Consider the following 57004-nt stretch of genomic DNA (forward strand, 5'->3'; position numbering starts at 1 on the left):
AGATCGGGGTAGGCGCCGGCCGACGCGGTATCGATGTCGTCGGCCGCGCGGTAGGCGTGCAGGTGGGCGGTGTCGATCCGCATCGCGGCTTCGGCCAGCTGGAGCTGGAAGGCGACGGACTCCGCCTGGGTCGCGTAGTTCGTGTAGGAGATCGCCTTGCGGGCGGCCTTCTCCTTGACGATCTTCAGCGCCTTGCGGCCGAGGCCGAGCTGCGGGCCGGCCAGCACCAGCGTGAGCACCGGGACGAGCGCGGCCCGGAACAGGTCCTCCTCGGGCTCGCCGTTCGCGTACTGCCCGGCGATCGACGGCGGCACGGACATCACCCGGTGCTCGGGCACGAAGACGTCGTCGGCGATCAGGCAGTTGGAGCCCGACGAGCGCATCCCGGCGACGAACCAGGTGTCCTCGAAGCCGAGGTCGGTGCGGGGGACCAGGGCCATGCCCTGGTCGACGACCTCGCCGCGCTCGTCGGTCAGCGGGATGCCGAGGCCGGCCCAGTCGGCGTGCCACGAGCCGGAGTTGTAGTACCAGCGCCCGGTGACCCGCCAGCCACCGTCTGCTTTGGTCGTTTCGGCGGTCGGGGAGAGCACGCCCGACACCTTGGCGTCGGGGTTCGCGCCCCAGACGTCGTCCTGGGCCTGGACGCTGAAGAGCCCGGCGAGCCAGGCGCAGACGTTGCTCAGCGCGACGACCCAGGCGGTGCCGCCGTCGGCTTCGGCGACCGCGGCCGAGACGTCGAGCATCGCGCGGACCGGGAGGCCGTAGCCGCCGTAGCGGCGGGGCTGGGCGATCTTGAACGCGCCGGCCTCGGTCAGCGCGGCGATGCTCTCTTCGACGACCCGCCGGTCGGCTTCGCCCCGGGCGGCGTTCTTCTCCAGCAGCGGCTGGATGTCGGCGATCCGGGCGAGGACCTGGTCGAGGGTGGGCGTGGGCTGTTCGGTCGCGAGGGTCATGACGGCGGTGTCCTTCCAAGCGGGTCAGCGGGCGCAGGCGGCGATCTGGTCGGTGATGAGCGGGCGGGGCCGCTCGGCGTAGCGGGAGTGGGTGCCGAAGGTGCGGTGGGCGTACACCAGCGGCGGCAGCTCGGTCCGGCCGAGTGCGGTGACCAGGCCGAACAGCAGGAGGTGGTCGCCGGCCTCGACGACGCGGTCCAGGTCGCACGCGACCCAGCCGGCGGCGTCGCGGAGCCGGGGCAGGCCGTCGTCGGTGAACCAGGCCGTCTCGCCGCCGAACCGGTCGGCGCCGCGGGTGGCGAACCGGACGGCGAGGTCGTCCTGGCCCTGGCCGAGCAGGTTCACGCCGAACCGGCCCGTGTCGAGGATCTCGGCCAGCAGCGCCGATCGCCGGTCGAAGGCGACGCTCACCAGGGGCGGGTCGAGCGAGAGCGAGGTGAACGAGCTGACGGTCGCGCCGTGCGGGCCGGCGGTGGTGACGATCGTGACCGGGGCGCAGACCGCGGCCATCACCGCACGGAACCGGGTTCCGTCCACGGTGGTCATGACGGGTCCGTGAACCGGTGGCGCATCGAGCCGATGCCCTCGATCGTGGTGACGAGCTCGTCGCCGGCGGCGAGGAACCGCTGCGGGCTGCGGGCCTGGCCGACGCCCGACGGCGTGCCGGTGAAGATCACGTCGCCGGGCCGCAGGGGCAGGATCGCCGAGAGCCGCGCGACCAGCTCGGGCACCGAGAAGATGAGGTCGTTGGTGCGGCCCTTCTGCACGGCTTCGCCGTTGACCTCCGAGCTCAGCGCGAGGTTGTCGCGGTCGGCGAACTCGTCCGGCGTGACCAGCCACGGCCCGGTCGGCCCGAAGCCGGGCGCGGACTTGCCGAGGCTGAACTGCGGGGCCGGACCGGCCAGCTGCACCGTCCGGTCGGAGAGGTCCTGGCCGGCGGTCAGCCCGGCGACGTGCGCCCAGCCGCGTTCGGCGGGCACGTTGCGCGCCTCGCGGCCGATGACGGCAACGAGCTCGACCTCCCAGTCCACAGTGGACCCGGTGAGTGTGATTTCGCCGGTGGGGCCGGTCAGGCAGCTCGGGAACTTCGTGAACACGGCGGGGGAGTCCGGCAGTCCGAGCCCGGACTCGGCAGCGTGTTCGCGGTAGTTCAGCCCGACCCCGAAGACCTGGGCCGGGGTGGGGGAGGGCGCACGCAGGTCACCTTCGTCGAATGCCTCGGCGTCGGCGGTCGGCGCTTCGGCGGCCCAGGCGGTGAACTCGTCCCAGCGGGCGTAGACGGTGTGGGGGTCGGCGGCGAAGCGCTGCCCACTGGCGCGCTCGACGTCGACGGCGCCGGCTTCGGTGAGGAGGACGAGCCGGCCGGCGAGGTTGGCGATCCGCATCGGAGTGCCTTTCGGTTGGGGTCCGAAGTCATACTCTGCCGTTGATATACGACTGTCAAGACAAGAATCGATTCTCTGACGAAGAGTGTGTTATCGTCTCGGCATGGCGAAGAGAGCGGGTGGCGAGAGCCTGGCCGTGTCGGTGTACCACCGGCTGCGATCGGCGATCCTCAACGGAGAACTGGCCCCGGGCGAGCGCGTCAAGCCCGCCGAGCTGAGCGCGGAGTTCGAGGTCAGCCTCAGCGTCGTGCGCGAGGCACTGGGCCTGCTCGCGGCGAAGGACCTCGTGCAGGTCGACCGCAACCGCGGGTTCCGGGTCACGCCGCTGTCGATGCGGGCGCTGACCGACCTGACCGAAGCCCGCGCGATCAACGAGGGCTCGGCCCTGCGGCTTTCGGTGACCCGAGGTGGTGTCACCTGGGAGTCGGAGGTGCTGGCCGCCCACCACCGGCTCGCGGGGCAGCCGATGATCCTGCCCGGATCGCCGGCCCGGCGGAACGAAGAGTGGGCCCGCGCGCACCTGGAGTTCCACCACGCGCTGATCAAGGCGTGCGGCAACGTCGTGCTGCTGGACATCTGCACCCGCCTCTCGGACGCGGCGGAGCTGTACCGCGCCTGGTCGGGCGTGGCCGGCGAGGAGCGCCACCGCGACGTCGCGGGCGAGCACCAGGGCCTGGTGGACGCGGCCCTGGCCCACGACGCCGACCTGGCCGTCGCCCGGTTCGAGGCGCACGTCAACCGCACCAAGGAGATCCTGATGGAGTCCAGCCTCAGCGCCGAGCCCGCGTCGTGACCCCGGCCGAGGTGGTCCCGCGCGAGTACCCCGCCGCCGGTGACCGCTACGACTCGCTCTCCACCTGGCTTCCCGGAAAGGCATCATGACCAAGACCGCCCTGACCGGCGTCCGTGTCTTCGACGGCGCGCGCCTGACCGAGCCCACGACCGTGGTCGTCGACGGCCCGCTGATCGGCGCCGACCCGGCCGGCGCCGAAGACTTCGACGGCGCGGGCGCGACCCTGCTGCCGGGGCTGATCGACGCGCACGTCCACCTGCTGGCACCCGACGACCTGAGCGCGCTCGCCGCCCACGGGGTCACCACCGCGCTCGACATGGCGTGCTGGCCGCGTGAGCGCGTCGACTCCTTCCGCGGGCGCGTGCCCGACATCCGCAGCGCGGGCGTGCCGGCCATCGGGCCCGGCGGCAACCACGCGAAGATGCCCGGGATGCCGGCCGAGGCCATCCTCACCGCGCCCGGCCAGGCCGCCGAGTTCGTCGCCCGCCGCGTGGCCGAAGGGGCCGACTACGTCAAGGTCGTCATCGAAGGCGACCTCCTCGACCAGGCCACGATCGACGCCGTGGTCGCTTCGGCCAGGGAACACGGCAAGCGCACCGTCGCGCACGCGTCGTCAGTCGACGCCTACCGGCGCGCGGTGCGGGCCGGGGCCGACGTGATCACGCACGTCCCGCGCGACGGCGTCCTCGACGCCGAGACGACGTCGCGGATGGTCGAGCAGGGCCAGGTCGCGGTGCCCACGCTGACGATGATGGACGCGCTCACCACCAAGCTCGGCGCGGCCGGGTACGAGTTCAGCCGGGACTCCGTGGCGGCACTGCACGCGGCGGGCGTGCCGATCCTGGCGGGCACCGACGCGTTTTCCGCGCCGATGCTGCCGGTCCCGGTCGTCCAGGGCGTGAGCCTGCATGAAGAACTGGCGCTGCTGCTCGGCGCCGGACTGTCCGAAGTGGACGTCCTGCGGGCGGCGACCGAGCTGCCCGCCCGGCACTTCGGGCTGCCGGACCGCGGCGCCGTCCGCGAAGGGCTGCGCGCGGACCTGGTGCTCGTCGACGGCGACCCGACCCGGGACATCACGGCGACCACGAGGATCCGCCGCGTCTGGGCGGCCGGCGAGGTGGTCGCGTGAGCGGGCTGGTCGACGTCCACGCGCACTTCCTCACCCCGGAGTACGTCGAAGCCGCGATCGCCGCCGGGCACGGCTCGCCGGACGGCATGCCCGGCTGGCCCACGTGGGACGCGTCGGCGCACCTCGAGCTGATGGACCGCTGGGGAGTCGCGGTTTCGCTGCTCTCGATCTCCTCGCCCGGCGTCCACTTCGGAGACGACGCGGCGGCGCGGAAAACTCGCGCGGCACGTCAACGACACCGGCGCCGAAGCCCGCCGGGCGCACCCGGACCGGTTCGGGCACTTCGCGTCCCTGCCGCTGCCCGATGTGGACGGTGCCCTCGCGGAACTGGCGTACGCGGTCGACGAACTGGGCTGCGACGGCGTCACGATCGAGACCAACGCGGGCGGGCGTTACCTCGGCGACCCGGCCTTCGCGCCACTGTGGACGGAGCTGTACCGGCGGCGCACCCCGGTGTTCGTCCACCCGACCTCGCCACCGCACGCGGCGGAGATCGCGCTCGGCCGCCCGCGGCCGATGCTGGAGTTCCTCTTCGACACCGGCCGGGCGGTCAGCGACCTGGCGTTCACCGGGGTCTTCCCGCGGTACCCGGACATCCCGTGGGTGTTCACGCACGGCGGGGGAGTGTTGCCGCTGCTGGCCGAACGGCTCGAGCTGTTCCGCACCGGCTTGGCGGGCGACCCGGGCGGCCCGACGATCCAGGAGCAGCTCGGCACCCTCTGGTTCGACCTGGCGGGAACACCGTTCCCCCACCAGGTCCCGGCGTTCGAGCGCGCGTTCGGCACGGACCGGCTCCTGTACGGCAGCGACTTCTGCTGGACCCCGCCCCGAGCGGTGGACGCCCAGCTGGCGGCCATCGACGCGGCCCCGCAGCCCGAGGGCACGACTTGGCGCGAACTCACGACGCGCAACTGTGCCCGGCTCTTCCCGCGGCTGGACAGCGCTCCGGGTGCCTGACCCCAAGCGCCCCAATGTGGCCTTCGGTGCGTCAGACGCACCGAAGGCCACATTGGGTGCGTCTGACGCAACCAAGGCCACATTGGGGCGCTGGTGACCCGTGGCACTGCCGGCCCGTCAGAGGCTGTGGGCGGCGATGTCGCCCTGGGCGGTCGTGGCGCGGATCGTCAGCTCTGCCGCGCCCGTGTTCTTCAGCGTGTTGCTGATACGCCCGTACGACGTGCCGGCGTCCAGCGAGGCCGAGACACCGGCGGCCGCGCCGACCGTGATGCCGCCCGACTGGGTGCTCAGCACAACGTCCCCGCGGACCGCCTCCGTGATGCGGATGTCGCCGCGGGCGGTGCTGATCTGCGCGGCACCCTCGAGGTGGCCGACCTCGACGTCGCCGTCGGTCGCCGTGAGCTGGACGGTGGCCGCCCGAGCCAGCTTGATCCGGCGGTAGGCGCCGTCGAACGTCACGTCGCCGAGGCGGCCGACGCCGTCGAGCTCGGCGGCCGAGGCCTTGGCTTCGACGCGGGAGCCGGCGGGCAGCCCGACGGTGATCCGCACCGACCCGCCCGGGCCGAAGTACGGGTTCTTGCCCTGCGGCGTGTGGATCCGCAGGACGCCGTCGGCGTAGCTCACGGTGGTCTGCTCGGCGGCCTTGACGTCGCGGTTCTTGGCGGCGTCGGCCGGCCCGACCTCGACGGTGGTGTCGGCGCGGTCCGCGGCGACGAGCTGCACGGACCCGGCCGCGAAGTCGAGGACGGCGGTGATCGGGGCGGGGGTGGCGAAGGTCTGCATCGTGGTCTCCTCGGTGGTGGTTCCGGCTTGCGAGGACTACGTTCGCCGGTCGCCCTGACACCCCGCGGCCACGGCGCTGACACGGCCGCTGACACGCCAGCAGGCCCTGATCACCGCGTATGTTCGGGTCATGACCGCAGCGCCCGTGATCGCCGTGCTCGGCGGTGGGATCGGCGGGCTCGCCACCGCCGCGTTCCTGCGCCGGGCGGGGCTCGGGTGCACCGTGTACGAGCAGGCGCGGGAGCTGAAGGAGATCGGCGCCGGCCTGGTCGTGGCGCCCAACCTGGCCCGCTTGCTCCGCCGGCTCGGCGTGCTCGACACGCTGGCCGCCGACGCCGTGTGCCTCGACGTCGGCTGGGAGTTCCGGCGCTGGGCGGACGGGCGCGTGCTCTCCTCGGAAGACCTCCGCGAGGCGTGCCAGGACCTGTACGGCGAACGGACCTACACCGTCCACCGGGCCGCGCTGCTGGCCGCGCTGGCTTCGGCGGTGCCGCCGGAAACCGTGCGGCTGGGGAAGCGGTGCGTGTCGGTCGAGGTGGGTTCGCGGGTCGGCCTGCGGTTCGCCGACGGCTCCCGGGCGGAGGCCGACGTGGTCGTCGGCGCGGACGGCGTGCATTCGGTCGTGCGGGCGGCCTTCGTCGAGTCCGCCGCGCCCGCGTACTCGGGGCTGTGCGCGTTCCGGGCTCTGGTGCCGGCCGAGCGCGCGCCGGCACTGGCCCGGCGGCGCGCGCAGACGTTGTGGCTCGGGCCGGGCCACCACCTGGTGCACTACCCGGTCGCCGGCGGCAGGCTGGTCAACCTGGTCGCGTTCGCCCCGGCGGGCGGCTACGCGACGGAGTCGTGGACGGCGACGGCGACGGTCGAAGAGTTCCTCGCGGAGTTCGACGGCTGGGACGAGCGGCTGGTGGAGCTGATCCGCGCGGGCGGCACGCCGGGCCGCTGGGCGCTGCTGGACCGGGCGCCGCTGACCCGCTGGAGCCACGGCCCGGTCACCCTGCTCGGCGACGCGGCGCACCCGATGTTCCCGTTCTTCGGCCAAGGCGCCGCGCAGTCTGTCGAGGACGCCGCGGTGCTGGCGACGTGCCTGGCTTCGGCCCCGCCGGAGGAGGCGTTGCGGCGCTACGAGTCGCTGCGCATCCCCCGCACCACGCGGCTGCAGGAGGCGAGCCACGGCCGGGCGCACGTGAACCACCTGCCGGACGGCCCGGAGCAGCGGGCGCGGGACGCGGCGTTCGCGAGCGGGGACCCGCTGCGGGACAACGGCTGGATCTACGCCTACGAGCCAGGGGACGTGCAGGGGAGCGGCTCAGCGGCGTGAAGCCGCGGTTGCCAGTTCCTCCGTGAGCTGCCGGAGCAGCTCCGTGGCCGCGTCCCCGAGTGCTTCGAGGTCGGCCAGGGTCGTCGTGTCCTGCGTCTTCACAGCTGGTCCTCGAAGGCTTCGTGGCGGGCGATGACGGCTTCGGCGAACGCGGCGTGGACGCGGAGGTACTCCTCGAGGCCGACGGCGGTGTCGGCCCACGCGTGCCAGCGCAGGTGTGCCTCGGCGACGTCGATCTTCGCGGCGGCGGCCACGGTCGCCGGGCTGGTGCCGGCGAGGATGGCGTGGTGCATGAGCGACGGCGACGAGCGGCGGGCGAGTTCGGCGAGGGAAGCGAGCCGGGTGAGTTCCCCGAGCGCCTCGGACGCGACCGGCCGGCGGCGGGGCACCGGCACCGGGCGGGCGTTCTCGAGGCCATCGGTCAGAACGCTGGTCATCAAAACGACTCCTGGACGGAAGAAGCTGAGCAACCTCAACGGGCGACGGTTACCCGGGCTGAACCCGGGTAAACGTGGCTGCTCGTGATCTCCGTCTCACCGGATCGTGGTCATCCGGGCCGGACCGCCCCGCGGCACTGCGGGATCCGCTGCGGCCGCACGCTCTCCAGGGTCGGCGTGACCGGGACGATCGTGCCGTCGCGGCGGAACGTCAGCTTGTCGATCGTCGTTTCGCGGTGGGTGCCGTCGCCGCCCGGGATGCCGAAGCGGTGGTAGGCCAGGTACCAGTCGTCGGTGCCCGGGACCCGCAGCATCGAGCTGTGGCCGGTGCCGAGCACGCCCAGGTGCGCGTCCTTGCCCAGGATCAGCCCGCGGTTCGTGAACGGCCCGGTCGGCGAGGCCGCCGTCGCGTAGCCGACGCGGTAGTCCTCGCTGCGCGTGTCGTCGATCGACCAGCTGAGGTAGTACGTCCCGTTCCGCTCCGCCATGAACAGGCCCTCGCGGAAGTCGTCCAGCCCGCTCAGGCGGGTGATCTTCGCCGGGGCGAACGACACCATGTCGTCGTTCAGGGGCACCACGTACGCGTTCCCGTTGCCCCAGTAGAGGTACGGCTGCCCGGTGGGGTCGACGAACACCGCCGGGTCGATCGCCTGGCCGCCGTCCGGGTTCCGCGCGATCAACGGCTTCCCCGAGTCGACGAACGGGCCGGTGGGCGAGTCACTCACCGCCACGCCGATCTTGGCCTCCGCGCAGAAGTAGAAGTAGTACTTCCCACCGCGCTGCGCGATCGTCGGCGCCCAGGCGTTCTTGTCGGCCCAGCTCACGTCCGGCCCCAGGTCGAGGATGACGCCCCGGTCCGTCCAGTGCACCAGGTCCTTGGACGACCACGCGGAGAACTTCGTGCCGCTCCAGCCGTCGAAGCCGTCCGTCGTGGGGTACAGGTAGTACGTGTCGCCGAACGCGACGATGTTCGGGTCGGCGTGGTACCCGGGCAGGGCCGGACTGCGTGTCTCGTGCGCCTCGACCGTCCACACGCGACGCTCACCGCCCGCGCCGGTGACGGTGAACCGCCGCGGCCGGCTGAGGTCCACCGGCCCGCCCGCCGGCGCGATCGTGGCCCCGGGCGCCAGCCCGAACTCCGGCGCCAGCCGGCGCAGGTCGGTCCCGGGCCGGACCGGCAGCACCACGCTCGACGCGCCCGGGTCGATGACGGCCGGCGTCTTCAGCGAAGCCAGCGCCACCGAGCGGATCGTCGTGCTGTTGGCCGGCAGCGTCGCCACCTGGAGCCCGGTGAGGGCCCGGTCGTAGAGGCGCACGTCCTTCAGCTTCCCGCGGAAGTACTTGTCGCTCGCGTACAGCGAGCGGCCGAGGTAGTTCGCCGCCGTGACACCGCCACCGAGGTCCGACGGCTTGATCGTGGCGTTCGCGTTGCGGCCCACCTCGACGCCGTCGAGGTAGAGCACGGCCACGCCGTCGCCGACGGTCAGCGTCACGTTCTTCCAGACCCCGCGCGGCAGCCCGCCGCTCGACGCCACCTGCTGTTCGGTGGTCCAGTTCCCGGTCGCGATCGCCCCGCGCAGGCCGCCGCTCGCGGTGCCGCCGGTGGCGAACAGGTAGCCGTCGCCGGTCCCGTCCCTCGCGGTGTTGCCCAGTCCCCACAGGAAGTACGGCGTCTGCTGCGCCGGGTCGACGAGGACGTCGGCCGACACGGTGGCCGCGGTGGCGCCGGTCAGCAGGTTGTTCGGCAGCTGGACGTGCCCGTTGACGCCGCCGAAGCTCAGCGAGCCGCCGGCCCACGAGACGTCACCGGCGAGGGCGCCGTCGTAACCGTGGCCGGTCGAGTCGGCCGCGACCCGGCCGGACTTCTCGTCCAGCGGCCAGTGCGCGACCAGGCCGTCCGCGTCGGCCCGGACCGGCGCCGGGGTGCGCTGAGCCGGTCCATCTCCGCCTGCGTCACCGGCAGGACGGTGCCGTGGCGCGGCGACGCGGGCAGGTGCGCGCCCGCCGACATCGTCCACCGGCCCGAGTCGAGATCGGTGGACTCGAACGGGACGTACCCGCGGCCGCCGAACTCGTCGATGAACAGGTACCACTTGTCCTCGGTGTTGGACTTGAACCCGGTGGGTCCTTCGCCGGCTGACAGCCCGGGGCTGGTCGCCGTCGCCTTGCCGACGCAGTCGGCGACGAAGCCGTAGTGCGGGTCGAGCAGGTCGGTGGACTTCTCCTCGGTGATGAACTTGCTGCACGGCGTCGAGGACGTGTTGTTGCGCTCGTCCTTCGTGAAGCGGTAGTAGGTGTCCTGGTTCTTGAGCACCGTCGAGTCGATCACCGAGTAGCCCGGGTCGTTCCACACCTTAGGCGCGCTGAAGGTGACGAAGTCGCGAGTCGTGGCGTACAGCATCCGGTTGTAGGTGTCGCCGGTGTGGCCCGGGTCGTTCTCGGCGTACAGCTTCGAGGCCCAGTACACGACGTACGTCCCGCGCTCGGCGTCCCAGAACGCTTCCGGGGCCCAAGTGTTGCCGGCGGTCGGCGGGGACACCTGGACGCTGCGCTGGCGCGACCAGTGCGCCAGGTCGGTCGACTCCCAGACCATGATCGACCGGCTGCCGGTGCGCTGGGCGGCGTCCCAGCCGCGCCCGGCGTAGATGCGCAGGTCGGTGGCCAGCAGGTAGAACTTGTCGCCGTCGGGCGAGCGCAGGATGAACGGGTCGCGCACGCCGAGCTCGCCGAGGCTGGACTTCAGCACCGGGCGGCCGTGGTTGAGCTCGGTCCAGTTCAACGGGTCGTTGCCCTTGCTGAGCGCCGAGTAGATCTGCTCGCCGTCGGAGGTGCCCTCACCGGTGAAGTAGAAGAAGCTGTAGCCGGCCAACGGTTCCCGGGCCGGCTTGGGGACCACGGTGGCGGTGAAGCGCCGGGTGGCGCTCTCGCGGCCGAGGCTGACCCTGGCGGTCAGTTCGACTCGGGCGGGCCGGGCGCCGGTCGCGGGCCGGGTGACCTCGCCGGTCGGGGTGATCACGGCCGGCGCGGACGACGTCCAGCTGACGCTCGTGCCGTCCGGGCCGGTGGTCGGGAGCGTGAGGTTGCCCCGGACGTCGTCGACGTTCGGCACGGAGAGGGTGCTCGCGGCTTCGCGGACCGGGGAGGGCGGCCGGGGCGCGGCGCCGGTGGCGGTGGTGCCGGCGGGGACGAGCGCGGCCACGACGGCCAGCACGACGCCGAAACGGCGCGGGGAGAACAACTTCATCGTTGGTTCCTTCGGCGCGTCGGGGGACCAGGCGGAGTGTTAGCGCTAACATTCCGTGGGGCACGCTGACCATAAAGTCCGCCGTGTCCGGTGGTCAAGGGCCGGATGGCGGGACCCGGTCGCGGGCCCCGCCGCTCCGCTCACCCGAACGCGGGAGCCAGCCGCTCCAGTGCCGCGACGTCGGCGAGGAAGTCGTCGGTCGTCGGCGGCATCAGCAGCACGTGGTCCGCGCCCGCGGCCAGGTGCTCGGCCGCCTTGGCCGCGATCGCGGCCGGACTCCCGTGCGCCACGATCGCCTCGGCCAGCGCGTCGTGGTCGTCGAGGGCGAAACCCAGACGCCGCAACGCTTTCCCGTACCACCCGAGGCCCAGGCTGCCGGCGATCTTCTCGCGGGCGGCCTCGGCGCCGCCGTCGACGACGGACAGCCCGACGACGAGGAGCTTGTCCGGGCCGAGCAGCGCGCGGGTCTCGGCGGTGAACGCCGGGGGCAGGTTCGCCGGGTACGCGCCGTCGGTGAGCTCGGCGGCCAGGGCCAGCATCTTCGGGCCGTTCGCGCCGAGGATCCGGGGGTAGGCCGCTTCGGGGGCGGGTGGCCAGGTCTGCGCGTCCATCCGGGTCAGGTAACCGCGCATCGTCTCCACCGGGTTGCCGTAGTCGCGGCCCAGCGCCGCGGCCTGCGCCGGGTGGCCGGCGCCGATCCCGAGCACGAACCGGTCCGGGTGGGCGGCCGCGAGCTGGGCCGCCGCCGCGTGCAGCACCTGCGGTTCGCGGGCCCAGATGTTCGCGATGCCGGTGCCGAACCGCAGTGTTTCGGTGGCGCCCAGCAGGATCGCCAGCTGCACCAGGGCGTCCTTGCCGCCGACGACCTCGTTGGTCCAGACGGTCGGGTACCCGGCGGCTTCCAGCCGGCGCGCGCCTTCGCGCTGCGCGTCGGCCGAAGCGGTGTGGGTGAACGAAATCGGCAGGTAGACGCCGACGGGTCCCAGCTTCACTGTGCATCCTCCGGTGAGTGGTGGTCTCCCTTCCACCTTGTGACCACCGAAGGCACGCGGTCCAATGAGCGTTTCGCGAAGCGTGATGCGATTTGTGCATCACCCCAGCTCAACGCGCTAGGCTGGCGGCATGACCGACCTGGACCTGCGGCTCGTGCGTGGCTTCACCGTCGTCGCGCGGCTGCGGCACTTCGGCCGAGCCGCCGGCGAGCTGCACCTGACCCAGTCGTCGCTGAGCCGGCAGATCCTGCGGCTGGAACAGCAGGTGGGGGCGCGGCTGCTGGACCGCACACCGCAGGGCACGAAGCTGACCGAGGCCGGCGAAGCGTTCCTCCCGCTCGCCCTCGAGGTGCTGAGCGCCGCGGCCGGCGCCGCCGCGCACGCGCGGGCGATCGCCCGGCCGAGCCGGATCACCGTCGGCTACACCGGGAACCTGATCATCACCCCGGCGGTGCGCGAGCTACGCCGCCGCCACCCCGAGGCGGAGGCACGCACCCAGCACCTCGCCTGGGACGACGCGCGGGCGGCGTTGCTGGAGCACCGCGTCGACGTCATCGTGGTCCGGCTGCCCCTGCGGGCGGCCGGGCTGCGCGTGACGGTGCTGTACGACGAGCCGAGGGTGCTGCTGCTGCCCCGCGACCACCGGCTGGCGGGCAAGGAGTCGGTGACGCTGGCCGACATCGCCGACGAGCCCCTGCCCCGCGCGAGCGACCCGGAGTGGGACGCGTTCTGGCGGGTGGACCCCCGCCCCGACGGCCGCCCCGCCCCGGACGGCCCGTGGCTGAGCGCGGTGGAGGACAAGTTCGAGCTCGTCGCGAGCGGCGAAGCGCTGGCGATCGTCCCGGCGGGCCCGGGCACGGTGAGCAGCTTGCGCGCGGACTTGACGACGGTCCCGCTGGCGGACGTCGAGCCGAGCCAGGTGGCGGTGGCGACCAGGGCGGGGGAGCAGAGCCGGCTCGTGGCGGCGTTCGGCAGGTACGCGACGGCGTTGCTCACCGGCGAACCCGTCGAATGATCCTTTGTGGACGATCAGCGCGGTGCGGCGGAAGCGGTCGTCGTCGCCGGGCGGGTGGCTCGTTTGGCCCGCTTGCGCTCGATGGCTTCCTGTTCGCGCTGCAACTTCGCGTGCCAAGCTCCTGAGTCGTTGCTCATCGTGGGCTCCAGAGGGGGACGGGCCGTGATCCTGCGGCGTCGGGAAAGTACCCACCCGTCGCGGCGGTCAACCACCTTTTTGTGGTTCGACCTGGGAAAGTTGCGCCGGGGCGGCGAGGCCGTCCAGGAAGACGCGGACCAAGCGTGCCGCCGGCTCGCGGGATCCGAGCCCCGGCACGAGCGCGGCTTCGTGCATTTCGAACAGCAGCGCCAAGTCCGCCGGCTCGAGGTCCGCGCGGACGCTGCCCTCCTGCTGCGCGCTTTCGAAAGCCGGGCGTAGCAACGAAACCAGGGCTTGGGTGTACTGCCGCTGGTTGTGCTCGGGCAGCTCCCGGAACAGCTTGACCAGCGGCCGCCGCCGGGCCTGCATCGCCAGCACCGCCCGCAGCAGCTCGCGGAAGGACTCCTTGCCCCGCACCAGGTTCTTGAACGCCGCGAGGTGGTGGGCGGCGACGGCGAAGGCCAGCGCCGTGCGGTCGGGGAAGTGCCGGTAGACCGTCGCCCGGCCGAGGCCCGCGCGGCGGGCGACCTCGTCCAGGACGACGTCGGCGTCTTCGCTGAACGCTTCGTCGGCGGCGCGGAGGATCGCCTCGCGGTTGCGGCGGGCGTCGACGCGCCGGGGCACGGCCGCGGACGGTCGCACAGCGCGCATGGCCCGGACATTACTCGTGAGTAGTGAGACCGGCAATCCGTTCCATCTCTCGGTTCGGATTCGTACATTCACGCAACGTCACCGTCGCCGAAGGAGCCGCCCATGCGCCGCCTGAACCGCCGTACCGTCCTGCGGGGCGCGGCCGCCGTCGCGGGCGCCGCCACGCTCGGCGCGGCCCGGATCCCGACCACCCGCGAAGAGCACCGGGTCGTGATCATCGGCTCCGGGTTCGGCGGCGGTGTCACGGCGTTGCGGCTGGCCCAGGCCGGCGTGCCGGTGCTGGTGCTCGAACGCGGCCGCCGCTGGCCGACCGGTCCGGACGCCGAGACGTTCCCGCACCCGACGTCGCCCGACAAGCGGATCTTCTGGCTCGGCTCCGCGCCGTCGCTGCCGGGCCTGCCCTCGCTGCCGCCGTTCGAGCGCTACACCGGGCTGCTGGAGCAGGTGAGCGGCCAGGGCATGAGCATGATGTGCGCGGCCGGTGTCGGCGGCGGATCGCTGGTCTACCAGGGCATGACGCTGCAGCCGACCGCCGAGCTCTTCCACGCCTGCTTCCCCGAGCAGCTCGACTACGCCCGCCTCGACGCCGAGTACTACCCGCGCGTCGCCCGCATGCTGGGCATCGCGACCGCGCCGGACGCGCTCGTCGAAAGCAAGACCTACCAGGCTTCGCGGGTCTTCGCCCGCAACGCACGCGCGGCGGGTTACGCCGTCGAGAAGATCCCGATGCCGATCGACTGGGACTACGCGCTGCGCGAGCTCGACGGCGACATGAAACCGTCCTACACCAACGGCGACTGCGCGCTCGGCGTCAACAACGGCGGCAAGCACTCGGTCGACGTCACCTACCTCGCGGCCGCCGAGGCCACCGGCCGCTGCACCGTCGAGGTCCTGCACCACGTCACCGACGTCGCGCTCGCGCCGGACGGCCGCTGGGAGGTCCACGTCGACCGCATCGACACCGCCGGCACGGTGCTGGAGAAGAAGGTTCTCACCGCGAAGTCGCTCGTCATGGCGGCCGGGACCGCCGGCACGACCCGGCTGCTGATGCGCGCCGGCGCGAAAGGCGCCATCCCCGACCTGCCCGACGCGCTCGGCGCCGGCTGGGGCACCAACGGCGACCGCATCTACACCTGGACGAACCTGGCCGACGACTTCGGCGCGCCCCAGGGCGGCCCGGTCGTCTACGGCAGCAAGGAATGGGCCGACCCCGCGACGGCCAACACCGTCATCCAGGCGTCGCTGCCGCCACTGCCGGACCTGCGGACGACGATGCTCGTCGGCTACGGCATCAGCGCCGGGCGCGGCCGGTTCGTCTACGACGCCGCGAAGGACGACGCCGTCCTGCACTGGCCCTCGAACGCCGACGCGAAGCTGAGCGCACGCATCCACGAACGGATCTCCCGCATCGCCGGGCCGCTCGGCGTCCTGCTCGACACCACGGCCGTCGTGCCGAGCACGTGGCACCCGCTCGGCGGCGCCGCGCTGGGCTCGGTCTGCGACCTCGAAGGCCGCGTCCTCGGCCACCGCGGCCTCTTCGTGCTCGACGGCGCCCTGATGCCCGGGACGACCGCCGCCTGCAACCCGTCGATGACCATCGCCGCCGTCGCCGAGCGCGCGCTGGACCGGTTGATCGCCGAAGACACCTTCTGATCGCACGTGATGACGCCGGCGTTCTCGGCCGGCGACGTCGTGAACTACCTGGGTGACCGGTTCGCGGGCAAGCCGGCCAGCGCCAGCTGCCGAGCGATTTCGTCGCGCGGGTAAGGCGTCTTGCGGCTTTCGGTGTGCAGCGCGAAGTAGAAGTCGTTGACGACCTCGGCCAGCGCGGCGTAGCGGTCGCGCAGGTCCGGCTCGTCGAGGTCGTTGCGCACGGCCCAGTTCGTCAAGCGGGCCAGCACGTAGGCCTGGTCGTGCCGGGAGTGGTCGTCGAGGAACTCCGCTTCGGCGCTCGAAAGCTCGAACTCCGGCATCGCCATGAGCCCGAAGTCGCCGAGGTAGAGCCGGTCCCCGTCGGTCAGGATGTTCGCGAAGTGCGCGTCGAAGTGCTGGACGCCCTGACCGGCCAGGAAGTCGGTGGCCGCACGCAGGTCGCGGTGGGCCGGGCCAAGGCCGGCCGGGTTGTCGCCGAGCCAGTCCGCGAGGTTCCGCGGGAAGTACTCGAGGAACAGCACGAGGTCGGTGGTGGATTCGGTGAGGGCGGACAGTCGGCGCCGGACGCCCGGGTCGCCGTGCCAGAACGCGACGTCCTCCTCGATGTCCGTGCGGGGGCGCGGTAGCCCGGGCCGGACCCGCCAGTGGTGCAGGAGCGGGAAGTTCTCGCACTGCCCGGTGCGGACCCACTCGGTGGCGGCGAGGTGCGCGCTCAGCTCTCGCCAGGCGCTGATGCCCGCGGAACCCACACCGTAGTGGTACCAGGGTGGCAGCCCGTGGAGCTCGGCGGTCGAGCCCTCGTGGCGGACCTCGAGGTCGGTGAGCGCGACGCGCTTCACGAAGACCGGCTCACCCGCCACGGTCAGCAGCCAGGTCGAGCCGCCGATCCCGGCGCCGAGCGGGCGCGCGGTGTCGAGGAGGTCGTCGGGGGCGGCGGCGAGGGCGGCGGCGATCTGGTCGTGACGGGCGAGCCGGGTCATGCTTCGAAGCTACTCAAGGACGCACCACGGTGAGGGCGAAGCGCGTCCGGCCGCTCGCCGCGTGGTCCAGCGCGGCGCCGATTTCGTCGAGGGCGAACTCCGTGACGGCGAACTGGCCGAGGTCCAGCAGACCGGCGCGAGCCAGCGCGATCAGGCCCGCGTTGGCCGTCCGCGGGGCCATCCACTGGCCGCGCACGGTGACGCTGTTGCGCATCAGCCAGGGGTAGGGAAGAGCGAGATCGTCGCCGCCGAGCATGCCGACGCCGCCCATCAGCACGACCCGGCCGTACTCGCGGACCGCCATCGCCGCGGCCCGCACCGGCGCGGTGCTCGCGGACGGCGGCAGCAGGTCGAGCACGACGTCGATCGGCCCGGGTGCCGCGGCACCCAGGCGGGCCGTGTCGCCGTCACCAGTGAGCCGCACGGTCCGGACGCGGGCGCCGAAGCGCCGTTGCAAGTCGGCGAGTGCGGCTTCGTCGCGACCCGGCGCCACCACGCACGCCGCGCCCATGGCCAGCGCGACCGCGACCCCCGTGCTGCCGAAGTTCCCGGTGGCGCCGCTGACCAGCACCGTCTCGCCAGGGCGGAGATCGGCCGCGAGCAGCCCGCCGTACGGCACGAGACAGAGGGTGAGCGCGGTCCACCGGCCGGCCTCCGCCGGGTCGATCGGCCCGAGCGGGATCGCGTTCTCGGTCGGGAGGAGGAGCTGCTCGGCGTAGGCGCCGTGGCCGAAGTAGCGCTGCAGGACCAGGCCGCCTTCGCCGCGCGCGCTCAGCCCCTGCAGCGTGATGTCCGGGGTGCGCGCGTCGTCGCGGGCGCGGATCACCGGGTCGCAGAGCACCCAGTCACCGGCAGCCAGGCGGGTCGCGTCGGGGCCGGTCGCCCGCACCCGGCCGACCGCGCCCGCGCCCGGCACGACCGGCAGCGTCAGCTGGTAGTTCCGGTCGCCGCGGAACACCTCCGCCGCGTAGGGCAGCACGGGCGCGGCGACGACGTCGACGAGGACTTCGCCGGTGCCGAGCACCGGCGCGGGAACTTCGTGCACGGACAGGGGTTTGCCGAATTCTTCGAGGAGAGCAGCTCGCATGGTCCGAGCATCGGAGAATTCGGGAGGCGCAGCCAGGCCTGGTATCATCCTGGGACTGTCGAGTGCCAGGCGGAGGTCGTCATGCCGGACGCGGCCCGGGCCGGGCTGGGCGAGTTCCTGCGGTCCCGGCGTGAGCGGCTGAGCCCGGCGGCGCTGGGTCTGCCGGACCGGCGGCGGCGCCGGACGCCGGGCCTGCGGCGCGAGGAGGTCGCCGAGCTGGCCGGCATCGGCGTCGACTGGTACATCCGGCTCGAGCAGGGCCGCACGGTCAGCCCGTCATCCACGACCGTCGAGGCGCTCGCCCGCGCGCTCCGGCTGGACGACACCGAGCGCGCGCACCTGCGGGCCCTGGCGCGGAACCCGGCCCGGACCGCGTTCCGCCGCGAGCGCGTCCCGGACGCCACTCGGCGGCTCGTCGAGGGCCTGACCCAGCCGGCGTACGTGACCGGCCGCCGTTGGGACGTGCTGGCCTGGAACCCGCCGGCGGCCGCGTTGTTCACCGACTTCGGCGTGGTGCCGGAGGCGGACCGGAACGCACTCGTGTACCTGCTGCTCGACGAGCGGGCACGGCGGCTGTTCGGCGACGGCTGGGCCACGCAGGCCGAGCACGCGGTGGCGCAGTTCCACGCCGCGCACGATCTGTGGGCCGGCGACCCGGCGTTCACCGCGCTGGCCGGGCGGTTGCGCGCGGGGTGCCCGGAGTTCAGCGCGTGGTGGGACCGCCACGACGTCATCCACAGTGGACCCGGCCGGAAGACGCTGTACCGGCCCGGACCCGAAGAGTTCGACTACGCGACCTTCCAGGCGAACGAGGACCCGGCCCTGCGGCTGACGATCTACGCCCCGACCAGCGGCAGGTAGACCTCGTCGACGATGCCGACGAGCACGTCGTCGTCCGCTGTGGTCAGTCCGCGGGTGAGGAGCTCGTTGCGCAGCAGCACGAGCGCCACGGTGGCGACGCGCGGCGTGCGTGCCGAGGGCCGGGCCTCGCCGCGCTCGACGGCCCGCTCGAGGATGTCGAGCCAGGTTTTCGCGCCGCCCTCGGCGGCCCGCTCGTAGAGCTGCTCCCGGAGCTCGGGCTCGTCGCCGACGCCGGTCAGCAGGCCGCGGAGGATCCGGCCGGCGGGGGAGGTCTGACCGCAGTTGATCGCGCGCAACAGGGTCAGCGCGTCTTCGCGGAGGCTGCCGGTGTCGGGCGGTTCGAGGGTGTCCTCGGCCAGGTGCCGGTAGGCGGCGACGCCGAGCGCGGCGCGGTTGGGCCAGCGGCGGTAGAGGGCGTTCTTGTTGGTGCCGGCCCGCTGCGCGACCCGTTCCATGGTCAGGCCGGGGTAGCCGGCCTCGGCGAGTTCGGCCGCGGCGGCACGCAGGATCGCGTCTTCCAGTGCGGCGCCTCGGCGGCGGGTCTGCTCGGCCATGCCCGCACTCTACCGCTTTAGGGTACGGTACGGTCCGTACCCTAAATTGCGGAGGCAGCATGCGAGGCAAAGGCATCGGCTACGACACCGGCTTGGCGCGCGACGGGCGGTTCAACCGGCCGTTCGACCCGGACCTGGTCCGCCGCGAGCTGACGATCATCCGCGACGACCTGCACTGCACGGCGGTGCGCCTGATCGGTACCGACCTCGATCGTCTGGAGCACGCGGCCCGGGAGGCGGCCGCGCTCGGGCTGGAGGTGTGGTTCTCGCCGTTCCCCTGGGACCGCACGCAGGAGGAGATCCTCGCGCTGCTGGCCGACGGCGCCACCCGAGCCGAGCGGCTCCGGTCGGCGGGCGCGGAGGTCGTGTTCGTGACCGGCGCCGAGCTGAGCTTGTTCAACCACGGTTTCCTGCCGGGGGAAGGGCTCGAAGAGCGGCTGGGCGGCCTGCTGGCGTCCCGGGACCTGGTGGCCGGGCTGGCGGAGCGGGTCAACGAGTTCCTGGCACGCGCGGTGGCGGCGGTGCGCGAGCGGTTCGGCGGTCGAGTGACGTACGCGGCGATCCCGCTGGAGCGGGTCGACTGGACGCCGTTCGACATCGTTTCGGTGGACGCGCACCGCTCGAAGGAGGTGGCGCACCAGTACCGCGCGGGCATCCGCGAGCTGGTGAAGCAGGGCAAGCCGGTGGCGATCACGGAGTTCGGCGTGACGCCCTACCGAGGCGCGGCCGACCTTGGCGCCCGCTGCGGCGAAATCCTGGAGTACGAGGGCGGCGAACCGGTCCGCTTGAACGGCGTGTACGAGCGGGACGAACAGGAGCAGGCGCGGTACTTCCGGGAGCTGCTGGAGGTGTTCGAAACGGAGGGCGTGGACGCGGCGTTCGCTTGCACGTTCGTGTGTTACGGCCTGGTGCACCGGGCCGACCCGCGGACGGACCTGGACATGGCGAGCTGGGGCGTGGTGAAGGTGCTGGAGGAGGGAGTGGGGGAGAGGTACGAAGGTGTGCCTTGGGAACCGAAGGCGGCGTTCAACGCCTTGGCCAACTGGTATCGGGAACCCGCACCCATCAGATGAATCGTCGACCAAGAAGCTCTCGACCTTGCCAACAACCACCGAACAGCGCTAACTTCAAAGCGCTAGACATCGGATGTCCAGCCCCAGCCGGGGCCCGTCCGCCGACCGATGTGCACCCCTGTCGAACGACTCGTCAGGAAGGACACACCGACGATGCCGGAATTCCCCCGCAAGACGGCCCTCGCCGTCGCCGCGCTCAGCCTGTCGCTGCTTGTCGCCCCCGCTGCCCAGGCGGCCACGCTGTGGCACCCCGACCCCGCCACCGACGGCCTCAAGGCCTTCGAGGGCATCGAGGCCGACCGCGGGCACCACCACCCCGACCGCAAGTACGTCGTCGTCGAGGGCGACCACTACCGCTTCAACATCTGGAAGGACGACCGCGACACCACCGGCGGCGGCGACCGTCAGCGCACCGAGTCCAAGGGCATGGTGCAGAGCGGCAGCACGCTCAAGATGCACGACGGCGAGACCTGGACGCTGTCCTACGACATGTACATCCCGGGCTCGCTGCACGGCACCAGCAAGTTCACCCACATCTTCCAGACGAAGACGCCGTCCACCAACGGCGGCCCGTGGGTGACGCTCGACCTGACCCGCAGCGGCAGCAAGGAAATGCTCAACGCCCGCGCGTACGCCAACTCGGGTTCGCCGAGCATCGCCGCCACGGACCTGGCGCCGCTGCGGGACAAGTGGATCACGATCGAGTGGACCTTCACGCCGGGCTCCAAGGGCAAGGCGGCGTGCGTCATCCGCACCGGCGGCTCGGTCGCGGCGCAGGGCAGCATGACGAACGTGAACATCCCCGACCAAGGCGACTACGTCCGCCCCAAGTGGGGGATCTACCGCTCGGTCCAGAGCGCGTCGTCCGACATCCTCGACACCTACCTGCTGTTCCGGAACTACACGGCTTCGCGCAAGTAGGTGCGCTCGTTCGCGACCAGGGTGACACTGGCGCCATGAAGGTCGTCGACGGGCAGCGCAGCGCGTACCGCCCGTCGACGACCGGGCCGCCGCCCTTGCGCCGGGGTCCGGTGCTGGTCATCGCCGCTTTCGCCGCGCTCGGCGGGGCCCTGATCCCGGCCGCCGCCGTGTCCGCGCTCTGGCGGGTCTGGCAGTTCTACGCCATGCTCTTCGGCCTGTTCGCCGCCGTCGAGCTGGTTGCCGTGGTCGTGGTGCTCGGGTGGCCGACGCGCAAGGCGGCCCGCAACACCGCGCTCGTCGCGCTCGCCGTGCTGGCGCTGTGGGTGGCCAGCCGCCCGCTCGGCCTGCTCGCGCGGCTCGATCCCTGGCAGCCGGCCGACACCGTCGTCGGCTTCACCGACTACGCCGCCGCCGCACTGCAGGTCATCGCCTTCTTCGGCTTCCTGGTCGTGGCGCGGCGGCGGGCGCACCCGTGGCCGTCGACGTTCCGCCGCGTCTCGGCCTGGGTCGTGCTGTTCCCCGTGCTCCTGCTGGTGCTCGCGACCGGCGCGGCGGGCACCGTCGCGGCCGGCGACAACCTCACCGGCAAGACCGCCTCGACCCTGCTCGACGGCGGCACGCTCGAGTACTGCCGCCCGGACGGCATCCCGCTGGCCATGGACATCACCCGCCCGCGCCCGGACACCCGCGCCGCCCCGGTGGTGCTGTTCCTGCACGGCGGCGGGTTCGTCCTCGGCAACCGCAAGCCGGCCGGGCCGGGTGCGCTGCTCGCCGGGTCGCGGCTGGTCCCGCTGCGTGACGCCTTGACCGCGCGGGGCTTCGCGGTCGCCTCGATCGACTACCGCCTGGCGCCCGCCGCGCGCTGGCCCGCGCCACTCGAAGACGCGAAGTGCGCCGTCCGCTTCCTCAAGGGCAACGCGGCGGCGCTGAACCTCGACCCGGCCCGCGTCACGGCCGTCGGCACCGGCACCGGTGGCACGCTGGCCGCTCTGCTCGGGATGACCGGGGAGCTCAAGGCCGTGGCCGCCTTGGACGCGCCGGCCGAGTTCGACTTCGCGGGCCAGGACCCGCTCACCCGGGCCTCGATCCTGCTGGCGCTGGGCCGCGACCCGGCGACGCTGCGCGCGGCGAGCCCGCTGACGTACCCCGGCACCGGTGCGTCGCCGTTCCTGATCGAGGGCGGCCGCAAGTCGGCGGAGCTCGCGGACCACCTGCGCGCGGCGGGCGTGCCGGTCACCACCAGCGGCGACGTGGCGGGCTTCCTGGCGTCGGCCTGATCACTCCCAGACGACGACGTTGCGCCGCGTGGGGACCGGCGTCGGGTCCCAGCTGAACAGCTCCGGCGACCGCCCTCGGCCGCATCGGACCTGGCGGTCGTGCGGTAGCGTGGCGGGCATGGACGGACGGGCGATCTTCGGCGATCACTCGTACCGCTGCGACTTCTACGGTTGACGGATTCCGGTTCCCGGGTCCACCTTTTCCGCCAACCGTAGGGAAACTCATGTCTTCCAGTACCCGCTGGGCGCTCAACCACATGCCGTTGACCGCTGCCGCCGTCGAGGAGCTCGCACCCGTGCTGACCGGGCGGCGGCTGGCGATGTGCCTGCACGTCGAGCCGAAGACCGCGGCGCTGGTCACGCTGCTGGCCGGCGCCGGTGTCGAGGTCACGTTGACCGGCTCGCCCGGCACCACCCACGACGACGTCGCTTCCGCGCTCCGGGACCTCGGGGTGGCGGTGCACACCCGCCGGGCCGACGACGAAGCCGACCACGCGCGCAACGTCGCCGCGGTGCTCGAATGCGAACCGGACCTCACGCTCGACAACGGCGCCGACCTCACGCTGTCGCTGCTGCGATCCGGCACGCCCGCGGGCTACCTCGGCGGCACTGAGGAAACCACCACGGGTGGCTTGCGGCTGCGGGAGGCGCCGGTGCGCCACCCGGTCGTCGTGATCAACGACTCGCGGCTGAAGCTGCTGGTGGAAAACGAATTCGGTGTGGGGCAAAGCGTCGTGCAGGGGTTCCTCAACGCCACCAACCTGATGGTGCCGGGGATGCGTGCGGCGGTGCTCGGCTACGGGCCGTGCGGAAAGGGTGTCGCGGACACGCTTTCCCGTCTCGGCGCCCGGGTTTCGGTGTGCGACACCGATCCGATGCGTGCGCTGCAGGCCATTTTGGACGGTCACCGCGTCGGCTCGTCGGTCGAGGTCCTTTCCGATGCCCAGGCGGTCTTCACCGCGACCGGCGCGCCCGGTGTCGTCGGCGCGGCGGAGCTGGCGGCCCTGCCCGACGGCGCGCTGCTCGCCGGCGTCGGGCACTTCGCCTGGGAGATCGACGCGGCCGCGCTGGCGGCGGCGACGGTCCGCACGGCCGACTACGGCGAGCCGGGCCGCCGGGTGGGGCACGTGCTGGCCGACGGCCGCGAGATCGTCGTGCTCGACCGGGGCCGGATGCTGAACCTGACCGCCGCCAACGGCAACTCGATCCAGGCCATGGACCTCGGGCTCACCCTGCAGGTCCGCAGCCTGGCGGCGGTGGCGGCGGGCGGGCTGGCCGCCGGGGTCCAGCCGGTGCCGTCGCCGGTGGAGCGGCGGATCGCCACCGATCTGGTGGCCGCGCTGGCTTGACCTGGAGCGCGCTCCAAGTCCTACCGTGAGGGGCACGCGACCACACGTCAGGAGAACGCTTCATGGAGCTCGGTTTCCACCTCCCCATCTTCGACATCGACGGCGGGCCCACCGCCATCGCCGGCGAGCTCGCCCGGGTGGGCGCCGCCGCGGAGGAGGCCGGGGCGACCTGGCTGTCCTTCATGGACCACTACTTCCAGATCGAGCCGACGGGCCTGCCCGCCGAGTCGAACATGCTGGAGGGCTACACCACCCTCGGCTTCCTCGCCGCGCACACGTCCCGGATCGAGCTCGGCCTGCTCGTCACCGGCGTGACCTACCGGCACCCCGGCCTGCTCGCGAAGATCGTCACCACCCTCGACGTCCTCTCGGGCGGCCGGGCCGTGCTGGGCGCCGGGGCCGCCTGGTTCGAGCGCGAGCACCGGGGAATGGGCGTGCCGTTCCCGCCGATCGCCGAGCGGTTCGAGCGGCTGGAGGAGACGCTGCGCATCTGCGGGCAGATGTGGGACCCGCGGAACAACGGCCCGTTCGAGGGCAAGCACTACCAGCTGGCCGAGACGCTGTGCTCGCCGCAGCCGATCAACCGGCCGAAGGTGCTCATCGGCGGCGGGGGAGAGCGTAAGACGTTGCGGCTCGTCGCGCAGTACGGCGACGCGTGCAACCTGTTCGCCTCCTCGCCGTCGGATGTGGAGCACAAGCTGGACGTGCTGCGCCGCCACTGCGACGAGGTCGGCCGCGACTACGACGAGATCCGCAAGACGATCCTGGCCAACAACCCGCGGCCGACGCCGGAGACCCGCGACGAGTTCGTCCGGGCGATGGCGGACTACGCGAAGCTCGGCGTGCGCACGGTGATCGTCACGCCGACGACGGGCTCGCCGGCCGCGTGGATCGAGGGTCTGGCCCCGGCTGTGCCGCAGCTGGCCGAACTGGGCTGACCAGCGGGTCGATGCCCGATCGTGCGTCCACAGTGGACGTCCGGCGGAATCCCGGTGAACCGTTCACGGCGGCGCTGCGTGTGCCTGGGTGAGGTGGCGACCCGAGAGGAGGGGCTGATGCCCCACGGACGCAGTACCGGACGACACCGCAAACAGGCCACGATCGGGCTGGCGGCGCTGCTGGGAGTCGCGGGGGCGACGGCTACGGCGATCGCCCTCAGCAGCCCGGCGAGCAACGCGGCGACGGAGAGCTGCGGCGGCCTGGACACGGCGTTGCGGAACAACCTGACGTTCATCGCGGGCCAGCAGGCGGCCCCGGACGCCCAGTCGGCGGCCCGGATCGCGAACCGCCAGGCGGTGGTGAACCAGATCGAGCAACGCCGGGCGGCCGCAGGCTGCGGCGGAGCAGTGGCGGCGAACGACGTGGCGGCCCAGTGCGCGGCGGTCGCCGAGCAGGCCGCGGCCGCCTCGCAGGGTGACGAGAACGGCATGGCCGACGGGAACGGCAAGGCCAAGAACGGCAAGCAGGCCGCCGAAAACGGCATGGCCGCTCAGAACGACATGGCCGAGCAGGGCGCGGCGGGCGGCAAGGCGAAGCAGAAGGCGGCCGCGAAGAACGACGCGAACGCCAAGGCGGACCAGCAAGACGCGGCCGCCCAGGACGACGCGGCCGCCCAGGCGTGCGGCGTGGTCGAGCAGTGCGTGGCCCAGGCCGCCGGCGCTGCCGACGCCAACGGCATGGCCGCCGACAACGGCAAGGCCGCCGAGGAAAACGGCGCGGCCAAGCAGAACGGCATGGCCGAACAGAACGGCATGGCCAACGAGAACGGTATGGCCAACCAGAACGGCGCGGCCGATCAGAACGGCATGGCCAACGAGAACAGCATGGCCAACGGCAACGGTAATGCCGAACAGAACGGCATGGCCGGCCAGAACGGCGCGGCCGATCAGAACGGCGCGGCCGACCAAAATGGCATGGCGAACCAGAACGGTATGGCCAACGGCAACGGCATGGCCGACCAGAACGGCATGGCAGCCCAGAACGACGCCGCGGCGCAAAACGAAGCCGCGGCTCAGAACGAAGTCAACGCCCAAGACTGCGCCGCGATCCTCGACTGCGTGACCCAGGCGACCGCCGCCTCGGCCGCGGACCAGCAGGGCATGGCCGCCGACCAGAACGGCAACGGCCAGCAGAAAGCCAAGGGCAAGAACAAGAAGAACGCGGAGCAGCAGGCGGCCGCGGCCGCGGTGGCCGAGAAGTGCGTGGCCGACCAGGCCGCGGCGGCGAGTAGCACCGCAACGGCAACCGACGGCAACACCGCGACCGAGAGCACCGAAACCGCGACCGCGGGCAAGTGAGACCAGGAGGGTGTGCACCGGTGGCGGGCCGGTGCACACCCTCCGTCAGCTGCCGCCGGTGCCTGCCACACTGACCGGGTGGAGTTCGACCCCGAGCGGAAGCTCACCCGCTGCCCCGGCCCGGACCCGCGGCCCCACGCCCCGGTCCGGGTCGACGTGCCGCCCGGGTCCGTCGACACCCACGCCCACGTCGTCGGCGCGACCGGGTTCGTCGACCACCGCAGCTTCACCCCGCCACCGGCCTCCGCCGCCGACTACCTCGCCATGCTCGCCGCCACCGGGCTGACCTACGGCGTCCTCGTGCAGGTCAGCGTGCACGGCACCGACAACACCCTCCTCCTCGACACCCTCCGCGCCCACCCCGGGCAGCTCAAGGGCGTCGCCGTCGTGGACCCGGGCATTTCCGACACCGCCCTCGCCGAACTCCACGACGCCGGCGTCACCGGGCTCCGCGTCAACACCCTCACGCGGGGCGGTGTCGGTTTCGATGCCCTCGAAACGCTCGAAGCGATCTGCCTCGAACACGGCTGGCACCTGCAGTTCTTCACCGACGCGGCCACGCTCGACCCGGTCCGGCTGGCGAAGCTGCGCGTCCCGTACGTCCTCGACCACCTCGGCGCCCCCGACCTCGCGAAGGACAACCGTCGCGTCCGAGGCCTGGTCTCCGACGGCGCCTGGGTCAAGCTCTCCGGCGCGAACCGGCTGGCCGAGCCGCCGTACGCCGAGACCGTGGAGTTCGCGCGCGAACTCGTCTCCGCCGCGCCGGACCGGTGCGTTTACGGCTCCGACTGGCCGCACGTCGGCTTCTGGGGTCCGATGCCCAACGACGGCGACCTCGTCGACCTCCTCGCCGACTGGGTGCCCGACCCCGCCACCCGCGCGGCCGTCCTCGGCGCGAACGCCCGCCGGCTCTACGGCTTCCCGGAACCGGCGTGACCCGACCGGGTGACCGCCGGGAACTCCGGCCCGCCGCCGGCCGTTGACCGGGTAGCACACAGTAACCTGGTGCGCGGAAACGACCGACGACAGCACGAGGCTTCAGTGACCACCGACCCGGCGGCCGAGGACCTGCGGGAAGCGGCCGACGAGTTCGCCGTCGCCGGGCAGCTCCCGCGCTTCCTCCTGATGTACAAGTTCGCCATCGAAGAGCTGATGACGAAACTGCGGATCCTCAGCGAGGAGTTCGACTTCGTCCACCAGCACGACCCAATCGAGCACATCACCAGCCGCGTCAAGCGGCCGGAGGCGATCAAGGAAAAGGTCCACCGGCGCGGCCTCGGCGAAGACTGGATCTCCGTCGCGCACGTCCTCGACGACATCGCCGGCATCCGCGTGGTCTGCCCGTTCGTCGACGACGTCTACGAGGTGGCCCGCATGCTCACCGCGCAGGACGACGTCGAACTGTTGCGCACCAAGGACTACGTCGCCCAGCCGAAGCCCAACGGCTACCGCAGCCTGCACCTGATCGTGCGCATCCCGGTGTTCCTGTCGAACCGGGTCGAGAAGGTCAAGGTCGAGATCCAGCTGCGCACCATCGCGATGGACTTCTGGGCGGCGGTGGAGCACAAGCTGTCCTACAAGTACGCCGACAGCGTGCCGCCGGACTTCGCGGGCGAGCTCGCCGCGGCGGCCCGCACGGCCGCGGACCTCGACGCTCGGATGGCCGCCCTGCACGAACGGATCCGCTGAGTCAGGGCGCCAGGGCGTCGAGCAGGATCCGCAGCCCGAACTCGAACTCCGTCTCGTGGTCGCACACGGCCAAGTACGGCGCCGCCGCGGCGACGGCCGGCAGCCCGGACGCCTCGAGCTCTTCGAGCCGCTCACGGCTGCCGTGGGAAAACGTCGGCGCCGCGCTGACTTCGCGCATCAGCGTGCCGATCAGGAACGCCAGCACCGCCCGCAGCCCGTGCACCGCCCGCTCCGGCGGGTAGCCCGCCGCGAGCAGCGGGCCGAGCACGGCTTCGACCGGCTCGAGCGCGGTCAGCGACGCGAGCCGGCGGGTGAGCACGAGCGGCGCCGCGCGCGGGTGACCGAGCACCGCGCCCCGGAACCCGTGCGCGAGCGCGGACATCGTCGTCCGCAGGTCCGGCCCCGGCGTGGTGGCGGGGATCGCGGCGAGCAGCACCTCGGCGATCCCGTCCAGCAGCGCCTCCTTGCCGTCGACGTGGTTGTACAGGCTCATCGGGTCGACGCCGAGCCGGCGTGCGAGCTTGCGCATGCTGACCGCGTCGAGGCCTTCTTCGTCGACGAGCGCCAGGGCCTCGCGCAGGATCCGGTCCCGCGACAGGCCGGTGTCCGAGTCCTTGGGCGGGCGGCCGCGCCGGGTCGTCACGGGGCGAGCACCGCCGGCAGGCTTTCGTAGCCACGCAGGATGCGCGTCGCGCGGCGGCGGCCGCCGGGCAGCACCCGCAGGCCGGGGAACCGCTCGAAGATCGACCGCAGCCCGATCTCGCCCTCCATGCGGGCCAGCGACGCGCCGAGGCAGTGGTGCCGCCCGGCGCCGAAGGAGACGTGGTCGCGGGCGTCGTCCCGGGTGACGTCGAAGGCCGCCGGGTCGGCGAAGACCGCCGGGTCCCGGTTCGCGCCGGCCAGCACCGTGGTCACCAGCGCCCCGCGTCGCACCGGGACGCCGACGACCTCGGTGTCGCGCGTCGCGATGCGCCCGGTGAGCAGCACCGGCGGGTCGTGGCGCAGCACTTCCTCGACGGCGTTGCCCCACAGCCGCGGCCGTTCGCGCAGCACGGCCAGCTGCTCCGGGTGCGCGGCGAGCAGGGCGATCCCGCTGCCGAGCAGGTTGACGGTCGTTTCGAAACCGGCGGCCAGCACCAGGCCCGCGGTGGACTTCAGCTCGGTCTCGGTGAGCCCGACGCCGTCGTCGCGCGCCGCGACGAGCTTGCTGAACAGGTCGTCGCCGGGGTGGCGGCGGAGGTGGTCGAGGTGCTCGCCGAGCCAGGCGTCGAACTCGCCCAGCGCGCTCTCGACGTCGCGGAACGTGCGCCACCCCAGCCCGAGGTCGAGGCTGGGCGCGGCGGCCGAGCCGAGGGAGAGGACCTTGCCGAGGTCGGCGGGCGGCACGCCGAGGATCTGGCTGATCACGGTGACCGGCAGCAGCCCGCAGTAGGACTCGACCAGGTCGAGCGGGCCGGGGCCGAGGCGGTCGAGCAGGTCGTCGGCGATTTCCTGGACGCGGCCGCGCAGCTGCTCGACGGCGCGCGCGGTGAACACGCCGGTGACCAGCTTGCGGTAGCGCGTGTGCTCGGGCGGGTTGACGGCCAGCAGCGACGGCGGGCGCACCGGGTGCAGGTGCTCGGCGGCCGACCACTCGACGAGCCGGCCCAGCGGCGAGCCGTCGGCGCCGACGATGCCGACGCGGAAGGCGTCGCTACCGAGCACCTCCCGCACCGCGGCGTGCGTGGTGGTCATCCAGCCGAAGCGGGTGCGGGCGAGCGGGCCGGCGGCGCGGATCTCCTCGAACAGCCCGGTGAGGTCACGCCCGTCCGCGGCGGCGACCACCATCCGCCCCTGGAGATCGCCGCGCCGGGCTTCGCGACGCAGGACGGTCCGGGGGAGCGCGTGGCCGAGGCTCCAGCGGACAACGGGTTTGGCGCGGGCCAGGGCGGCGTCGAGCACGGTCACGGCATCCTCCGCGGTCGGTTCCCTACAGTGTAGGTTATCGTCGGATACCTACGGTGTAGCTGCAAGGAGCGCGATGAGCGAGTTCGACATCCCCGCCCCGGAGGTCCTGGCCGCGCGGCAGCGGCTGGTGCTCGACCACTTCCGGGACGAGGTCGCCCAGGACTGGGACGCGACGCTGTCGACGTTCCCGCACCCGCACTACGAAGTGATCGCGACGATGACGGTCCACGACGGCGGCGCCGCGGTGCGCGGCTACTACCACGACACGCGCGTGGCGTTCCCCGACCAGCACCACGAGCTGATCGCGCTGCGGCACAGCGCCGACGCCGTCGTCGTCGAGTTCTGGCTGCTGGGCACGCACCTCGGCCCGTTCGGCGCGATCCCCGCCACCGGGTCCCGCTTCCGCGTCCGGATGACCGCGTACTTCGTGTTCGACGCCGAGGAGAAGCTCGTCTGCGAGCGCATCTACTTCGACACGCTCTCGATGCTCAAGCAGCTGATCGGCGGGGTGGACAAGAAGAACCCGAAGAACTGGCCGCTGCTGCTGCGGGTGGCGCGGGGGTTCCTGGCGATGTCGGGTGCGGAGCCGGACCGTCGGCTGACGGCGACGACGGAACCGGTGCTGCAGGTCTGAGCACCGCGAGGACGTTGACCGCGACGATCACGCCGATCGCCGCCCACGCGAGCGCGTCGAGGCGCTGGCCGAGCACCACCCAGCCGACCAGCGCAGCCAGCACCGGGTTGACGCTCATCACCGTGCCGAACACCGGCGCCGGGATCCGCCGCAGCGTCAGCAGGTCGGCCAGCATCGGCACGGCCGACGACAGGACGCCGGCCGTCACCGCGGCCAGTACCGCGCCGAGGTCCGGCCGGTGCGCGATCATCGCGAAGACGCCGACCGGCACGTACGCGAGCCCGGACGCACCCGCGGCGGCCGCCGAGCCTTCGACGCCGGGGATGCGCGCGCCGATGGCGCGGTTGAGCAGGATGTAGCTCGCCCAGCACGCCGCCGCGAGCAGGGCCAGGCCGATGCCGAGGTAGTCGGTGCTCGGCCGGGGCCGCACCAGGACCAGCACGGCCGCCGCGGCGACCAGCGCGCCCAGCAGGTCGCCTCGCCGCCGCGACCCCGCCAGCGCGACCGCGAGAGGACCGAGGAACTCCAGCGTGACCGCCAGACCGAGGCCGATCCGGTCGACCGCGCTGTAGAGCGCGAGGTTCATCGTCCCGAACACCAGCGCCAGGGCCAGGACGAGCCGCCACTGCCCGGTGGTGAACGCGCGCAGCCGCGGCCGTCCGGTCGCCAGCAGCACGACGGCCGCGACCCACTGGCGGACCGCGACGACGCCGGCCGGGCCCAGCTGGGGGAACGCGAGCGCCGCCACGGACGCGCCGACCTGGTTGGCCAGCCCGCTGCCCGCCATCAGCGCCGCAGCCAGCCGGCGCCCGTCACCCGTGTTCGTCATACCCCGACTATCAGGCTCCGGCACGCATACGCAAAATGCATGCGACACGCCAGCGATACGCTGAACGCATGGATGCCGAGCTCGAGCTGCGCCACCTGCGTCACCTCGTCGCGGTCGTGGACACCGGGAGCTTCACCGACGCCGGGCTCGAGCTCGGCGTCTCGCAGGCGACGGTGTCGCGGACGGTGCTCGCGCTGGAGCGCGTCCTCGGGGTCCGGCTGCTGCACCGCACCAGCCGGACCGTCGAGCCGACCACGGCCGGGGTCGCCGTCCTCGCCCGCGCGAGGGTCCTGCTGGCCGACGCCGAAACGCTGGTGCACGAGGTCACCACCGGGCACACCCGGCTGCGGCTGGGTCACGCGTGGTCGGCGGCCGGCCGGCACACGCGGGAGTTCCAGCGCCGCTGGCAGGACCGCTACCCGGACGTCGAGCTGCAGCTGGTCCGGACCAACACCGCGACCGGCGGGCTGGCCGAGGGACGCTGCGACCTGGCCCTCGTCCGGACCGCCGTCGACACCCGCCGGTACGCCCACGTCCTGGTCGGGCACGAACGCCGGTGCGTGGCGCTGGCCTCGGACGACCCGTGGGCGCGTCGCCGCTCGGTCCCGTTCGCCGAGCTCGCCGGCCGGACGCTCGTCGTCGACCGGCGCACCGGCACCACGACGGCGGACCTGTGGCCCGAGGACGCGCGCCCGGCAGTCGAGTACACCCACGACATCGACGACTGGCTGGCGGCGATCGCGACCGGGCGCTGCGCCGGTGTCACGCCGGAAGCCACCGCGGCGCAGTACCGGCGTGACGGCATCCGCTACCGCCCGCTGCGCGACGCGCCGAGCGTGCCGGTGCACCTGATCTGGCGCCACCGCGACGCCCACCCGGCAACGCACCTGGCGGCGGCCCTGCTGACGGAGCTCTACCGCGGCTGAGGTGGTCCGGACCGGGTGCCGACCGGGGCGAGCAGCACACCCAGCGCGACCAGCTCGGTCAGCGCCATCCCGCGTTCCACCAGCCCGAGCGGGATCAGCGTCCACCAGCGGCCGCCCTCGGTCGCGGCCACCACGACCGCGCCGAGGATCACCGCGAACCAGCCCAGTGACGCGATCGCCAGCACGCGCGCGAGCCACCGGCGGCCGGGCGAGCCCGGGAACGCCGCGCGCGCCGCGACCAGCACGGCCAGCGGCAGCGCGACGAACGCGACCACGCTCGCGATCCGGTGCAGCGTGCCGCCGAAGTCCGAGCGGGAAACCGTGGCCCAGTCCGGCTTCGGGAAGGCCACGATCACCAGCAGCCCGACCGTCCACAGTGTACCGAGAATCGCCGCGGGCACCGGGAGCCGCCGCTGGCTGCTCAGCACCGCCAGCCCCGCGGCCGAGCCGAGCGCGACCAGGACCACGGCCAGGTCGAACAGCCACTTGTGGTCGGACAGGCCGTATTCGCTGATCGTGCGGCGGGTCGCGCTGATCTGGTCGGTCGGCGGGATGACCTGCAGCAGCAACACCAACGCGGCGCCGAGGACGAGCGCGGCGACACCCGCCAGCGAGACCGCGACCGACGTTCGTCGCGCAGGGACCGTGACCATGAACCGACAGTAGCCGAGCAGTGGTTGAACTCCCGGTGAAATGTCCTTTTGGTGGCTTGGCAGTGTGAAGACCAGGTGAAGCAGTACGACTTACGGCGGTTACCGCAGCGGGTTTTCGTCCATTACGGTCACTCGCTACCGGTACGTCCGTTGGTGCCGGCCTCGTCAAGGAGGTCTTTGCCTGTGGGGAATTCACCAAGAAGACTGGTGCTGCTGGCCTCGGCGGTGGCACTGTCCGCAACGTTCGTCGCGTTGCCCGCGGGGACGGCCGGCGCGGCGCAGAACATCCTGCGCGCCGACAAGTCCGTGACGCGCTCGTGCTTCGCGAAACTGCTGCCCAAGGGCACTTCGGGCACCGACCGCCGCGAGCTGACGTCCACCGTGGACGGCCTCGTCCAGGCGCGTCTCAAGGCGACCAAGGGCGCCGAAGGCGACTGGGACGTCGCCGTGTTCGACAAGACCACGGGCGCGGTCGTCGCCGCCTCCGCGGCGTTGCGCTCCCACGAACTCGCCGAAAGCTTCGTGAAGAAGGGCCAGCAGCTCGTCGTCCAGGGCTGCCGCAACGGCGGCCCGGCCGACCAGGTCCAGCTGGGCGTCGACTTCCTGGCGCTGACGCCGCAGGGCACGCCGACCACCGCGCAGAAGGCGCAGCTGGTGCGCGTCCAGACCCCGACGCGCGCCGACAAGACCAAGCTCAACGGGCTCGGCCTCGACGTCACGGAGAAGGGTGACGCGACCGGTGTCGAGGTCGTCCTGGCCGACGACGCCGACCGGCAGACCCTGACCAGCAGCGGCCTGAAGTCGAGCGTCGTCACGGCCGACCTGTCGGCCAAGTCCGTCGCCGACGCGAAGGCCGACCGCGCGTACGCCGCGGCGACGCCCAAGTCCGTGCTGCCCTCGGGCCGGACCAGCTACCGCCACCTCTACGACTACGAGTACGAGATGAAGGAGCTGGCGCGCAAGAACCCGGGCCTCGTTTCGGCGTTCACCATGCCGGAGCCGACCTGGGAAGGCCGCGACGTCATGGGGCTGGAGATCGCCACCGACGTCAAGAACGTCACCGACGGCAAGCCGGTCGACTTCACCATGGGCGTGCACCACGCTCGTGAGTGGCCGGCGGGCGAGCACGTCATGGAGTGGGCGTACGAGCTGGTCAACGGCTACTCGCACGACAACTCGATCCGGAGCATGGTCGGCAAGACCCGCAACATCATCGTGCCGATCGTCAACCCGGACGGCTTCGACATCTCCCGCGAAGCCGAGCCCAAGGGTGACTTCACCCGGTTCGACTACGAGATGAAGCGCAAGAACTGCAACGTCAACGACTCGCCGCCGCAGTACGCCACCGGCGTTTGCAAGGCCAACCCCGGCGGCCGCATCCGCGGCACCGACCCGAACCGCAACTACGCCGGGTTCTGGGGCGGCAACGGCGCCGAGATCGCGTGGAGCGGCGACACCTTCCGCGGGTCCGCGCCGTTCTCCGAGCCCGAGTCGCGCAACATCCGCTCGATCGTGTCGAGCCGCCAGGTCACGAACCTGATCACCTGGCACACCAACGCGGCACTGGTGCTGCGCCCGCCGGGCGTGGCCGACGTGCGGCCGCCGCTGGAGGAGCCGGCGTACAAGGCGCTCGGTGACAAGCTGGCCTCGCGCAACGGCTACACGAGCGAGCCGAGCTGGGCGCTCTACGACACGACCGGCACCACCGAGGACTGGTCGTACTGGGCCACCGGTGGCTGGGGCTTCACCATCGAGGTCGGCGGCGCCGGCTTCCACGAGGCATACGAGACCGCGGTCGTCGCCGAGTACGCCGGGCTGGCCCCGACGACCGGCGCGGGCAAGGGCGGCAACCGGGCGGCGCTGCTGGACATGCTGGCCAACACCGCCGACCCGCAGGCGCACTCGACGCTGATCGGCTCGGCGCCGAAGGGCTACCAGCTGAAGCTGCACAAGACGTTCCAGACGCCGACGTCGCCGGTGATCCAGCCCGACGGCTCCACCAAGCCGCCGATCTACGTCACCGACGACCTGAACTCGACGTTCACCACCACCGGCGGGCGGTTCGCCTGGTCGGTCAACCCCTCGACCCGGCCGTACGTCGCGGGTCGCTACGGGCGCGACCCGCAGGGCCCGGCGCAGCAGGGCTTCGCGGTGACGAACCCGGCCGGGGTGCCGCCGATCAACCAGAACTACCCGGCCGATCCGGCGGGTGACACGTTCACCTTCCACGTCAACGGCATGCCGCAGGTGGACAACGGGAAGTTCAGCGTCAACATCAACTGGGCGAACACGGCCACCGACTGGGACCTGTTCATCTACGACGCGGCGGGCAACCTGGTCAGCTCGTCGGCCAACGGCGGCACGACGTCCGAGCACGCCGTGCTGTTCGACCCGCCGGCCGGTGACTACACGGCCGTGGTCGTGAACTACGACCAGGCGAACCCGAACGCGGTCGACGACTGGACCGGCGACGTGTCGTTCTCGTCGCCGATCCCGCCGACGTACGGGACGAAGGAGGCCTACCAGCTGACCTGCTCGACGGCCAAGGGCAAGCTGGTCGGCGTGGCGGACGTCTACGCGGACCGCGGCCAGACGGTCGACGTCGGCGAGGTCTGCACCCGCTCCGCGCACGCGCAGAAGCAGCGCGCCTCGGGTGGTACCCGGTAGTTGGTCGATCCGTGAAGGCCTTCTCGCTGCGGCGAGGAGGCCTTCACGGCGTTACGGCGAGGGTGATGCCGAGGACGACGAGAACCGTGCCGACGGTGCGGTTCAGGGCCGGTTTCGCGTGCTCGTACCAGCGCTGGGTGGCGGGCGCGGAGAACAGCAGGGCGACCGACAGGTGCCAGGCCGTCGAGGCCACGACGATGAGCGCGACCGCGGCCGCTTTGACGGCGGCGGGTTCGGTGGGCGGCAGGGTCGCGGTCAGGACGCTGCCGAAGAACGCGGCGGCCTTGGGGTTGGTCAGGTTGCTGAGCACGCCCTGGCGGAACGCGCTGCCGTGCTTCGTCGGCGGGGCGGCGTCCGGCGCGCGGGCCTTCAGCCAGAGTTTGAGGCCGAGCCAGGCGAGGTAAGCGCCGCAGACGATGCGCAGAGCCGTGGCGAGCCAGGGTTCGCGTGCCAGCACCGCTCCCAGTCCGAAGACGGCTACCGCGGCCAGCACCCCGCCCGCCGCGACCACCCCGAGCGCGACCGCCACGGCGGCCCGGCGCGTCCCGGCCGCGGCCGTGTGCGCGATGAGCACGAAGTTCGGGCCGGGGGAGACCGCGGCGGGGAGGTAGGCCAGCAGCACCGTGCCCAGCGTGGCCGCCGGGCTCACGCGGCCCGGCCGCCCCCGCCGACCACCTGGTCACGCATCGTCCGCAGCGCCTGGTGGTCCACAGTGGACGGATCGGCGGCGAGCCACTCGCCGATCTCGTGCAGGAACTCCTCGGGCGTCATCGGCGCGGCCGGCAGGTCGTCCGGGTCGGCCGTGGTCAGGTCGCCGCTGCGGCTCGGGTACACGATCATCGCCCCGCGCAGCGCCACGCCCGGCAGCAGGTCGCGGTAGGCGGCGAGGCTCTCGGCGAGCCGGCTGCCGCCGCCGCGGAACGGCCGGCCGTTGCGCAGCAGCCGGCCGTCTTCGGCGGTCTCGTAGTGCCCGGGCAGCCACAGCTTCGACTCGATCAGCACCAGCCGCTTCCCGCACAGCACCGCGTGGTCGACGTCGGCGAACACCGAGCCGGGCCAGGCGAGGCCGTGGAAGATCCGGGCGCCGGGCAGCCGGGTCAGGTAGCGCTCGAGCAGGTCGGCGGTGAGCCGCTCGGCCAGCTCGTCGCGCTCGGTGCCGGGCGCGCCGAAGACGGTCCGGCCGCCGAACTCCTCGGCGAAGGCCTCGCGGGCCCGGTTCGCCCGCAGGTAGCCGCGCGCCAGGCGCTGGACGAGCAGCGCGGTGCCGGCGGTCAGCAGCAGCCAGACGATCAGCACCGGCGTGCTGAACCCGACCCCGGTGACCAGCGGCAGCAGCACGAGCACCATCCCGGCCACCGCGGCGACCACGGGCGTGTGCCCCGGTCCGCGGCGGCGGCCGTGGCGCATCCGGGTGTCCTGGCCGGCGAAGTGCCACCAGCTCAGGTCTTCGGCGTCGAGTTCGGGCAGGTCGGGGACGAACCCCGGCTCGTCGCCGAAGCGGCGGCGGGGTCGCGGCCGAACCGGCACGGGCACCACGGTGGCGCCGTTCGAGTCGTAGCGGGCGCGGGCGACGGGATCGCTCAGGACGTCGTAGGCCTCGCGGAGCAGCCGGAACGTGCCGACCGTGCCGCCGCCGTCGGGGTGCATGGTCTTCGCCAGCCGGCGGTAGGCCGTCTTGACGTCGGTCGCCGTGGCGTCCCGGCGGAGGCCGAGCACCTCGTAGAAGTCGACCTCGGGCACGCTGGTGTTCACCTCCGGATGGCTGCGCGAAAGACTTTATGGGACCCGGTTTCCGGGCCGGTCACCGCCTCTTCGGCGCGTCGGGGTGATGGTCCTCCGGCGCAGGTCAGTGCGTGTCCGAAGGTTTACCGCTGACGGCCGGGGTTTCGCGCCTCCCGCGCTCGCGGGGGGTGGCGGGTGCGTGACGGGCTCCTGTGCGGTCGCCCGGTCGCGTTTCCGGTGCTCCGTGACTGTCTACTGAGGACTCTTTGTCACCTGGAAGTGTTGCGGCATGGTCGGGTGCAGCGGCTTTGGTGACTTTTCGTAGCCGGATTTCACCTGAACAGACGCGAACACGTGTTCGAATCCGTGGGTAAGCTGAACGCATGTCCTCGGCACCCCACGAACGTGACGGGCCCACCGCCACCCCACCTCGGCAGCGGGCCCGTCACCCCGTTCACCGCTCGCGCAGCAGGAAGCGCTGGAGCTTCCCGCTGGCGTTGCGCGGCAATGCGTCGATGAACCGCACCCGGCGCGGGTACTTGTACGGCGCGGCAACGGCTTTGGCGTGCTCCTGCAGGGCGCGCACCACGTCCGGGCCGGGCGGCACGCCGGGCCGGAGCACGACGAAGGCGGTCACCACCGCGCCCCGATCCGGATCGGGCGTGCCGACGACCGCGCACTCGTCGACGTCCGGGTGGGTCAGCAGCACTTCTTCGACCTCGGGAGCGGCGATGTTGTAACCGGAGGAGACGATCATGTCGTCGCTGCGCGCCACGAACCGGAAGTACCCGTCGGGTTCGCGCACATAGGTGTCGCCGGTCAGGTTCCAGCCGTCGTGCACGTAGTCGGCCTGTCGCGGGTCCTCGAGGTAGCGGCAGCCGGTGGGGCCCTGCACGGCGAGGCGCCCGGGCGTGCCGTCGGGCGCGGGCTCGCCGTCGAGGTCGAGCACGGCGGCGCGGAACCCGGGCACGACGGTGCCGGTCGTGCCCGGGCGCACGGCGTCGTCGGCGGCGGAGATGAACACGTGGAGCATCTCCGTGCTGCCGATGCCGTCGATGAGCGGCCGCCCGACGACCTCGCGGTACTGCTCGGCCACGGTGGCGGGCAACGCTTCCCCGGCGGAGACGGCGCGGCGGACGCCGGCCAGCAGGGGACCGTCGCCGGAGCCGAGGATCGCGCGGTAGGCGGTGGGCGCGGTGAACAGCACGGTCACCGAGTGCTCGGCGACGATCGAGGCCAGCTCCTTGGGGGTGGCGCGTTCCAGTAGCAGCACCGACGCGCCGGCGTGCAGCGGGAAGACGAGCAGGCCGCCCAGGCCGAAGGTGAACGCCAGCGGCGGCGTGCCGCAGAAGAGGTCGTCCGCGGTGGGGCGGAGGACGTGCCGGGAGAAGGTGTCGGCGATGGCGAGCAGGTCGCGGTGGAAGTGCATGGTCGCCTTGGGGGTCCCGGTGGTGCCGGAGGTGAAGGCGAGCAGGGCGACGTCGTCGGCGGCGGTTTCGACGTCGGCGAAGGTGGCCGGGTGGCGGGCGCAGCGTTCGGCCAGCTCGGCGCCGTAGGAGACGACGGGTAGCCCGGGCGGCAGTTCGTCGAGCAGGTGCTCGTCGCAGAGGACGACGGCGGGCCGGGCGCGGTCGACGATCTTGTCGAGCTCGTGCCGGCGCAGCATCGGCATCGTCGAGACGGCGACGGCCCCGGCCTTGAGCACGGCGAGCCAGCACGCGGCCAGCCAGGGCGTGTTGGTGCCGCGCAGCAGCACCCGGTTCCCGGGCACGACGCCGAGCTCGGCGGTGAGCACGTGGGCGATCCGGTTGGCGCGCGCGAGGACGTCGCCGTAGGTCCAGGTCTCGTGGAGCGAGCGCAGGCAGGGCCGGTCCGCGCCGAGCCGCTCGACGGCGCCGTCGAGCAGGGCGGTGGCGGCGTTGAGCCGCTCGGGATAGCGCAGCTCGGGCAGGTCGAAGACGAGCCGAGGCCACTGCGCGGCGGGCGGCAGCCGGTCACGGCAGAAGGAGTCGATGTGCGCGCTGGGAGAAAGCCTCATCGCAACCCCTCGGGTCGACCTGCACCACGAGGAAGGTAGCACTCGTTTCGACCGTCGAGAAGGCGCAATGTCGTAGTAATGACGGCAGCGACAGAAGTGCAATGTCCCGAGGTGCGGCCGGCCGACGGCCGAGCTGCTGAGCCACGAAGGCCGCCGCGTGCGGCTCACCCCGGCCGCCGAACTGCTGCTCGGTCACGCCGACGAACTGCACGCGCGCTGGGAAGAAACCCTCGCGGACCTGGCCGCGCTCGGCGAGGGCGACGGCGGCACGTTGCATCGAGGAAGAGACCAAGGACTGCTTCGAGGCGCTGCTCACCGGCGACGCCGACATCGCGGTCGTGCTGCCGACCCCGGACGTCCCGCCGGCCGGCGGGACGCGGTTCGACCAGCACCTCCTGCTCGACGACCGGCTCGACCTCCTGGTCCGCGGCGGGCACCCGCTGGCGCGCCGCGACCGCGTCGAATTCGCCGACGCCGCCGGGGAGAGCTGGGTCGTCAAGACCCGCGACAACGACACCTACCAGCTGCTGCTCGCCGCTTGCGCCGCGGCGGGGTTCACGCCACGCGTCGGGCACCACGTCAAGGAGTGGTACGCCGCGTCCGCCGTCGTCGCCGAAGGGCTCGGTGTCTGCCTGCTGCCGATCCCGTCGGCACACGCGGTCCGGCGGCTCCCGCTGACCGGCTCACCGCGGCCGTCCCGCCGGATTTCGGCCTACGTCCGGCGCGGCAGCGCGGCGCACCCCGTCGTGGCCCGCGGTCTCGCCGCGTTGCGGACTGCCGCGCAGGCGTGACTCAGCCGGGCGGTGCCACCGTGGCATCCGGCTGGTTCGCGCGACGCAGCGCTTCACCGACGAACCCATTGGCCTTCAGCTCCTCGACCAGCTCAGTCAGGAACGCGACGGTCGACGGCCGCCGCGTCAGCGTGGTGCCGACCGCCTGCCGGATCTGCATGAACCGCTCGTCGATCAGCCGGGTCCCCGGGTGGGCGGCGGTGTAGGCGGTCATCGGCTGGCGGATTCCGGCGGCGACCTCCAAACCCTCCTCCTCGAAAACCGTGACACCGTCCGAACCGCGCACCACCGTGGCGTGCGCCAGGGTGCGTGTGAGGTACAGGTCGTACGCCGAACCCTGCTTCACGCCGATGCGGACGCCCGGGTGGTCGACGTCGGCCGGGGATCGGTGGGGGGAGTTGTCCGGGACCACGAACACTCCCTCGATCACGACGTACGGTGCCGTGAACGCCACCTGGGCCGCGCGGGCAGGCTCGATCGCCAGGAAACAGAGGTCCGCCGCGTCCGAGGTCAGGGCCTCGAAGGCCTTGCGGGCCGCGTCGAAGCAGGTGAACTCCACCGGGATGCCCAGCCGCGCCGCCGTCTCCCGGGCCAGGTCCACCGTGACCCCGCCGGGCTCGGCCGGTGTGCCGTGGGCGAGCACCGGGTTGCCGAGGTTGATGGCCGCGCGCAACGTGCCCGAAGGCGCCAGGTCAGCGGCGATGGCCGAAAGATCTCCCATGCCGGGCGAGGGTAACGGCGATCGGCGCCCGCGACCGCCCGGTTGTCGCGCACGCCACCGCTCAGCCCGCCGGCGGGCCGTCCGCCGTCGTCAGCTCGTACTCCGTCTCCTGCCGGTAGACCTCGCCCGGCCGCAGCACCGTGCTCGGGAAGTCCGGCCGGTTCGGCGAGTCCGGGAAGTGCTGGGCCTCCAGCGCGAACCCGGCGCCACTCCCCAGGTCCGCCGTGAGGTGGTTGCCCGAATAGAACTGCACGCCCGGTTCCGTCGTCCGCATCGTCAGCAGCCGCCCCGAAACCGGGTCCCACGCCTGCGCCGCGAGGCGGCCGTCCAGCACCCAGTTGTGGTCGTAGCCACCGGCGATCGCCAGCTGCCGGTCGGGCGCACCCAGCCGCGCGCCGATCCGCGTCGCCTGGCGGAAGTCGAACGGCGTGCCCTCGACCGGCGCGACCTCGCCCGGGATCAGGTTCTCGTCGGTCGGGCAGTACCGCGCGGCGGGGATCCGCAGCCAGTGCCCGTGGACGTCGCCGGCGCCGGCGCCGGCCAGGTTCCAGTACGTGTGGTTGGTCAGGTTGACCACCGTCGGCGCGTCGGTGCTCGCGCGGTAGCCGATGCTCAGGCGGCCGGGCGCCACCAGGCGGTACGTCACTTCGGTCGTCAGCGTGCCCGGGTAGCCCTGGTCGCCGTCCGGGCTGCGCAACCTCAGCCGCAGGCCGCCGGGGACCTCGGCCGCCGACCAGACGCGCGTGTCGAAGCCGGCCGGGCCGCCGTGCAGGCTGTTCTTCCCGTCGTTCACCGGCACCCGGTGCAGGACGCCGTCGAGGGTGAACGCGCCGCCGGCGATGCGGTTGGCGTACCGGCCGATCAGCGCGCCCAGGAAGACCCGCGCCGCGCCCGGCCGGTTGTTCTCGACGTAGCCCTCGAGCGTGGGGAAGCCCAGCACGACCTCGCCCGGCTCGCCGGACCGGTCCGGCGCTTCGAGCGACTGGACGACACCTCCGTAGTCCAGGAGGCGCACGGTGAGCCCGCCGGGCCAGGCGAGGGTGTAGCGGTGGACGTCGGTGTCGCCGACGCGCCCGAAGAGCTCGCGGCGCGAAGTGGGCAGAGATGACGTCATCGGTGAGTCCTCCAGCACGCTGTTAGCGCTAACAGCATGCCGGAACCTTAAGTTCGGGCCCACTGCACGGTCAAGAGCCGGGCTGGGTGCCGAGGATCTGGTGCGCCCGCAACGCCATCTGGATCTCCAGCCGCTGCGCCGGATCCGCCAGCCGGTCGCCGAAGAGGCCGCTCAGCTGGCTGACGCGGTACCGGACCGTCTGCGGGTGGATGCCCAGCGCCTGCGCGATGTCCGGGGTGTTCCCGTTGTGCTCCAGCCAGCTCAGCAACGTCTCGGCCAGCCGGACCTGCTGCTTGACCGTCAGCCCCGCGAACGGCGCGAGGGTCTTCGCGGACAGCTCGTCCAGCAGGAACCGGTCGAGCAGCAGCCAGTGCGTGGCGAGGTGGTCGGCCGTGTGCGTGACGGCCCGGTCGCCGACCAGGCCGGCCCGCACCAGGTCGAGCGTGCGCCGGGCCCAGCGCGCCGACGTCGCCGCGTCGGCCGGGCGGACGCGGGGGCCGACCGCCGCCCGCCAGCCCGGCAGCCGGCTCTCCAGCCCGCGCAGGTCGCGGTCCGGGTTCGGGGTCAGCAGGCAGGGTTCGGTGCCTTCGAGGTCGAGCAGGACGTCGTCGGCGACCTGCGGGGCCGGCGTCTGGTGCTGGTCGGTCCGCGGGTCGAGCGCGACGACCGTGACCCACTCGGGCAGCGTCCACTGCGCGGCCTTCGCCATCGTCGCGATCGTCGCCGGCGACGACGGCGGGCTGGCCAGCAGCAGTTCGAGCAGCCGGCGGCGACGGCGTTCGAGCGTGCCGGTCGCCATCGCCTGCGCCAGCGTGTACCCCTCGACCGAATGCGACGAAATCTCTTCCACGTAGGCGAAAATCGCTTCCGCGCCGACGCACAGCACGGCCGAAGGGAAGCGGTGGGCCTGCCCGAGCTCGGCGACGTACCGCCACGCCGCGCGCCCGCCCGCGCGGTAGGCGGCCTGCAGTGAGTTCAGGCTGCCGCCGTCATGGTGAACGCGCTTTCCCACCTCCACGAACAACTGCGGCCACGGGTCCTCTGTGGACTCGACGCCGTCGATGCTGTCGATGCAGCTGACCACCGCCTGTTCGATCGCCAGCACGATCATCTTGCCGAACTCGCCCTCGAGCGGTTTCGCGTATTCGGGCACGGCCCGCTGGATCTCTTCGAGGATCCGCCGGGCGAGCGGGTCGGCGTGCGGCCGGAACCGCCGCGCGAGCTCGGTCGGCAGGGAACACCACAGCTGCTGCGCCCGGCCGGTGCCCCGCGGGTGCGGAACGGTGATCGTCCGGGTCATGGGCGCCCCTTTCCGCGTCGTCGCGAAGGTCATGTACTCACACGGAAACGAGATTGGCAACCACGACCACCGGCTTCTGTCACGCGCGGGACAACGGCGGCGCGCGAGATTGTCACGCGTCCGACAAGCGGCGGAACACTCACTGCGGCAAGGGTTTTCGCGAACCGATTTGTGAGCCGGGACGGTATCTTCGCGCCGGTTTCCGTTGTTAGCGTGATCGTCCACGCACGCGGGAGGAGGCCGGATGACGAAAATCGTTTCGTGGTGCTTCCGCCGCGCCGGCGTGGTCGTCGCGCTGTGGCTGGCCGCGCTGGCCGGGCTCGGGCTCGCGGCACTGCACACCGGCGCGGACTTCCGCGACACGGTCGACCTGCCCGCCGCGGACAGCACCGCGGCGGCGCACCTGCTGCGCGGCGCGGGGGCGGGCGGCGCCGAAGAACGCGTTGTCGCCCACTCGCCGGACGGCCCGATCGACGCCGGCCCGGGGCGCGCCCGGCTCGACGCGCTCGCCGCCCGCCTGACCACGCTCCCGCACGTCGTGGCCGTCGACCCGCCACCCGGGCTGGTCTCCGCCGACCACCGGACCGCCGTGCTGGCCGTCCGGTTCGACGCGCCCGCGGCGGACCTGGGCCAGGGCACCGCCGACGCGCTCGCGACGGTCGTCCGCGACGCGGGCGGCCTCACCGCCGGGGCCGCCGGCGAACTGGCTTCGATGACGGCCGCCGCGCCCGACCTGGGCAACGCCGGGATCGGCCTGCTCGCCGCGGCCCTCGTGCTGCTGGTGACGTTCCGGTCGACGGCCTGCGTGCTGCTGCCGGTGCTCACCGCGGCGGTGTCGGTCGGGTGCGCGCTCGCCGTCGTCACGCTCCTTTCGCACGTGCTGACCGTGCCGAAGATCAGCACCGAGATTGCCGCGCTGCTGGGCCTCGGCGTCGGCGTCGACTACGCGCTGTTCGTGCTCACCCGCTACCGGCAGGGCCGCCGCGAAGGCGCGGATCCCGAGCCCGCGCTGGCCGCCGCGGCGGCGACGTCCGGCCGCAGCGTCGTCTTCGCCGGGGTCACCGTCTGCGTCTCGCTGGCCGGCCTGCTCACCGTCGGCCTGCCGTTCCTCGACGGGATCGCCGTCGCCGCCGCGGTTTCGGTGCTGCTGACGGCGGCGGCCGCGCTGACCCTGCTGCCCGCACTGCTGCGCCCGGCGGCCCGGCGGATGCGGGTGCGGGCGGACGGGAGCGGCCGCCGCTGGGCGAGCTTCGCGCGCTCGGTGACCGCGCGACCGGGGCCGTACACCCTCGCCGCGCTGCTGGTCGTGGCCGTGCTCGCGCTGCCGATGACCGGGCTGCGGCTGGGCGTCCCCGACGCCGCTCTCGACCCGCCCGGCAGCGTCACGAAGACCGCCGCCGGGCTCCTGGACGCCGGGTTCGGGCCCGGTGCGGGCGCGCCGCTGCTGGTGGTGGGCACCGGCGACGCCTCGCTGGGCACGCTGCGGGAAGCCCTGCTGGCCCGGGCGGACGTCGGCCCGCCCACCGCGTTGCCCGGCGGCTGGCTGCTCACCCTCACCCCGCGGACCGCGCCGGACGACCCGGCCACGGCCGAGCTGCTGACCTGGACGCGCACGATGGCCACGACGATCGGCGGCCCGGACACGCACGTCGGCGGGCTGGTGGCCACCCGCGCCGACTTCTCCGCGGCGATCACCGCGCGGCTGCCGCTGTTCCTCACCAGTGTCGTCGGGATTTCGGTGCTGCTGCTCGCGTGGGTGTTCCGCAGCGTGCTGATCCCGCTGACCGCGGCCGCGATGAACCTCCTGACGGCGGCGGCCACCACCGGTGCGGTCGTGTTCGCCTTCGGCGGGCCGATCGAGCCGTACCTGCCGGTGTTCCTGTTCGCCGGGCTGTTCGGGCTGTCGATGGACTACGAGGTCTTCCTGATCGCCCGGATCCAGGAAGGCTGGCGGCGCCACCGCGACACGCGCGCCGCCGTGGTCGACGGCATCGCGGCGACCGGGCGGACCATCACCGCGGCCGCGCTGATCATGGCTCTGGTGTTCGCGGCCTTCGCGTTCGTCGACGCCCGGGTGGTGCGGGAGGCGGGTGTCGGGCTGACGGTCGCGGTGCTGCTCGACGCCGTCGTGGTCCGGTGCGTGCTCGTGCCGGCGGTGATGGCGCGGTTCGGTGCGGCCAACTGGTGGTTCCCGCGGCGGCGGGCCGCGGGGACGCGCGAACTGGTGGGGAGCGCGCGATGACCGGGCGGACCCTCGTGCTGATCGGGCTGGGCGCGTTCATCACCACGCTGGACAACACCATCGTCGCTGCGGGCGCGCCGTCGATCGCCCGCGACCTCGCGCTCGACCTCGGGGCGCTGCAATGGGTCGCGCTCGGCTACATGCTCCCGTTCGCGGGGCTGCTGCTGGTCGCCGGCGCGCTGGTCGACCGCTGGGGCCGCCGGGCGACGCTGCTGGGCGGGCTGCTCGCGTTCGGTCTCGGCGCCGCCGTCGGCGGGTTCGCGAGCTCGCTGTCGCTGCTGGTCGCCGCGCGCGTGCTGCAGGGACTGGCGGCGGCGTTCGTGGTGCCGGGCCTGCTGAGCCTGCTGCGGGTGAACCTCGACGCCCGCGGCCGGACGATCGGCGCGGCGGTGTGGACGGCGTGCCTCGCGGCCGCGCTGGCACTCGGCCCGGCGCTGGGCGGCGTGCTGAGCGGATCGCTCGGCTGGGGCTGGATCTTCTTCGTCAACCTCCCGTTCGTGGCGGTGATGCTCCTGCTGGTGCCGGTCGTCACCCGGCCCGGACGCGGGCCGATCGGCCCGCGTCCGGCGGTCGCGGCCATGACCGTCGCGACCGCGAGCCTGGTCCTGGTCACCGCGGCACTGGTCGAACTCGGCACCCGGCCGCGCACCGGCGTCGCGTTGCTCGGCACGGGAACCGTGCTCGGGCTGGTCTTCGTCCTGCGGGAACGACGTGCCCGGGCGCCGTTGGTCCCCCCGGAGCTGCTCGGCGCCAGGGCCTTCACCGGTGCGCTGGCCGTGCAGGTCCTGTGGGGACTCGGGGTTTCCGGTGTCTTCTTCTTCACCCCCTTGCTGCACCAGGAGTTCCTCGGGCTCGGTCCGGTCGCGGCGGGTCTGCCGCTGGCGCTGGTGGCGGTCGCGGTGATCGCCGCGACTCCCGCGGTCCCGTGGGCGGTGCGGACGTTCGGTCCTCATCGGACGGTCGCGGCCGGGCTGGTCGTGGTCGCCGCCGGCCTGCTCGCGCTGGCCGCGGTGAACCACGTGCCGGCCCTCGTCCCGCGCATCCCGGGGATGGCGCTGATCGGCGCCGGTTCGGCGTTCACCGTCCCGCTGACCTCCCACACGCTGGAGGCTGTGGCCGAACGGCACGCCGGTTCGGCGTCCGGACTGCTCACCGTCTCGCGCGAAGTGTCGAGTGCGCTGGGGGTCGCGCTGGTCGGGGCGGTGCTGACGACCGTGCGCGGGCTGCGCCTCGACGCGGGCGCACCGGCCGGTCGGGCGCTGGCCGGCGGGTACACCGCCGGGCTGCTCGCCGCGGCCGCGCTCACGGCCGCCGGCGCGCTGCTGGCCGTGCGGTACCGGACCTCGTCCCGGGGTGACAAACACGCGGTCCCGTAGTCCGTTTTCCGGTGAGCAAAGGAAAGCACTCGATTGACAACCCGCCGGGAGCAGCTGTTCACTGCGCCGGTAAACGCTATCTGCGAGGAGCCATGGAAACCCTTTCCCAGCCGGTTCCCTTCACTGGCGAAACTTCCGGCGACACCGAGTCCTTCGCGACCCTGCTCGGCCGGTGGGCGCGCGTCCTCGGCGACGAGGTCGCGGTGACCCACCTCGACCACCGCACGGTCGCGGACGGCCGCGCGGTTTCGCTCACCTGGCGCGAGCTCGACGAGCGGGTCGGCGCCGTGGCCGCGCGCCTGCTCGAGATCGCCGCGCCGGGGGAGCGGGCCGCGGTCCTCGTCGGACAGTCGGTCGACTACGTCGTCGCGTTCCTCGGGGCGATCCGGGCCGGGCTGGTCGCGGTGCCGCTGTTCGCGCCGGGCCTGCCCGGGCACGCGGGCCGGCTGGCCGCGACCTTCGCCGACTGCGCCCCGCGCGTCGCGCTCACCACGACCGACGACTTCGACGTCGTCCGCGAGTTCGCGGCCGAGCTGCCGGTGATCGCCGTCGACGCGCTCCCTCCGGCCGGAACCCGGGACTGGGCCGCGCTCGATCCCGACGCGCCGGCGTACCTGCAGTACACCTCGGGCTCCACGCGCTCGCCCGCCGGAGTCGTGCTGACGCACCGGAACGTGCTCGCCAACGCGCGTCAGGCGTGTGCCGCCTACGGCGCGGAAGCCCGCACCACGTCGACGGTCAGCTGGCTGCCGCTGTTCCACGACATGGGCCTGATCCTCGGCATCGGCGCGCCGATGATCGCCGGCATGGCGTCGGTGCTCATGGACCCCCTGGCGTTCCTGGAGCGGCCCGCGCGGTGGCTGCGCGCGCTGTCGGCGAGTCCCGGCGCGATCAGCGCGGCGCCCAACTTCGCCTACGCCTACTGCGCTTCCCGCGTGACGGAGGCCGAGAAGAGCTACCTGGAGCTGAGCCGCGTCGTCTCGCTGATCAACGGCAGCGAGCCGGTGCTGCCGGCCACCATCGCGAAGTTCCAGGACGCCTTCGCCGAATGCGGGCTGCGGCCGGAGGCCCACCGGTCGTCCTACGGGCTGGCCGAAGCCACCGTGTTCGTCTCGGTCACCGACGCCGGCCGGCCGCCCCGCCAGGTCACCTTCGACCGCGACCGGCTCGCCGCCGGGCGCGCGGTGCCCGCCGGGTCCGGCACGACGCTGGTTTCGTGCGGGCGTCCGGTCGGGCAGCGGGTGCGGATCGCCGACCCGGCGACCGGCGAGGAGGCCGGGCCGGGCGAGGTCGGGGAGATCCGGGTGAGCGGCCCGAACGTCGGCCGCGGCTACTGGGGCCGGCCGTCGGCGTCGACGTTCGGCCTGCCGCCGCTGGACCCGGACACCGGCGAGGGCTGGCTCGCGACCGGGGACCTCGGCGTGGTGGTCGAGGGCGAGCTGTTCGTCACCGGCCGGCTGAAGGACCTGGTCGTCGTCGATGGCCGCAACCACTACCCGCAGGACATCGAGCAGACGGTCGAAGCACACGCGGGGGTCCGGCCGCACTCGGCCGCTGCCTTCGCGATCAGCGGCGACGACGGGGAAGCCGCCGTGGTGGTGCTCGAACGCGCCAAGGACGCGCAAGTGGACATCGCCGCGGTGACCGCCGCGCTGCGGGCGGCGGTGTCGGCCACGCATGGCCTGCGCCTGCACGACGTCGTCTTCCTGGCCCCGGGCGAAGTGCCGCGCACCTCCAGCGGCAAGATCAGCCGGGCGGCCTGCCGTCAGTCCTACCTGGACGGTGCGCTGGGGCGGCTCGCATGAACGTCCGGGCCTGGCTGACCGAGCGGCTCGGCGCGGTGGACCCCGACCGGCCCCTGCAGGAGCTCGGACTGTCCTCACGGGACGCGTCCGGGCTGGCCGCCGACCTGGGCCGGTTCGTGGGCCGGCCGCTCCCGGTGACCCTGGTGTGGCAGTACCCGACGATCAACGCGCTCGCGGCGTATCTGTCCACAGGGGACTCACCGGCCGCCCCGCTGCCCGAGCGCGTGGCCGAGGAGCCGATCGCGATCATCGGCCTGGGCTGCCGCCTGCCGGGCGGGATCGACTCGCCCGCCGCGTTCTGGCGGTTCCTCGAGTCCGGCGGCGACGGCATCGGCGAGGTTCCCGAAGGCCGCTGGGAGACGTTCGCCGCCGCGGCGGACTTCGCCGGGGTGCCGCCGCGTGGCGGGTTCCTCGACGACGTCGCCGGATTCGACGCGGCGTTCTTCGGCATCACCCCGCGCGAGGCCGAGGCCATGGACCCGCAGCAGCGGATCCTCCTGGAAGTCGCCTGGGCGGCGCTGGAGCACGCCGGGATCCCGCCGGCCGGCCTGCGCGGGAGCCGGACCGGGGTGTTCGTCGGGTTGTCGGCCACCGAGTACGGCTCGCTGACGATGACCGACGTCGCGGGCGTGGACGTCTGGTCCGGCACGGGCGCGGCGGCGAGCATCGCCGCCAACCGGCTGTCGTACCTGCTGGACCTGCGCGGACCGAGCCTGACGCTCGACACCGCGTGTTCCTCGTCGCTGGTCGCGGTGCACCAGGCCGTGCAGAGCCTGCGCCGCGGCGAGAGCGAGACGGCGCTCGCCGCGGGGGTGAACGTCCTGCTCTCGCCGGGCATCACGGCCGGCTTCCACCGCGCGGGCGTGCTCGCGGCCGACGGCCGCTGCAAGCCCTTCGACGCCGCGGCCGACGGCATCGCCCGCGGCGAGGGCTGCGGGGTCCTCGTGCTCAAGCCGCTGCGTGCGGCCCGGCGGGCCGGCGACCGGGTGCTGGCGGTGATCCGCGGCAGCGCGGTGAACTCCGACGGCCGGTCCAACGGCCTGACCGCGCCCAACCCGGAGGCCCAGGCGGCCCTGCTGCGCGAGGCGTACGCGACCTCGGGCGTGGATCCGTCCTCTGTGGACTACGTGGAGGCGCACGGCACCGGCACCCCGCTCGGGGACCCGTTGGAGGCGGGCGCGTTGACGTCGGTGCTCGGGCGCGAACGCGGGCGGCCGCTGCTGCTGGGGTCGGTGAAGAGCAACCTGGGACACCTCGAAGGCGCGGCGGGGATCGCCGGGCTGCTGAAGGTCGTGCTGGCCATGACCCACCGGCGGATCCCGCCGAGCCTGCACTTCCACGCGCCGAACCCGCACATCGACTTCTCGGGGCTGCGGGTGGTGGCCGGGCCGACGGACTGGCCGCGTTACTCGGGCACCGCGCGAGCCGGGGTCTCGGCGTTCGGTTTCGGCGGCACGAACGCGCATGTGGTGGTGGAGGAGTGGCCGGCGGCGTCCTTTCCACCGCGGGGCGGGGAGGACGAGTCGCCGCAGGTGTTCGCGCTCTCGGCCCGGTCCGGGGAAGCGCTGCGGACGCGGGCCGGGGAACTGGCCGAGTGGCTCGAAGCTGGCTCGGCGCCGCCCGGGCTGGTGGCTTCGACGCTGGCACACCGGCGGGAGCACCTGCCGGTCCGCGGTGCGGTGGTCGGTGCGGGAAGCGCGGAGGTGGCCGAAGGGCTGCGGGAGCTGGCCGCCGGCCGGGGCCTGACCGGTGCGGGCAAGCCCGCCGCCGAGCCGAGTGTCGTCTTCGTGTTCTCCGGCTACGGTTCCCAGTGGTCCGGCATGGGCCGGCTGTTCCTGCGCTCCGAACCCGCGTTCCGCGCCGAGGTCGACACGCTCGATCCCGTCTTCCACGCCGAAACCGGCACCTCTCTCACCGACCTCCTCGAGCACGACCTGCCCGACCTGGCCGCCACCCAGCTCGCCCTCCTCGGCATGCAGCTCGCGCTGGCCGGGCTCTGGCGCGCCCACGGCGTCACGCCCGCGGCGGTCCTCGGCCACTCCATGGGCGAGGTCGCCGCCGCGGTCGTGGCCGGGGCGCTCACCGTCGCCGACGGGTTGCGCGTCATGAGCACCCGCGCGCGGCTGCTCACCGAACTCGACCAGAGCGGCGACGGCGCGATGGCCGTGGTCGAGCTGAGTCCCGCCGAGCTGGCGGAGTTCCCGGACGTCACCGTCGCGGTCTACGCCTCACCCACCCAGTGCACGGTCAGCGGCGCCGCCGACCAGGTCGAAGCGGTCGTGACGCACGCCGAACGCCAAGGCCGGCTCGCGCGCCGGCTGCCGGTCGGCGGGGCCGGGCACTCCGCCGCCGTCGACGCGGTGCTCGGGCGGTTCCGGGCCGAGCTGCGGATCGAGCCCGGCACGGCCGAACTTCCCTGCTACACCAGCGTTCTCGACGACCCCCGGGAGACCCCGGCCTTCGACACGGAGTACTGGGCCGCGAACCTCCGCCGTCCGGTCCGGTTCAGCCAGGCACTCACCGCCGCCGTCGCCGACGGGCACACCGTTTTCGTCGAGGTCTCACCGCACCCGGTGGCCGCGATGGACCAGACCGTCGGCGGCCAGGCACTCTGCCTGCCTTCGGCCGGCCGGCGTGTCGACGAACGGACCGCGTTCCTCACCAGCCTGGCCCGCCTGCACGTCCACGGCCGCGACCACCTCCTCGCCGCGCGGCCCCGCGGCGAGCTGGTCGAGCTGCCCGGACCGGTCTGGCGGCACGAGCGGTTCTGGCCCCGGCCGCTCACTCGCGGCACCGGCGCACATCCGCTCCTGGGTGTCCACATCGAACAGCCCGGCGGGCGGACCCACCTCTGGCGTGGCGACGTCGGCACCGCGAACCTGCCCTGGCTCGCCGACCACACCGTGCGGGACACGCCGGTCTTCCCGGCCACCAGCTTCCTCGAACTGGCCCTCGCCGCCGGCGAGGGCACCGTGCGCGACCTCGAACTGCGCGAGGTCCTCCCGCTGGCCGAGCACACCGAGGTGACGACCAGCCGCACCGGCGCGGAGCTGAGCGTGCACGCCAAGACCGCCCAGGGCGACTGGGTCCGGCACGCCACCGCGCGGATCGAGCCCGGTGGCACCCCGTCGGAGCCGTTCGGCGAGACGACCGGTGAGCCTCTCGACCTGTACCGCGTCCTGGCCGGCCTCGGTCAGGACTACGGCCCCGCCTTCCGCGGCTTGCACACCGTGGTCGCCGCCGAGGGACGCGCGTCGGCGGCGATCACGCCACCCGCGAGCGACCACCCCGCCTACCGGCTGCACCCCGCTCTCGCCGACGCCTGCCTGCACGCGCTGGCCGCCGCCGTCGGGGACGCGGACGCCCTCTACCTGCCGCTCACCATCGGCGCGGTGGTGCTCGCCGGCGAACCGAGGCGGGGTGTGCGCGTGGACGCGGTCCTGACCTCGAAGGACCCGTCCGGTGACGGCTTGCTCGGCAGCGTTCAGCTCGTCGACGCCGACGACGTCGTGCTGGTGGAGTTCCGCGACGTCTACTGCCGCCGCTTCCGGGACATCGCCCTCGAACGGCTGCTGTTCGAGGCCGCTTGGCAGCCCGCCGACCTGCCGGCCGCGCCGGAGCGGGCCGAGCGCTGGATCGTGCTGTCCGAAGAGGACGACGACCTCGTCACCGCCCGCCTCGGCGACCGGGCCGCCCTGGCCGGTGCGGCGACCGCCGTCGTGGTCCTGCTGGGTGGCGCCGCCACGCCGGATCCCGACCGGTCGGCACGGCTGGTCGGGACGCTGTCCGCGGTCGTCGCCGAGCTGGCCGAGAAGGCCGAGCCGCCCAGGTTGTGGCTGGTCAGCGCCGGCGCCCAGAGCGTCGAGCCCGGCGAACCGGGCGATCCCGGCCTGGCCGCGCTGCGTGGGTTCGTGCGCGTGCTCGCTTTCGAACACCCCGAACTGCGGGTGAGCCTGGTCGACTTCGACGCCGGCCCGGACCCGGCGCGGCTGTGGGTCGGCCAGCTGCGTGACGAGGTCCGCGCCGACGGCCCGGACGACGAAGTGGCCTGGCGCGAGGGCGTCCGGCACACCCGCCGACTGGTCCGCCCGGAGCTCGGCGACCCGGTGCGCGAGCCGGTCCGCGACGGCGCCTACGTCATCACCGGTGGCCTCGGCGGCCTCGGGCTGGTGGCGGCGAAGTGGCTGGCCGAGCGCGGGGCGACGCGGGTGGTGCTCAACAGCCGCCGCGAAGCCGACCCCGGGGACCTGGGGATCGACGTCCGCGTCGTGCCCGGCGACATCGCCGCGCCCGGCACGGCCGAGGCGCTGGTCGCGGCCGCCGTCGCCGGAGGCGTGCCGCTGCGCGGGGTGCTGCACGCCGCCGGTGTCCTGTCCGACGGCGCCGCGATCAGCCTCGACGCCGGCGCGCTCGACGCCGTCTGGCGGCCGAAGGCGCTGGGCGCCTGGCGGCTGCACGAGGCGACCGCCGGCCACGACCTCGACTGGTGGCTGGTGTACTCCTCGGCCGCCGCGTTGTTCGGCTCGCCCGGGCAGGCCGCCTACGCGACCGCGAACGCCTGGACCGACGCGCTGGTCGCGTGGCGGCGCGCGCAGGGGCTCCCGGCCTCGACGATCGGCTGGGGCGCCTGGGGCGAGGCCGGCGCCGCGGCCGGGTCGCGCAACCCCGTGCTCGAACCCCTCGGCACCCAGGAAGCGCTCTCGGCGCTGGACGCCGTCCTGGCCTGTGACCGCGTGGCGACCGGCATCGCCCGCGTCAACGCCGAGACCGTGCTGGAACTGTTCCCCGGCCTGGCCGAGCGGCCGTTCTTCGGCATCTTCGCGCCGCGGGCCACGGCGTCCACTTGGGACGGAATGGCCGCGTTGCGGGCGAAGCCACCGGAAGCGGCCCGGAAGGCGATCGCCGATCACCTGGCCGGGCTCGTCGCGGGCCTGCTCGGGTACGCCGAGCTCGACCGGGACGTCCCGCTGACCCGGCTCGGCCTCGACTCGCTGTCGGCGATGCGGGCCCGGGGCGCGGTGGAACGCGAGTTCGGCCTGCCGCTGCCGATCCCGCTGCTGCTGCGCGGCGCCAGCCTGACCGAGCTCGCCGAGCACCTCGCCGACCAAGCCGGCTTCGAGCCACGGGCGGCCGGCGAAGCGGTGGCCGCCGGACCTCGGGACCCCGCCGAACGCTGGGTCGCGCGGCACTGGCAGACCGTCCTGGGCGGCCCGGAACCCCGGGTGCACGACGACTTCTTCGCCGTCGGCGGCGACGCCGGCAGCGCGGCCCGGCTGCGGGCGCTCTTCGCGGAGCAGCTCGGCGCGGTGCCCGCCGTGGACCGGCTGTTCGCGACGCCGACGGTCGCCGCGCTGGCCGACCAGCTGCGCGCCGAGCTCGAAGGCCACGGCGGCGGCCCGGTGCGGCTGCTGCGCGACGGCGTCGCCGACCCGGTGTTCCTCTTCCACCCGGCCGGCGGTCCGACCAGCGTGTACCGCGAGCTCGTCCGCCTGCTGCCGGAGGGGCAGCCGGTCTACGGGTTCGAGCGGATCGACGACGAAGACACCGTCGAAGCCAAAGCCACCTGCTACGTCGAGCTGATCCGGGAGATCCAGCCCCACGGCCCGTACCGGCTGGGTGGCTGGTCGTTCGGCGGCTGCCTCGCCTACGAGACGGCCCGCCGGCTGACCGCGGCCGGCGAACCGGTCGAGCTGGTCTTCCTGATCGACACGATCCTGCCGCTGCCCACGCCGGGGAAGCCGACGGGCGAGCTGCTGCTGGAACGCTTCGACCGGTTCGCCGAGCACGTCTCGCGGACCTACGGCGTGTCCTTCGAGATCCCGCGCGACGAGCTGGCCGGGCTGACCGAGGACGCCCAGATCCGCCGGGTCATGGACCGGCTGACCGAGCGGGTGCCCGACCTGGGCGCCGGTGTCCTCAAGCACCAGTACGAGTCCTATGTGGACGCCCGGGTCGCCGAGCGGTACACCCCGGCCGACTACGCCGGGCCGGTGGTGCTGCTGCGTGCCCGGGATCCGCACCCGCTGACGACCACTTTGGACCCGCGGTACCTGCGCACCGACGACACCCTCGGCTGGGACGCCCACTGCGGCGCGCTCGAAGTCGTGCCGGTGCCCGGCGACCACGTCTCGATGATCGACCCGCCGCACGTCGCGGCGCTGGCCTCGGCGCTCGCCGACCGGCTGGGAGTGGGGGTGCGGTGATGGACGAGCTGGTGCCGGCCACGGCGTTCCGGATCGCCGACCTGGCCGCCCGCCAGGACGAAGTCGTCCGGATCGCGGAGAAGCGGGCCATCGACCGGCAGCACGCCAAGGGGAAGCTGACCGCACGCGAGCGGATCGGGCTGCTGCTCGACCCGGGGTCCTTCGTGGAGCTCGACCAGTTCGCCCGGCACCGCTGCGCCGAGTTCGGGATGGACGCCAACCGGCCCTACGGCGACGGCGTCGTCACCGGGCACGGCACCGTCGACGGCCGCCAGATCTGCGTGTTCTCCCAGGACTTCAGCGTTTTCGGCGGCAGCATGGGCGAGGCGTCGGGCGAGAAGGTCCTCAAGGTGATGGACCTGGCGATGAGCATCGGCTGCCCGGTCGTCGGGATCAACGACTCCGGCGGCGCGCGCATCCAGGAAGGCGTCGTCTCACTCGCGTACTACGCCGAGCTCGGCCGCCGCAACGCCCACGCCTCCGGGGTCATCCCGCAGATCTCGATGATCATGGGCCCGTGCGCGGGCGGCGCGGTGTACGCCCCGGCGATCACCGACTTCACCGTGATGGTCGAGGAAACCTCGCACATGTTCGTCACCGGCCCCGACGTCGTGCGCGCGGTCACCGGCGAGCGGGTCACCGCGCAGGAGCTGGGCGGCGCGGTCGTGCAGAGCGAGATCGCCGGCAACGCCCACCACCGGGCCGCCGACGAGGAGGACGCCATCGAGTGGGTGCAGACGCTGCTCGCGTACCTGCCGGCCAACAACCTCGAGCTGCCCCCGGAGTACGCCGACGACACCGAAGCCGTCGTCACCCCGGCCGACCTCGCGCTCGACCGGCTGGTGCCCGACTCGCCGAACCAGACCTACGACATGGCCGAGCTGGTCGCCGCGCTGGTCGACGACGGCGAGTACACCGAAGTGCACAGTGCCTTCGCGCCCAACATGATCTGCGCGTTCGGCCGGGTCCAGGGCCGCACGGTCGGCGTCGTGGCGAACCAGCCGCGGCACCAGGCCGGCGTGCTCGACATCGACGCGTCCGAAAAGGCCGCCCGGTTCGTGCGCTTCTGCGACGCCTTCGGCATCCCGCTGCTCACCCTCGCCGACGTCCCCGGCTACCTGCCGGGCACGGACCAGGAGCGCGGCGGGATCATCCGTCGCGGCGCCAAGCTGATCTACGCCTACTCCGAGGCGACGGTGCCGAAGGTGACCGTGGTCGTGCGCAAAGCCTACGGCGGCGGCTACGCGGTGATGGGGTCCAAGCACCTCGGCGCCGACGTCACCATGGCCTGGCCGACCGCGGAGATCGCGGTGATGGGCGCGGAAGGCGCGGTGCAGGTGCTGCACCGCCGCGAGCTGGCCGAGCTGCCGCCGCAACGACGCGCGGCCGTCCACCGGCGGCTCACCGAGGAGTACCGCGAACGCCACGGCGGCCCGTACCTCGCCGCCGAACGCGGCTACATCGACCAGGTCGTCACGCCGTCGCAGACCCGGCTGCAAGTGGCGCGGGCCCTGCGGACGCTGCGCACCAAACGCCAGACCCTGCCGGCGAAGAAGCACGGGAACATCCCCCTGTAAGGAGAATCCGATGAGAGCCGCCCTGCTGATGCTGGCCGTGCTGGTCCTGGTCGCCACCGGCGTCACCGCCGCCCACGCGGCGAGCCCGGCCGTGGCCGACGACGGCGCCAAGGTCGTCCAGGAGACCTGGCTCGACGCCCGGACGGTCGACCTGAAGATCGACTCCCCGGCCCTGGGCACGACCGGGATGGTCCGGCTCATCGTGCCGGCCGGCTGGGCGGCGCAGCCCTCGCGCACGTGGCCGGTGCTGTTCCTGCTGCACGGCTGCTGCGAGCCGGTCGACTACAAGTCGTGGGACCAGTTCACCGACGTGAAGGCGTTCACCGCGAACAAGGACGCGCTCGTCGTGATGCCGACCGACGGGGCTGCCGGGATGTACACGAAGTGGTGGAACTTCGGGCTGTCGAGCAAGCCCGACTGGGACACCTTCCACACCGCGGAGGTCCGTCAGATCGTCGAGCGCGGCTACCACGGCGGCACGCGCCGGGCGATCGCCGGCCTGTCGATCGGCGGCTACGGCGCGATGGCGTACGCCTTCCAGCACAAGGGGATGTTCGGCGCGGCGGCGTCGTACTCCGGCGTGCCGAACACGCTCTACCCGGGCATCCCGGTGTGGATCATCGGCATCCTGGCCCGCGCCGGGATCTTCAACTACCTGAACCTGTGGGGCGACTCCTTCGGGATGCAGCCGATCTGGTCCTCGCACAACCCCTACGACCACATCCAGGACCTGCGCGGCACGGCGCTCTACCTCTCCTGCGGCAACGGGCAGACCGGGCCGCTCGACCCGCCCGGGCAGTCCGACGTGCTGGAGCCCTCGGCCCTGTTGTCCTCCCAGAGTTTCACGGATCGGCTGCGGTCGGCCGGCATCCCGGCGACCGTCGACTACTACGGGCCCGGCACCCACAGCTGGCCCTACTGGC

General features: G+C 73.1%; 46 protein-coding genes and 2 pseudogenes (2 of these 48 only partly in view). 25 read left to right on the top strand and 23 right to left on the bottom strand.

What is annotated here, in order from left to right:
- The 3 genes in view from M8542_RS20145 to M8542_RS20155 are tightly spaced (at most 24 nt apart) and all read right to left on the bottom strand, a layout consistent with a single transcriptional unit that may run on beyond the window.
- Nucleotides 1–953: the 5' portion of an acyl-CoA dehydrogenase family protein gene (locus M8542_RS20145; RefSeq protein ID WP_257921752.1), read on the bottom strand. It extends 241 nt beyond the left edge of the window; only the first 953 of its 1194 coding nucleotides appear in the window; it begins with the start codon at nucleotides 951–953; its stop codon lies beyond the left edge, outside the window.
- Between the two features lie 24 nt (nucleotides 954–977).
- Nucleotides 978–1499 (bottom strand): flavin reductase family protein, encoded by a 522-nt coding sequence (locus M8542_RS20150; RefSeq protein WP_257921753.1) that lies wholly within the window; start codon nucleotides 1497–1499, stop codon nucleotides 978–980.
- Entirely contained in the window at nucleotides 1496–2338 is an 843-nt protein-coding gene (locus tag M8542_RS20155; RefSeq protein ID WP_257921754.1) for a fumarylacetoacetate hydrolase family protein, read from the bottom strand. The genes M8542_RS20150 and M8542_RS20155 overlap by 4 nt, the downstream gene beginning before the upstream one ends.
- Before the next feature lie 103 nt (nucleotides 2339–2441).
- Here M8542_RS20155 and M8542_RS20160 point away from each other — a divergent pair, with 103 nt between their 5' ends.
- From M8542_RS20160 to M8542_RS20170, 3 genes are all read left to right on the top strand, one after another.
- Nucleotides 2442–3131 (top strand): GntR family transcriptional regulator, encoded by a 690-nt coding sequence (locus M8542_RS20160; RefSeq protein ID WP_257921755.1) that lies wholly within the window; start codon nucleotides 2442–2444, stop codon nucleotides 3129–3131.
- 85 nt (nucleotides 3132–3216) lie between these two features.
- Nucleotides 3217–4260, top strand: coding sequence for an amidohydrolase family protein (locus M8542_RS20165; RefSeq protein ID WP_257921756.1), 1044 nt, complete (start codon nucleotides 3217–3219; stop codon nucleotides 4258–4260).
- 291 nt (nucleotides 4261–4551) lie between these two features.
- Complete coding sequence (locus M8542_RS20170) at nucleotides 4552–5217, top strand: amidohydrolase family protein (protein WP_504970528.1); 666 nt, start codon at nucleotides 4552–4554, stop codon at nucleotides 5215–5217.
- 117 nt (nucleotides 5218–5334) lie between these two features.
- Here M8542_RS20170 and M8542_RS20175 read toward each other — a convergent pair whose 3' ends face one another.
- Entirely contained in the window at nucleotides 5335–6000 is a 666-nt protein-coding gene (locus tag M8542_RS20175; protein WP_257921757.1) for a DUF4097 family beta strand repeat-containing protein, read from the bottom strand.
- Nucleotides 6001–6130: 130 nt separating this feature from the next.
- On the opposite strand from M8542_RS20175, the gene M8542_RS20180 reads away from it, so the two are divergent.
- Nucleotides 6131–7318 carry an FAD-dependent monooxygenase gene (locus M8542_RS20180; RefSeq protein ID WP_257921758.1) on the top strand — a complete coding sequence of 396 codons (1188 nt, stop codon included), beginning with the start codon at nucleotides 6131–6133 and terminating at the stop codon, nucleotides 7316–7318.
- A 98-nt stretch (nucleotides 7319–7416) separates the two neighbouring features.
- On the opposite strand, the gene M8542_RS20185 is transcribed toward M8542_RS20180, so the two are convergent.
- The 3 genes and pseudogenes from M8542_RS20185 to M8542_RS20200 all read right to left on the bottom strand — a co-directional run bounded on the left by M8542_RS20185 (nucleotide 7417) and on the right by M8542_RS20200 (nucleotide 11991).
- Nucleotides 7417–7755, bottom strand: coding sequence for a hypothetical protein (locus M8542_RS20185; protein ID WP_257921759.1), 339 nt, complete (start codon nucleotides 7753–7755; stop codon nucleotides 7417–7419).
- 110 nt (nucleotides 7756–7865) lie between these two features.
- Nucleotides 7866–10999 (bottom strand): annotated as a pseudogene (locus M8542_RS50805) (family 43 glycosylhydrolase).
- A gap of 140 nt (nucleotides 11000–11139) precedes the next feature.
- On the bottom strand, nucleotides 11140–11991 hold the full coding sequence (locus tag M8542_RS20200) for an LLM class flavin-dependent oxidoreductase (protein ID WP_257921761.1): 852 nt from the start codon (nucleotides 11989–11991) through the stop codon (nucleotides 11140–11142).
- A 130-nt stretch (nucleotides 11992–12121) separates the two neighbouring features.
- Here M8542_RS20200 and M8542_RS20205 point away from each other — a divergent pair, with 130 nt between their 5' ends.
- Complete coding sequence (locus M8542_RS20205) at nucleotides 12122–13006, top strand: LysR family transcriptional regulator (RefSeq protein ID WP_257921762.1); 885 nt, start codon at nucleotides 12122–12124, stop codon at nucleotides 13004–13006.
- 14 nt (nucleotides 13007–13020) lie between these two features.
- Here M8542_RS20205 and M8542_RS20210 read toward each other — a convergent pair whose 3' ends face one another.
- Both M8542_RS20210 and M8542_RS20215 read right to left on the bottom strand, forming a co-directional pair.
- Nucleotides 13021–13143, bottom strand: coding sequence for a hypothetical protein (locus M8542_RS20210; RefSeq protein ID WP_257921763.1), 123 nt, complete (start codon nucleotides 13141–13143; stop codon nucleotides 13021–13023).
- 67 nt (nucleotides 13144–13210) lie between these two features.
- Nucleotides 13211–13795 (bottom strand): TetR/AcrR family transcriptional regulator, encoded by a 585-nt coding sequence (locus M8542_RS20215; RefSeq protein ID WP_257921764.1) that lies wholly within the window; start codon nucleotides 13793–13795, stop codon nucleotides 13211–13213.
- Between the two features lie 102 nt (nucleotides 13796–13897).
- Here M8542_RS20215 and M8542_RS20220 point away from each other — a divergent pair, with 102 nt between their 5' ends.
- Nucleotides 13898–15448, top strand: coding sequence for a GMC oxidoreductase (locus M8542_RS20220; protein ID WP_257921765.1), 1551 nt, complete (start codon nucleotides 13898–13900; stop codon nucleotides 15446–15448).
- A 44-nt stretch (nucleotides 15449–15492) separates the two neighbouring features.
- Here M8542_RS20220 and M8542_RS20225 read toward each other — a convergent pair whose 3' ends face one another.
- Nucleotides 15493–16428, bottom strand: coding sequence for a protein kinase family protein (locus M8542_RS20225; RefSeq protein WP_257921766.1), 936 nt, complete (start codon nucleotides 16426–16428; stop codon nucleotides 15493–15495).
- Nucleotides 16429–16441: 13 nt separating this feature from the next.
- Complete coding sequence (locus M8542_RS20230; protein WP_257921767.1) at nucleotides 16442–17515, bottom strand: alcohol dehydrogenase catalytic domain-containing protein; 1074 nt, start codon at nucleotides 17513–17515, stop codon at nucleotides 16442–16444.
- 81 nt (nucleotides 17516–17596) lie between these two features.
- Between M8542_RS20230 and M8542_RS20235 the strand changes: the two genes are divergently transcribed.
- The gene (locus M8542_RS20235; RefSeq protein WP_257921768.1) at nucleotides 17597–18376 is read left to right on the top strand and encodes a helix-turn-helix transcriptional regulator; all 780 of its coding nucleotides are present in this window, start codon (nucleotides 17597–17599) and stop codon (nucleotides 18374–18376) included.
- Here M8542_RS20235 and M8542_RS20240 read toward each other — a convergent pair.
- On the bottom strand, nucleotides 18352–18930 hold the full coding sequence (locus M8542_RS20240; protein WP_257921769.1) for a TetR/AcrR family transcriptional regulator: 579 nt from the start codon (nucleotides 18928–18930) through the stop codon (nucleotides 18352–18354). The genes M8542_RS20235 and M8542_RS20240 overlap by 25 nt on opposite strands.
- 59 nt (nucleotides 18931–18989) lie before the next feature.
- Here M8542_RS20240 and M8542_RS20245 point away from each other — a divergent pair, with 59 nt between their 5' ends.
- From M8542_RS20245 to M8542_RS20280, 8 genes are all read left to right on the top strand, one after another.
- Nucleotides 18990–20003: a glycoside hydrolase family 113 protein gene (locus M8542_RS20245; protein ID WP_257921770.1), complete on the top strand. Its 1014-nt coding sequence runs from the start codon at nucleotides 18990–18992 to the stop codon at nucleotides 20001–20003.
- 153 nt (nucleotides 20004–20156) lie between these two features.
- The gene (locus tag M8542_RS20250; RefSeq protein ID WP_257921771.1) at nucleotides 20157–20924 is read left to right on the top strand and encodes a hypothetical protein; all 768 of its coding nucleotides are present in this window, start codon (nucleotides 20157–20159) and stop codon (nucleotides 20922–20924) included.
- Nucleotides 20925–20959: 35 nt separating this feature from the next.
- Nucleotides 20960–22201, top strand: a complete 1242-nt coding sequence (locus tag M8542_RS20255) for an alpha/beta hydrolase (protein ID WP_257921772.1) — start codon at nucleotides 20960–20962, stop codon at nucleotides 22199–22201.
- Between the two features lie 224 nt (nucleotides 22202–22425).
- Entirely contained in the window at nucleotides 22426–23550 is a 1125-nt protein-coding gene (locus M8542_RS20260) for an adenosylhomocysteinase (protein ID WP_257921773.1), read from the top strand.
- A 62-nt stretch (nucleotides 23551–23612) separates the two neighbouring features.
- A complete protein-coding gene (locus M8542_RS20265) occupies nucleotides 23613–24488 on the top strand; it encodes an LLM class F420-dependent oxidoreductase (protein ID WP_257921774.1) in 876 nt (291 codons plus the stop codon).
- 117 nt (nucleotides 24489–24605) lie between these two features.
- Nucleotides 24606–25847 (top strand): hypothetical protein, encoded by a 1242-nt coding sequence (locus tag M8542_RS20270; RefSeq protein WP_257921775.1) that lies wholly within the window; start codon nucleotides 24606–24608, stop codon nucleotides 25845–25847.
- Nucleotides 25848–25925: 78 nt separating this feature from the next.
- Nucleotides 25926–26783: an amidohydrolase family protein gene (locus M8542_RS20275; RefSeq protein WP_257921776.1), complete on the top strand. Its 858-nt coding sequence runs from the start codon at nucleotides 25926–25928 to the stop codon at nucleotides 26781–26783.
- 105 nt (nucleotides 26784–26888) lie between these two features.
- A complete protein-coding gene (locus M8542_RS20280; RefSeq protein WP_257921777.1) occupies nucleotides 26889–27536 on the top strand; it encodes a GTP pyrophosphokinase in 648 nt (215 codons plus the stop codon).
- Between the two features lies 1 nt (nucleotide 27537).
- Here M8542_RS20280 and M8542_RS20285 read toward each other — a convergent pair whose 3' ends face one another.
- Complete coding sequence (locus M8542_RS20285) at nucleotides 27538–28179, bottom strand: TetR/AcrR family transcriptional regulator C-terminal domain-containing protein (RefSeq protein ID WP_257921778.1); 642 nt, start codon at nucleotides 28177–28179, stop codon at nucleotides 27538–27540.
- A complete protein-coding gene (locus M8542_RS20290; RefSeq protein ID WP_257921825.1) occupies nucleotides 28176–29477 on the bottom strand; it encodes a cytochrome P450 in 1302 nt (433 codons plus the stop codon). Before M8542_RS20290 ends, M8542_RS20285 begins: the two co-directional genes overlap by 4 nt.
- Before the next feature lie 79 nt (nucleotides 29478–29556).
- On the opposite strand from M8542_RS20290, the pseudogene M8542_RS20295 reads away from it, so the two are divergent.
- Nucleotides 29557–29925 (top strand): annotated as a pseudogene (locus M8542_RS20295) (ester cyclase); the annotation flags it as partial.
- Between the two features lie 46 nt (nucleotides 29926–29971).
- Here M8542_RS20295 and M8542_RS20300 read toward each other — a convergent pair.
- Nucleotides 29972–30946, bottom strand: a complete 975-nt coding sequence (locus M8542_RS20300; RefSeq protein ID WP_257921779.1) for an EamA family transporter — start codon at nucleotides 30944–30946, stop codon at nucleotides 29972–29974.
- Between the two features lie 68 nt (nucleotides 30947–31014).
- Between M8542_RS20300 and M8542_RS20305 the strand changes: the two genes are divergently transcribed.
- The gene (locus M8542_RS20305) at nucleotides 31015–31872 is read left to right on the top strand and encodes a LysR family transcriptional regulator (RefSeq protein ID WP_257921780.1); all 858 of its coding nucleotides are present in this window, start codon (nucleotides 31015–31017) and stop codon (nucleotides 31870–31872) included.
- On the opposite strand, the gene M8542_RS20310 is transcribed toward M8542_RS20305, so the two are convergent.
- Nucleotides 31860–32525 carry a DUF998 domain-containing protein gene (locus M8542_RS20310; protein WP_257921781.1) on the bottom strand — a complete coding sequence of 222 codons (666 nt, stop codon included), beginning with the start codon at nucleotides 32523–32525 and terminating at the stop codon, nucleotides 31860–31862. The genes M8542_RS20305 and M8542_RS20310 overlap by 13 nt on opposite strands.
- Before the next feature lie 207 nt (nucleotides 32526–32732).
- Here M8542_RS20310 and M8542_RS20315 point away from each other — a divergent pair, with 207 nt between their 5' ends.
- The gene (locus M8542_RS20315; protein ID WP_257921826.1) at nucleotides 32733–35192 is read left to right on the top strand and encodes a M14 family zinc carboxypeptidase; all 2460 of its coding nucleotides are present in this window, start codon (nucleotides 32733–32735) and stop codon (nucleotides 35190–35192) included.
- Between the two features lie 43 nt (nucleotides 35193–35235).
- Here M8542_RS20315 and M8542_RS20320 read toward each other — a convergent pair whose 3' ends face one another.
- From M8542_RS20320 to M8542_RS20335, 4 genes are all read right to left on the bottom strand, one after another.
- A complete protein-coding gene (locus tag M8542_RS20320; RefSeq protein WP_257921782.1) occupies nucleotides 35236–35841 on the bottom strand; it encodes a LysE family translocator in 606 nt (201 codons plus the stop codon).
- A complete protein-coding gene (locus tag M8542_RS20325) occupies nucleotides 35838–36932 on the bottom strand; it encodes a J domain-containing protein (RefSeq protein ID WP_257921827.1) in 1095 nt (364 codons plus the stop codon). The genes M8542_RS20320 and M8542_RS20325 overlap by 4 nt, the downstream gene beginning before the upstream one ends.
- A 436-nt stretch (nucleotides 36933–37368) precedes the next feature.
- Nucleotides 37369–38952 carry an AMP-binding protein gene (locus M8542_RS20330; protein ID WP_257921783.1) on the bottom strand — a complete coding sequence of 528 codons (1584 nt, stop codon included), beginning with the start codon at nucleotides 38950–38952 and terminating at the stop codon, nucleotides 37369–37371.
- Nucleotides 38909–39283, bottom strand: coding sequence for a hypothetical protein (locus M8542_RS20335; protein ID WP_257921784.1), 375 nt, complete (start codon nucleotides 39281–39283; stop codon nucleotides 38909–38911). Before M8542_RS20335 ends, M8542_RS20330 begins: the two co-directional genes overlap by 44 nt.
- Here M8542_RS20335 and M8542_RS20340 point away from each other — a divergent pair.
- Entirely contained in the window at nucleotides 39282–39743 is a 462-nt protein-coding gene (locus tag M8542_RS20340; RefSeq protein WP_257921828.1) for a LysR substrate-binding domain-containing protein, read from the top strand. The two genes, M8542_RS20335 and M8542_RS20340, sit on opposite strands and share 2 nt — an antisense overlap.
- A gap of 1 nt (nucleotide 39744) precedes the next feature.
- On the opposite strand, the gene M8542_RS20345 is transcribed toward M8542_RS20340, so the two are convergent.
- The 3 genes from M8542_RS20345 to M8542_RS20355 all read right to left on the bottom strand — a co-directional run bounded on the left by M8542_RS20345 (nucleotide 39745) and on the right by M8542_RS20355 (nucleotide 42878).
- Nucleotides 39745–40464 carry a transporter substrate-binding domain-containing protein gene (locus tag M8542_RS20345; RefSeq protein ID WP_257921785.1) on the bottom strand — a complete coding sequence of 240 codons (720 nt, stop codon included), beginning with the start codon at nucleotides 40462–40464 and terminating at the stop codon, nucleotides 39745–39747.
- Nucleotides 40465–40525: 61 nt separating this feature from the next.
- On the bottom strand, nucleotides 40526–41578 hold the full coding sequence (locus tag M8542_RS20350) for an aldose epimerase family protein (RefSeq protein ID WP_257921786.1): 1053 nt from the start codon (nucleotides 41576–41578) through the stop codon (nucleotides 40526–40528).
- Between the two features lie 70 nt (nucleotides 41579–41648).
- Nucleotides 41649–42878 (bottom strand): PucR family transcriptional regulator, encoded by a 1230-nt coding sequence (locus tag M8542_RS20355; protein WP_257921787.1) that lies wholly within the window; start codon nucleotides 42876–42878, stop codon nucleotides 41649–41651.
- A 244-nt stretch (nucleotides 42879–43122) separates the two neighbouring features.
- Between M8542_RS20355 and M8542_RS20360 the strand changes: the two genes are divergently transcribed.
- The 6 genes from M8542_RS20360 to M8542_RS20385 all read left to right on the top strand — a co-directional run.
- On the top strand, nucleotides 43123–45120 hold the full coding sequence (locus M8542_RS20360; RefSeq protein WP_257921788.1) for an MMPL family transporter: 1998 nt from the start codon (nucleotides 43123–43125) through the stop codon (nucleotides 45118–45120).
- Nucleotides 45117–46496: an MFS transporter gene (locus tag M8542_RS20365; protein ID WP_257921789.1), complete on the top strand. Its 1380-nt coding sequence runs from the start codon at nucleotides 45117–45119 to the stop codon at nucleotides 46494–46496. Before M8542_RS20360 ends, M8542_RS20365 begins: the two co-directional genes overlap by 4 nt.
- A gap of 92 nt (nucleotides 46497–46588) precedes the next feature.
- A complete protein-coding gene (locus M8542_RS20370; protein WP_257921790.1) occupies nucleotides 46589–48301 on the top strand; it encodes a fatty acyl-AMP ligase in 1713 nt (570 codons plus the stop codon).
- A complete protein-coding gene (locus M8542_RS20375) occupies nucleotides 48298–54504 on the top strand; it encodes a type I polyketide synthase (RefSeq protein WP_257921791.1) in 6207 nt (2068 codons plus the stop codon). The genes M8542_RS20370 and M8542_RS20375 overlap by 4 nt, the downstream gene beginning before the upstream one ends.
- A complete protein-coding gene (locus tag M8542_RS20380; RefSeq protein ID WP_257921792.1) occupies nucleotides 54504–56081 on the top strand; it encodes an acyl-CoA carboxylase subunit beta in 1578 nt (525 codons plus the stop codon). Before M8542_RS20375 ends, M8542_RS20380 begins: the two co-directional genes overlap by 1 nt.
- A gap of 10 nt (nucleotides 56082–56091) precedes the next feature.
- On the top strand, nucleotides 56092–57004 hold the 5' portion of the coding sequence (locus M8542_RS20385) for an alpha/beta hydrolase (protein WP_257921793.1). It continues 59 nt past the right edge of the window; 913 of the gene's 972 nt are visible here — the first part of the coding sequence; it begins with the start codon at nucleotides 56092–56094; its stop codon lies beyond the right edge, outside the window.

The sequence above is a fragment of the Amycolatopsis iheyensis genome (assembly GCF_024703995.1).
Taxonomy (GTDB): domain Bacteria; phylum Actinomycetota; class Actinomycetes; order Mycobacteriales; family Pseudonocardiaceae; genus Amycolatopsis; species Amycolatopsis iheyensis.

What these genes read in the sequence shown, in the direction of transcription:
- M8542_RS20150 (WP_257921753.1), bottom strand. Translation starts at nt 1,499, where the DNA reads ATGACCACCGTGGACGGAACCCGGTTCCGTGCGGTGATGGCCGCGGTC.
- M8542_RS20155 (WP_257921754.1), bottom strand. Translation starts at nt 2,338, where the DNA reads ATGCGGATCGCCAACCTCGCCGGCCGGCTCGTCCTCCTCACCGAAGCC.
- M8542_RS20160 (WP_257921755.1), top strand. Translation starts at nt 2,442, where the DNA reads ATGGCGAAGAGAGCGGGTGGCGAGAGCCTGGCCGTGTCGGTGTACCAC.
- M8542_RS20165 (WP_257921756.1), top strand. Translation starts at nt 3,217, where the DNA reads ATGACCAAGACCGCCCTGACCGGCGTCCGTGTCTTCGACGGCGCGCGC.
- M8542_RS20175 (WP_257921757.1), bottom strand. Translation starts at nt 6,000, where the DNA reads ATGCAGACCTTCGCCACCCCCGCCCCGATCACCGCCGTCCTCGACTTC.
- M8542_RS20180 (WP_257921758.1), top strand. Translation starts at nt 6,131, where the DNA reads ATGACCGCAGCGCCCGTGATCGCCGTGCTCGGCGGTGGGATCGGCGGG.
- M8542_RS20185 (WP_257921759.1), bottom strand. Translation starts at nt 7,755, where the DNA reads ATGACCAGCGTTCTGACCGATGGCCTCGAGAACGCCCGCCCGGTGCCG.
- M8542_RS20205 (WP_257921762.1), top strand. Translation starts at nt 12,122, where the DNA reads ATGACCGACCTGGACCTGCGGCTCGTGCGTGGCTTCACCGTCGTCGCG.
- M8542_RS20210 (WP_257921763.1), bottom strand. Translation starts at nt 13,143, where the DNA reads ATGAGCAACGACTCAGGAGCTTGGCACGCGAAGTTGCAGCGCGAACAG.
- M8542_RS20215 (WP_257921764.1), bottom strand. Translation starts at nt 13,795, where the DNA reads ATGCGCGCTGTGCGACCGTCCGCGGCCGTGCCCCGGCGCGTCGACGCC.
- M8542_RS20220 (WP_257921765.1), top strand. Translation starts at nt 13,898, where the DNA reads ATGCGCCGCCTGAACCGCCGTACCGTCCTGCGGGGCGCGGCCGCCGTC.
- M8542_RS20225 (WP_257921766.1), bottom strand. Translation starts at nt 16,428, where the DNA reads ATGACCCGGCTCGCCCGTCACGACCAGATCGCCGCCGCCCTCGCCGCC.
- M8542_RS20230 (WP_257921767.1), bottom strand. Translation starts at nt 17,515, where the DNA reads ATGCGAGCTGCTCTCCTCGAAGAATTCGGCAAACCCCTGTCCGTGCAC.
- M8542_RS20235 (WP_257921768.1), top strand. Translation starts at nt 17,597, where the DNA reads ATGCCGGACGCGGCCCGGGCCGGGCTGGGCGAGTTCCTGCGGTCCCGG.
- M8542_RS20240 (WP_257921769.1), bottom strand. Translation starts at nt 18,930, where the DNA reads ATGGCCGAGCAGACCCGCCGCCGAGGCGCCGCACTGGAAGACGCGATC.
- M8542_RS20245 (WP_257921770.1), top strand. Translation starts at nt 18,990, where the DNA reads ATGCGAGGCAAAGGCATCGGCTACGACACCGGCTTGGCGCGCGACGGG.
- M8542_RS20250 (WP_257921771.1), top strand. Translation starts at nt 20,157, where the DNA reads ATGCCGGAATTCCCCCGCAAGACGGCCCTCGCCGTCGCCGCGCTCAGC.
- M8542_RS20255 (WP_257921772.1), top strand. Translation starts at nt 20,960, where the DNA reads ATGAAGGTCGTCGACGGGCAGCGCAGCGCGTACCGCCCGTCGACGACC.
- M8542_RS20260 (WP_257921773.1), top strand. Translation starts at nt 22,426, where the DNA reads ATGTCTTCCAGTACCCGCTGGGCGCTCAACCACATGCCGTTGACCGCT.
- M8542_RS20265 (WP_257921774.1), top strand. Translation starts at nt 23,613, where the DNA reads ATGGAGCTCGGTTTCCACCTCCCCATCTTCGACATCGACGGCGGGCCC.
- M8542_RS20270 (WP_257921775.1), top strand. Translation starts at nt 24,606, where the DNA reads ATGCCCCACGGACGCAGTACCGGACGACACCGCAAACAGGCCACGATC.
- M8542_RS20300 (WP_257921779.1), bottom strand. Translation starts at nt 30,946, where the DNA reads ATGACGAACACGGGTGACGGGCGCCGGCTGGCTGCGGCGCTGATGGCG.
- M8542_RS20305 (WP_257921780.1), top strand. Translation starts at nt 31,015, where the DNA reads ATGGATGCCGAGCTCGAGCTGCGCCACCTGCGTCACCTCGTCGCGGTC.
- M8542_RS20310 (WP_257921781.1), bottom strand. Translation starts at nt 32,525, where the DNA reads ATGGTCACGGTCCCTGCGCGACGAACGTCGGTCGCGGTCTCGCTGGCG.
- M8542_RS20330 (WP_257921783.1), bottom strand. Translation starts at nt 38,952, where the DNA reads ATGAGGCTTTCTCCCAGCGCGCACATCGACTCCTTCTGCCGTGACCGG.
- M8542_RS20335 (WP_257921784.1), bottom strand. Translation starts at nt 39,283, where the DNA reads ATGTCGGCGTCGCCGGTGAGCAGCGCCTCGAAGCAGTCCTTGGTCTCT.
- M8542_RS20345 (WP_257921785.1), bottom strand. Translation starts at nt 40,464, where the DNA reads ATGGGAGATCTTTCGGCCATCGCCGCTGACCTGGCGCCTTCGGGCACG.
- M8542_RS20350 (WP_257921786.1), bottom strand. Translation starts at nt 41,578, where the DNA reads ATGACGTCATCTCTGCCCACTTCGCGCCGCGAGCTCTTCGGGCGCGTC.
- M8542_RS20355 (WP_257921787.1), bottom strand. Translation starts at nt 42,878, where the DNA reads ATGACCCGGACGATCACCGTTCCGCACCCGCGGGGCACCGGCCGGGCG.
- M8542_RS20360 (WP_257921788.1), top strand. Translation starts at nt 43,123, where the DNA reads ATGACGAAAATCGTTTCGTGGTGCTTCCGCCGCGCCGGCGTGGTCGTC.
- M8542_RS20365 (WP_257921789.1), top strand. Translation starts at nt 45,117, where the DNA reads ATGACCGGGCGGACCCTCGTGCTGATCGGGCTGGGCGCGTTCATCACC.
- M8542_RS20370 (WP_257921790.1), top strand. Translation starts at nt 46,589, where the DNA reads ATGGAAACCCTTTCCCAGCCGGTTCCCTTCACTGGCGAAACTTCCGGC.
- M8542_RS20375 (WP_257921791.1), top strand. Translation starts at nt 48,298, where the DNA reads ATGAACGTCCGGGCCTGGCTGACCGAGCGGCTCGGCGCGGTGGACCCC.
- M8542_RS20380 (WP_257921792.1), top strand. Translation starts at nt 54,504, where the DNA reads ATGGACGAGCTGGTGCCGGCCACGGCGTTCCGGATCGCCGACCTGGCC.